Raw genomic sequence first — 57,671 nt, 5'->3', positions numbered from 1 at the left:
GGTCGTCTCTCGACACGGGAACCAGAAAGCGGTTTCGGATATCAAAGGAACGATGCAAGTACTCAAGCCGCGCCGGCGCTACCATCGTGTCGAACGCTTCTTCTTCAGTCATCGCCGCGTTCCGGCGTTGTGACAATATTACGAGCGGATCGGAAAGATGAAGCTCTTCGGCGAAGTACGTCTCCACATAGGCTGGGGGAAAAGAGGTCTCGCTCGACTGGCCGTGCCCGAAGTGATAGCCGTCGATATCGAGGCCTGCGACGGCGATGTGCCTGAATCCCACCGATTTGTGCAGTTGGTCCACCACCACGTTGTTTCTCAGTATGCGTTGCGTCGGAACGGCGGAAAGGCTTCGATATGAATCAAAGGAAGGAATGGCGACGCAGCCCATTTGCAACCTCAAATATCTATATGTGTTCGGCGGAAACTTTTCGCGCCATTCGGTTGATCAAACGTTAACGCTCAAAGACGGGTGGAAGGGCTTTCTCAATCTGGCGAATTGAACATCATGATGCGCGGAGCATTTGGTCGGGAAACTGCAAAGGCTCAGGCCTTCCGGCGTTCGCAGTTGGGCATCCTAGGAATAGATTGCTTTGACGACGGGCCTTTAAGTCCGGCGGCTCTTTGCAATAAGCCGAAGGAGGCGTCACCGCGTCACAATTGAACCATGTGCTGAAGCTGCTTACAGATTGGAAGTCGATCAGTTGGGTGATCTCCGTCATCGACAGATCCGATGTGGTGAGCGCGTCTTTGCCCAAAAGCATCCGCCACCGGCTGATATAGTCGATCGGAGGCATTCCGGCGATCTGCGTGAAGCATGTTTTCATTGTAAAGTCTCAACCGCACTGACTGCTTGGTGATTCGTCGGACTGTCCGATGTGTTTGATCGAAATCGATGGCGTCGCTGCACACGGGAAAGTTGTCATCCCCAGATATTTCTAGACAATGGAAAATCAGCTTTAAGTAGAATTCATCGTCCCTTAGCTCGCATGAAGAGACGATTGTATGTCGGATCGGCCACACATCCGTGCTGCAGCTGTGAAAAGACCAAAAATGGTCAACATATTGTTAGCCGTAAGGCTTGCGTGTCCCGATATTAACTGCTTCACACGAATAAATTGGAATCTACTTTGCAAGAAGACATGACTTCGTCTAGCCTAATAGTTGGATAAGCTTTAGATCGCATATTAGCAAAGTATTATTATAGGGGAAGGGTACAGTTTTGTCTTATAGAAAGCGATTGATTGTAGCGATCGGGATTTCGGCAGCCATTAGTTCTTTATTTAGTAGCGCTGCTTACGCCGTGACACTGCAGCAGGCAATTGACAAGACAATGAAGACCAACCCGCAGATCATGGAGGCTGCCCAAAATCGGGAGGCGACCGAGTTCGAGTTGCGCCAGGCGCGGGGGCTTTATTTGCCTTCCGTCGATCTGGAGTCGGGTTACGGTCGCCGTAGACTTTCGGACGTCACGTCTGGAGCCCTGTCACGTAGCACGGATTACCTGAACCCGGCCGACGTAAGCTTGACTATCACGCAGACGTTGTTTGACGGCGGTGACCGCAAGGCACAAAAGGACAAGCAGGCGGCTCGTGTCGACGGCGCATCCTTTCGCGTCCAGCAGCGCTCGGAAGCCTTGGCGCTCGAAGTGACCCAGAATTATCTCGAATATATGCTGCAGACGGAAATCGTCGCAGCGGCGGAAAGGAACGTCGCCTTCCACAAGCAGATGGTCGGCAACATCGAGGAAAGCATCAAAGGTGGTGCCCTTACCGATGCCGATCGCTTTCAGGGTCGCGAGCGCCTGCAAGCGGCAGATGCCCGCCTTCAGGAAGCCAAGCAGGAGCTGGATGCGACCAAGATCCGCTACCTTCAAGTCGTCGGCGAGCCGATCAGCAATGCGCAACGTCCTGCCTCTGTAGCGCATTACCTGCCGAAGACGCTGGATGACGCCGTCTTCATCGCCCAAAAAAATAATCCGCAGATTTCTTCGGCCAAAGCTGATGTCAACGCTGCTGACGCCGATGTCCGCGGTTCCAAGGCTGCCTTCCTGCCGAAGTTGGACCTCGTCGGCAGTGCACGCATTGGTGATGATGTTGACGGCAACAAGGGCAACACCAACGACGTCCAGGTCGGTGTCGTCGCCAAATGGAACCTCTATCACGGCGGAATCGATACTGCCCATCAGCAGGAACTGGTCCGTCGCGCCACCGAACAGCGTTTTGCATTGAGCCAGAGCTATCGCGAGGTCGATCAGTCGGTTCGCTCCGCTTGGAGCGAGCGCACCAATCAGGGCCAGCTGGCGCGTATTTTGGATGGGCAAGAGAAGACGAACGCCCAGCTCGTGTCGTCCTATCGTGACCAATTCAAGGTCGGTCAGCGCTCATTGCTCGATCTGTTGGATGCCCAGAATACCCGCTTCAACACCGAGGTTTTGGCCAAGACGGCGGATGTCGCTTCGCTCTTTGCCGAATACAAGATCCTCGCAGCATCGGGCAGTTTGTTGTCGACGATGAAGCTGAAGCCGGTCGAGCAGGCGACGCCTTATGCCCGCGATCAGTTCGGGGTGTCGTCGAACACGGCTGATCCCGGTTATGTCAGATACGACTCGCACCAGAAGCCCGGCCTGCCGATGGATCTGCTCGAGCCGATTCGTTAATCGTTAGGACTGAGATTGGTAGTACTCCATGTTGAACGTGGCACCTGACGTGTCTGCGAGCGTATCGCTGCGGTCATTCAAGTCGGCATTCAAATCGATCGCCGCGTTTTACGGCCGCCCGAGCTCGGATACAGTGCTGTTTTCAGGCGTTCCGGACGAGGTTCTGGAAGCCATGGAGCAGGACGATGTCGAGCGCCTGTCGGAACGCGTCGGCTTGCAGGTTCTGAAGCACAAAGAACGCGATTGCCGGCTGGGTAATTTCGACTGCCCCGCCATCGTCGCCTTTGCCGGCGGCGGCGTGCTCCCGTTGCTCGAAATGGCCGAAAATGGCTCCTACGTCATCGACATCGCGCCAACGGCCGGAGCGTCGCTCCACCTGACGCGGGACGAGCTTGCCGCTCTCAATCCGCAGGCCGCCTTTGCCTTCACGCTCTTCTATCAGAATGCTTCGGAAGAAGCGCGCGTCGGTCATGCGGTGGAGATAGAAAAGCGTCACTGGCTGGCGACGACGCTGGTGCCCTACTGGCGCACCTATGCCCGCGTCATGCTGGCGGCGCTATTTATCAACATTATCGCGCTGGCGTCACCGCTTTTCACCATGAATGTCTACGACCGCGTGCTGCCGAACAAGGCGTTCCCGACGCTCTGGGTGCTGACCGCCGGCATTTCCCTGGCATATCTTTTCGATTTCCTCCTTAAGACGGCCCGCGCGTCGCTGATAGACTATGCCGGCCGCAAGGCGGACATGCGTCTGTCGCAACTGATCTTCGACAAGATCCTGAACTCGACGCTGGCGTCCCGCCCGATGTCGACAGGCGAATATGCCAACCGCGTGACGCAATATGAATTCGTGCGCGAATTCTTCACCTCGAACACCATCGGCGTGCTGATCGACAGCCTCTTCGTCGTCATCTTCCTGATCGTCATCTACATGATCGCCGACTGGCTGGTGGTTATTCCGGCCGTCGCCTTCGTTCTGTCTGTGGTGATTGGGCTCGTGGCTCAGGCGCAGATCGGCAAGCGCATGGCGACTGCGACGAATGAAGCATCGCGTCGCCAGTCGATGCTCGTGGAGACAATTTCGACGATCGAGACATTGAAGAGTCTTCGAGCCGAGGCGACCATGTTGCGCCGCTGGCAGGAGCTGACGAAATATTCAAGCCGCACCAGCGAGGACATTAAGCACATCTCGTCGAACGCCATCAACTTGACGATGTTGTTGCAACAGATGGTTAGCGTCCTCATCGTCGTGGCGGGCACCTATGAATTCGCCGATGGAAAAATTGCCATGGGCGCGATCGTTGCCACCGTCATGCTGGCGAGCCGCGCCGGCGCGCCTTTCGGACAGATCGCCATGACATTGGCGCGCTTCCGCCAGGCCACCATGTCGCTGCGCATTCTCGATAAGATCATGGAACAGCCTGATGACCGACCGTCGACTGTCGGCTTTGTCAACCGGCAGATCCGCAGCGGCGCATTCAGCTTCCAGAACGTCTCTTTCCAATATCCGGGTTCCGACCAGTCAGTCATCAATCAACTATCCTTCACGGTTACGCCCGGCGAGAAGATCGGGATTATCGGCCGCATTGGTTCAGGCAAGACGACGATCGGCCGGTTGCTCGACGGGCTCTTCCAACCCGCCAGCGGCCGCGTGTTGATCGATGGGGTCGATATCCGTCAATATCACATGGCAGAGGTGCGCGCCGCCGTGGCTGTCGCCGGTCAGTCGTCGGACCTGTTTTCCGGCACAGTGAAGGAAAATCTGCTGCTCGGGCGGGCTGATGCGAGCGACGAAGAGCTGCTGGCCGTCTCGCAGATGACCGGTGTCGAGGAATTCGTCGCCGTCCATCCGCGCGGTTTCGACATGCCGGTCGGCGAGCGCGGCGCGAACCTTTCGAATGGCCAGAAGCAGGCACTAACCATCGCGCGCCTGCTCTTGACCCGGCCGAAGATCGTCTTCCTCGATGAGCCCTCGGGCGCGATGGATCTGGCGAGCGAACGGCATCTGATCAACAAGCTAACGAATGCGTTTGGTCCGGAAACAACGCTGATGGTGGCGACCCATCGCCACAGCATGTTGGAGCTGGTCGACCGGCTCATCGTCATCGACAAGGGCCGCATCATTGCCGATGGACCGAAGCACGCCGTCATCGAGGCGATGCAGCGCAAGGCGGTGCCCTGATGCGGACTCATCGTCGCAATATCCACGACAATCCTCCACTTTTCGCCCGGCTGATCCTCGGTATCTGCGCCTTGATGATTGCCGCTTTCATCGCTTGGGCGGCGTTGGCCGATATCGACGAGATCGCACGGGGCGAGGGGAAGGTGATACCGGTATCGAAGACGCAGATCGTACAGTCGTCCGAGCCCGGCATCGTCCAGCAAATCAATGTCAATCTCGGCCAAGTCGTCCGTAAGGGCGATCTTCTGGTCCAGCTCGACAATACCACGACGCAATCGACGCTTGGTGAGTCGGTGGCCAAGGCCCGTGCTCTCGGTGCCAAGGTTGCGCGCCTCGCCTTGGAGGAGGCGGGCACCTACGACGCGCAATTTATTTGTCCCGCCGATATTCTGGCCACCGCCAAGAACGTCTGCGACAACGAGGAAAAGCTTTTCGAGGCGGATCGTGCCGCCTATCAGAACAAGCTCGATGTTCTCGACCAGCGTTTGAAGCAGCATCAGAACGAGCTGGACGAGGCCCATGCCAACATAGACCGCCTGACGCAGAATATCGCCGGCGCCCAAAAGCAGTATGATCTGCTGAAGCCGCTCGGCGAGAAGAAGCTGGTCGCCGAAACTGAAATCCTGAAGGTCCAGCGAGACTTGGTCGACCTACAGGGTCAGCTTAAAGTCTACGTCGAAAGTCTGGATCGCCTGCAGGCGGCCGTCAAGGAGGCTAACCTACAGGTCAACGACCTCGGGTTGCAGCTGCGCCAACAGGCATTGACCGACAAGGGGCAGGCACTGTCGGAGCTGTCGGTCGTCGACGAGACGATCCGCGGGGCATCCGACCGGGTCAAGCATACGGATATCCGTTCCCCTGTCGACGGCATCGTCAATACGCTGGAGGTCAATACCATCGGCGCCTATGTCGACGCCGGTAAGGTTATCGCCGGCGTCGTGCCGACAGCCGACAATCTGTTGATCGAGGCGAAGATTTCACCGCGCGACGTTGCCTTCGTCCGCGTCGGCCAGCCTGCGGTCATCAAGATTTCGGCCTACGATTTCTCGATCTTCGGCGCGCTGGACGGTACGGTCGTCAACGTCTCCGCCGACAGCCTTGTCGATAAGGACAAGAACGAAACCTATTACCTCGTGCGCATCAAGACCGACAAGTCGGAGCTGGAGCGCGACGGCAAGCGCTATCCGATCATCCCGGGCATGGTGGCTTCCGCCGAGATCATGACCGGCCGCAAAGCGATCCTCGCCTATCTGATGAAACCGATCAACAAGGCGCGCTCCGAAGCGCTGACGGAACGGTGAGGGCGGCTATGCGCAAAGGAGCGGGAAAGGACGAAGTCACGACGATGGCCCGCAGCGACGCCTTGCCGTCTGTCGAAGGCGATGAACTGGAGCCGCGGTTCCGTGCCGTGACTGGCGGCGGCGAGCGTCGTGGCATTCGCCTGGAGCGGATCTATTGGGACAGCCTCGGACGCATGTCCGAAGCCGGCGGCATCAGCATCGGCGACCTCGTTCACCACACGGCGGCCAACATGCCGGAAACCGGCAATCTTGCCTCTTTGTTGCGCGTGCTAAGCTTCAAATGGGCGCTGAGCCGTCTGGACGCCATCGAGGATGTCGCGTCGCTGACCAATCTCAAGGCAGTCCTTCAAGCGTCGCCGACGCCGGCGGTGGTGTTGACGCAGGAGCGCGGGGTCAAGCTTTTCAACGATGCCTTCCTGAAGATGCTGCGCCATCGCCTGCCGCTGATCGATGACGTCCAACAGACGGCGCGCACCCTGCACTTTTCTATCGACACGCAGGTCGAGGAAGTGCTCTCCGTCCTGTCGGCCAATCGCGGCAAGACGCTGAACACCGGCTTCAAGATCAGCCTCGGTTCGCAATCGCTGACGGGCCAGATCAATCTGGCGCTGGCGCCGACACACGAGGCGCCGATGCTGATCGGATATATTTCCGTTTACTGAGAATGTCGCCGCTTTCGTTATCCGCGACGTTCACCCCGGACGTGTCGAAAAGGCAAGTCCGATCAGTGGATCTCGCCTTCGCCAGGGGCCACCTTGGCGAGCGGCACTGCGGCGACAACCGCTTTAGCATGAGGATCGCGGGATCCGTGCAGATAACCGCGGCCGGCGACGATCGAATAGAGCGGCAGGTATTCTGCAATGCGCTTGTCAGGCAAAACCTCATCGCGCATGTTGTCGAGGATGAGATAGTTGCCGTTGACCGAGACCGACAGGACGGCGTGGTAGAAATGCCGCTGCTGGTCAAAGAGGATGACCAGCGCCATTTGGTCGAGATCGATGCCCGCCTTGTAGAGGGCCGCCATCTTTAATATGGCATAGTCCTCGCAATCGCCCTGCTGATGCAACAGCGCCTCGCTCGGCTTCGCCCAGTAGTCCGTCACATGATAGGTATCCATGTCGCTGGCGTAGCGGATGGCATGATTGACGGCAAAATTGATTGCGTTGATTTGGTCGCGGATAGAGGCGCCAGCAGTCTTTGTCTCGGCGGCCGCGACGGCGGCTGAGGCTGCGTCGCATCCGCCGGCGCCGCAATCGAGCGCTTTGCCGGACCGGATCTCGGCGAGCGGGCCTGCGAATTTGTCGAGCGCGGCAAGATGTTTGAAGGGAATGGCGACGGTTCCGAACACCGAGTCGCCCATTGGGGGGATGGTCGGCTGTGCAGGGTGTGCCGGCTCGAGTACGACCTCATCATTATGCGGAAGGCCCGCGGGCTCGACGGCGAGGCTCTGGCTGAGCGCAGCAAGGTCGACGCTCCCAATCACCTTTACCGCGTTTGCGGCGGCTGGCGCAACGAGATCGATGACTGTGTCGAATAGCGGATCCGCAAACAGGTTGACGACCGGGCGGGCAGTCTCGCTGGCGGCAGCTGCGCAAACTGTCGTTGACGACAGACCAAAGGCTAGGGAAGCTGCAGCAATCGCTGCAAGTATAACTTTGTTGTTCTTGCGTTCCATTGGCGCTTAATTCTCCCTGGTTGAGAGAATAATGCGCGATATCTCTGAATACGGCGTTCGGAAGCGTAGATAATCTAAGTATAAAATCAGCGATCAAATAAGTATAAAATTCAATCGGGTTTGGTGGGAAACCATTAAGGATGATATCGCTCGGCGCACCAAGACGATCCGGCATGGCGCGAAATCGATGGCTGAGCGCAACAGCAGCGGCGACAACGCTCTAAAGCGCACCACGCTCGATGCGATCGGTTTGCTTCAGAACGACTGCGCGAGCTGGGAGGCGACCTTCAGCTTGCCGCCGTCGATCGTATTGATCACCATTTTGCGCTCTACCATGCCCGCGGCATTGAAGCGGAAGAGCCCTGTCGTGCCGCGGAAGCCGACCTTGCTCATTAGGTTGGCGGTGGTGATGGCTTGCGGTCCCTGGGAACGGATGAGGCCGGAGGCGATCGCCATGGCGTCATAGCCATAGGCACCGTAGGTTGTCAGCGGGTGATTGAAGTGGCGCTGGTAACGCTCGGCAATCAATCCGCTGCTTTGCCTATCGTCTGTCGCGACAAATGCGCCCGTCGCAGCCGACACTGCATAGGCTGATTGCGGCCATCTGTTGGTACCTACCAGCGCCTGAGCGGGAATGGCAGCACTGCGCACCGCACTCGCCACCGCGCCGATTTCCGGCGTATCGCCGAGAATGACCACGATCTCGGCCGACTGGATGAGCGGCCGGTTCTTGGTAAGGATATCAGCGGCCTGGTCGCTTGCGTTGTAACGGCCCAGGCCCATGAAAGTGTTGCCACTGTTCCAGATGGCGTTGCCCAACCTGGTGCTGTCGGATTGAGAAAGATCCGCAGGCACCAGCGCCGACACCTTCTTGTGACCTCCAGGACCGGCCGCCTTGACGCCCTCGGTCGCGCTGTCGATTTCGTCCGAGGCGAGATTGAAGACATCGCCGCTCGTCGCGGCCATGGCACTCGCAAGGTTAAGCAATGGCGGACGCTGGGCAGGCGATATGGCGGCGATCGCAGCTGTTTCGGCCGGCGGCAGATAGCTGACGATTAGCGCGGCATTACGGCCCTTGGCCGCTGCGACCTGCGTCGCGATTCCTGCAAGACCGGGGCCGACATCTTTTACACGCAGCCGAATCTGATTGTTGCCGAGCTCGCCGACGCCAAGCACTGCCCCGTCACGTACGTCGCGAGCCGGACCTTCGTAGAGACCTGCCGCACCCTTGCGCAGCAGCAGCGTGATTTCCGTGCCGCTGTCGCCGCCGTAGCTTTCTTCGATGGCGGTGGACGGCATTTTTATATCGTCGTTCCTGCTGTTGCTGCTTAGGCCGACACCGTCCATCTGGCATCCGGCGAGGCCCGCGCAGAGGATAAGAACGGCACCGTGCGCCGACCGCCGATACCGTCTCAGCGGCAGCCAATCAGTCAAAAGGCTCAACGAAAGGCTGATCGCAAACGGCACAACTCACTCCACCCAATTCTCGAACGCAGGCTGCGACAGCCTGTGGTGGCGCATTTGCACACAGCGGCTGGCGCAAAGTCAAGCGGTATACTTAAGGAGTTGTTGGATTGTTGAGTTAACCATGGGTAAATATATCTGCGGTCGTGCATAACCCGCTATATCTGTGAGGTTAACGAAGTATTGCAATCACCCCGCTCTCGTAATTGATTGCCGTCAAATTACGAGACACCGGGAGTTAGACTTATGGAAGATTCGCGCATTTCGACGGTAGACCACGAAACGGTTTCGAACGATTTCGTATCGGGCGGCCGGGACTCGGGCCATGCAACCGATATCGGCGTGGACCAGCAGCTTCCGTTGTCACAGAATGCTGATGTCGCAGCGTTCGAGATGGCGCAGGCCGGTGAGCAGCAGGCGAGCGGCAAGACTGGGCGCGTTGCCGCCAACGAGCCGCAAAACACCGACACTCGTCAGCCGATCCAAATCGTGCCGGACAATGGCAACGTCGTCCATCTGCCGGCCAACACCTCGATCGACGACATCCACGTCGAGGGGCGCAACCTTGTTCTGATCCAGGCCGACGGCACGCGCATCGTCATCATTAACGGTGCGCTCCACGTCCCGACCTTCCTGATCGGCGAAGTCACGCTGCCGCAGCAGGCCGTGGTCGCTGCACTGCAGCAGCAGGGCATCAACGTCGCTGAAGGTCCCGACGGTTCTGTTCACGCCGGCAATAGCACGGATTCCGGCCACCAGTTCACGGACAGCCAGGCTGGAAATGCGCGGACGCCACTAAATCTGATTGGTCTCCTCGGTCCCGGCGGCGCAAACGGCGACGGCAACGGCGGCAATCTGTCCGGCACCCAGACTCGGGTTCCCTTTATCCTTGAGCAGGCGACCGAAACAGCCTCGCTGATCGAACGCGGCAGCAGCACTGGCGCCTTCCTCACGACAAGCAGCACCGGCCGCTTCGGCTTCGGCGGCAATCATGCCGCGATCACCACCGTCACGCTTGTTGGCGAGGCAGAAACTACCGGTAACGGCGCTCAGCAGCTGTCGGGACTGACGTCCGGCGGCGTTCCCGTTGTCGTCACCCAGAACGGCCACACGGTCACCGGCGTTGCTAATGGCGTCACGGTCTTCACGCTGGTATTCAACGCCTCGACCGGCGACTACACCTTCACCCAGCTCGCTGCTCTCGACCATCCCCGCGGCGCCAATTCGGCCAGCGATGTGCTTGAACTGCAATTCCGCTATACAGTCTCCGACACGAGCGGCCATACGGTTTCGGCTGTGGCGACCGTCGATATTGCGGACAGTGTGCCGGTTGCAGCGGTAGGTACAGCGGGTTCGGTCACCGAGGCGGTGCTGGCTGCCGGCAACGCAGCCCTGACCCATGCCACCGGCGCCGCAACGGCCACCGGCTCGCTCAACATATCCTGGGGCGCTGACAGCGCCAACACCGACAAGGGCGGCCTCGGCGATCGCTCGGTCGCCTTCACCAATGCTGCAGTTTCGGCGACGGGTGAGGACAACGGCGCGCTGACCTCGCACGGTCTTGCGGTTCATACGGTGCTGCTCGCCGACGGCACGCTGGTTGGCTATACCGGCGAGGCCGCTCCGACCGCAACCTCCGCATCCAACGTGGTCTTCTATGCGACGGTCTCGGACACCGACAACGGCCATTATAACTTCACCCTGGTCCAGTCGCTCGATGACGCCAAGGGTTCGGATGCCATCGCGCTGACCTTCGGCTACACGGCAACCGATTCCGACGGCGATGCCGCCACGAACAGCTTCACCATCACCGTCGCCGACGACAAGCCTGTCGCTGCCATCGGCGATGCAGGCACGGTCACCGAAGGCGCGCTGGCGAGCGGCAACGAAAACCCGCATGTTGAGACCGATGCCATCGCCACCGGCTCGCTCAACATCTCCTGGGGTGCTGATAACGCCAACACCGACAAGGGCGGTGCCGGCGACCGGTCTGTCGCCTTCACCGATGCCACGGTCACGACGCAGGGCCAGGATGGCGAGGCACTGAGTTCGCATGGTCTTGCCGTTCATACGGCGATTTTGGCCGACGGCACGCTGGTTGGATATACGGGCGAAGCCGCTCCGACGGCAACCTCTGCATCCAACGTGGTCTTCTATGCGACGGTCTCCGACACCGACAACGGCCACTATAACTTCACCCTAGTGCAGTCGCTTGATGACGCCAAAGGTTCGGACGCCATCACGCTGACCTTTGGCTACACGGCAACCGATTCCGATGGCGATACCGCCGCGAACAGCTTCACGATCACCGTCGCCGACGACAAGCCTGTCGCTGCGACTGGCGATGCAGGCTCTGTCACCGAAGGCGCGCTGGCGGGCGGCAACGAGAACCCGCATGTCGGGACCGATGCCAACGCCACCGGCTCGCTCAACATCTCCTGGGGCGCCGACAACGCCAACACCGACAAGGGCGGCGCCGGTGACCGCTCGGTCGCCTTCACCAATGCCATGGTCACGACAGAGGGCCAGGATGGCGAGGCACTGAGCTCGCATGGTCTTGCGGTTCACACGGCGCTGCTGGCCGATGGCACGCTGGTTGGTTACACCGGCGAGGCCGCTCCGACGGCGGTCATGGATGGCAAAGGCGCGGTTGGCTCGAACATCGTCTTCTATGCGACGGTCTCGGACACCGACAACGGGCACTATAACTTCACCCTGGTCCAGTCGCTCGACGACGCCAAGGGTTCGGATGCCATCACGTTGACCTTCGGTTATACGGCAACCGATTCCGACGGCGATACCGCCACCAACACCTTCACCGTCACCGTCGCCGACGACAAGCCTGTCGCCAGCGACGTCACGGTCGGCGCCGGCAACCTTTACGACACGATGCCGGCAGAGCAGATGCCGCTCCATCCACTCGTCGAGCTCAGCGAAGGGCCGAAGCCGTCGGAAGGCGCCGCCGACTCCGTCAGCAGCGGATCGGGCAGCCTGTTTACTGCCGGCGCCGACGGCTTCCAGCAGGTCACCTTCACGGATCCGGCCGGCCTCAAGGGCATCTACATCGATGCCAATGGTGTCGCTCACAAGGAAGGTCTGTCCTTTAGCACCACGACTGACAATCTCGGCAATACCATTTACACTGCAAGCGGCAAGGAGTCGGGTCAGGTTCTCTTCACACTGACCGTCGGTGCCGACGGCAGCTATACCTACGTGCAATCCGGCGCGTTCGCCGATGCCAAGGGTTCCGACAACGAGAATTTCAAGATCTCCTTTGAAGTCACCGATGGTGACGGTGACAAGGCGACAGGCTCGCTGACACTCAACGTCGCCGACAGCTTTCCGGTCGCCAATAATGTGACGGTCGACGCGGGCAACCTCCACGACACCACGTCGACCTCCTCGGGGCCGAATCCGTCTCCCGTTCAGTTGCTTCTCGAGCAGCCGAGCGAGGGCTCGACGCCGTCGGATGGCGCCAAGACTGACACCGACAGCGTCGGCGGCGCATCAGGCACCCTGTTCACGACAGGCGCCGACGGCTTCGCGCGGCTGACTTTCACCAATCCGACCGATCTCAAGGCCATCAATATTGACGAAAACGGCGTCGCGCATGCCGAAGCGCTGCGTTACAGCACCTCGAGGGACGATTCCGGCAATACGATCTACACGGCGACCGGCAAGGATTCCGGACACGTTATCTTCACGCTCACCGTCCATGCCGACGGCAGCTACACCTATGTGCAGTCCGGCGCCTTCGCCGACGCCAAGGGTTCCGACAACGAGAATTTCAAGATCGGCTTCGAAGTCACCGACGGTGATGGCGACAAGGCAACGGGCTCCCTGACGCTCAACGTCGCCGACAGCCTCCCGGTCGCCAACAATGTCGCGGCCGATCGCGTCCTCAACGACGATATGTCCCCGGGCGGCAATCACGACACGACCGATGAAAACAACAGCGTCAAGGGTAGCATCGGCGGCCTGTTCAACATGGGCGCAGATGGGTTCAAGAGCGTTGCGATCGCTCATTCGGATCTGCCGAAGCTGACCACGATCTACACTGATGCGAATGGCGTTGCGCATCAGGAAGCCGTGACCTGGAGCAAGGCGCAGGTTGCCGACGGCAGCACAACCTGGGTGGCCAGCAGCGCGCATCATGAGACCGTTGCCACGCTGACCGTTAATGCCGATGGCTCCTACACGTTCTCGACCGGCGCGCCGCTTGCGCATCCGACCGCGCAAGCCGCTGAAGAGACCCTGTCCCTGACGTTCAATTTCACCGTCACTGATGGCGACGGCGACAAGGCAACGGGCTCGCTGACGGTTGGCGTCAAGGACGACGTGCCGGTCGCTCACGCGGTTGACAACACGGCCTCGCCGCTCAACGACGATGCACAGACCGGCGGAAATCTGGACGCTAACGACGCCAATACGCATAGCGTCTCGGGCGCTGCCGGCGCCCTGTTCAGCGCTGGCGCCGACGGCTTTACAAGCGTCTCGATCGATCAGTCCAGCCTTCCGGCTCTGAAGACGATCTATGTCGATGCCAATGGGTTCGCGCAGCAGGAAGACGTTACCTGGGGCAAGCCGACGATTTCTGGCGGTGCGACGACCTGGGTTGCTTCCAGCGCCAATCACGAGACCGTCGCCACGCTGACCATCAATGCCGATGGCTCCTACACGTTCAGCACCAGTGCGCCGCTCGTCCACCCGACCTCCGGCACGACGGAAGAAGGCTTGCCGCTGACCTTCACCTTCACGGTGACCGATGGCGACAACGATACATCGACTGGTTCGCTGACCCTGCACGTTACCGACGATGTGCCGCTGGCAAACACCGTCACGGTGACCAGCGTGACGTTGAATGACGATGCCCTGAAGGGCGGAAATCCAGATACGGTCGGCGTCGCGGACACCGACACTGTCAGCGGCGCGAGCGGCGCGCTCTTTACGGGCGGTGCGGATGGCGTTCATCAGGTGACGCTCGGAGCGACGACGGATTTCAGCGCCATCTATATCGGCAAGGACGGCTTTGCCCATGTCGAGTCGGTCGTTTGGGGCAGCCCGACGACGGCGGCGGGCGGCGAGACGATCTGGATCGCGACGGGCAAGGACAGCGGCCAGACGGTCGCGACTCTGACAATCGGCGCTGACGGTTCCTACAGCTTCACGCTCAGCGCGCCGGTCGCTCACACGGCAAGCCCGACCGCGGAAAATACGCAGGATCTGACCTTCAATTTCACGGTTACCGATGGCGATAGCGATACGGCCAATGGCGCGCTCACGGTCACCGTCAAGGACGACGCACCGATCGCCCATAAGGTTGATGCCACCTCGACGCCACTCAACGACGACGCGCAGGCACATGGTAACCTCGACGGCGCCGCCGACGCGAAGACGATCAACGGCGACGCAGGGGCGCTGTTCTCCGCCGGTGCCGACGGCGTCAAGGGTGTATCGATGGACAGCCTGCCGACGCTGAAGGCGATCTACCTCGACAGCCACGGCATCGGCCATCAGGAAGCGGTGTCCTGGACGTCGTCTGCCGCGAACGGTGTGACCACCTGGACAGCAACCGGCGCCTCCAGCCATGCCACCGTCGCGGTTCTGACGATTGGCGCTGACGGGTCCTACAGCTTCACCGCGGATGCGCCGCTCGTTCATTCGACCTCGTCGACCACCGAAGACAGCCTGACGCTGAATTTCGGCTTCACGGTCACAGATGGCGACGGCGATACAGCGAAGGGCTCGCTTGCGATTGCCATCACGGACGACGTCCCGGTTGCATCCGGCACGACCGTTGCCGTCAGGGCTGACGAGGGCGACATTTACAATCTCCTGTCGCATGGCAACAGCGCGCTCGATGGCACGCATGACGGTTCGTCCTCGCAGCCTGCACTGTTCGGTTTCGGCTTTGCGGCCACGGTATCCGGTTCCGTTGCGTCCACCGTTTCCTTCGGTGCCGATGGCGCAGCGGCCGGCGGCGGCTTCAGCTTCACCGCCACAGCGGCGTCGACGCTTACCGCTCTGCATCTGACTTCGGGTGGCGAAGCGCTCTCTTATGCCGTCGTCAACAACGTGATCATCGGCTATGTCGATAATGACCACCACAGCGGCTACAATCCACTTCTCGACCGCCCGGTCCTGTCATTGTCGTTGTCCGCCGACGGCAGCTTCACCTTCCAGCAGTACGACCAGCTCGACAATGTCGCCGGCCCCGGCAACGACCTGCGCTCCGGCAATGGTTCGATCTCGGCCATCGATTTCGGCTCCGTCATCCAGGCGACCGACGGTGATGGCGACAGCGTGACGCTGACGGGCGCCTTGAAGGTCACCATCGTCGACGACGTTCCGAAGGTCAGTCTGGCCCTGACGGGCTCGATCACGATCGACGAGAGCGGCAGAGGCGATGACGACGTCAGCGCCAGCAATTCGATCAGAGGCCTGTTTGCCGGCATCACCGGCGGCAACGATCCTCACATGTCGACGGTCTACGCGCAGCATGGCGTCGTTTCTCCGTCGGTCTCGATGGGCGCCGACGATGCGACGGGTGCGACAAGCAGCCTGACACTCCATATCGACAATGCGGACTCCGGCCTGACGACGACGGCAGGTCAGACGATCACGCTCTCCCAGCTCGCCGACGGCACGGTTGTCGGCAAGATCGCGGACGGCGAGATCGCCTTTGCGATCCGCATCGATGACAGCGGCAAGGTCAGCATCGCCCAGTACATGGCGCTCGCCAACCCGAATACGTCGAAGTCGGACGGCGATACGGTCGATCTCACCGGCAAGCTTTCGGCAGTGCTGAGCGCGACCGATAGCGACGGCGACACTGTCAGCACGTCCGTTTCCATCGGCAGCAGCATTCGCTTCGATGATGACGGCCCGTCGATCGGCAACGCCGTGTCGACGAAGACGCTTGCCGAGCACAGCCTCTTGACGAATTCGGGCGCGATCTCGCCTTCCGGCGTCAGCACCGGCGCGGTTGCGCTCAATTTCGCCTTCGGCGCCGATGGTCCGGCTGCTCATGCCGTTACCTTTGTCGCCCGTTCGAACGGCAGCTATTTCACCGCGAGCTACGGCAACAATCAGAGCCTCGATGCGACCAAGCTCAGCTCCGGCGGCCATGCGCTGTCCTACTCGGTCAGCAGCGACGGCATGACCCTGATCGCCTACACCGGCAGCAATGCCGCCGACCAGTCGAGCTGGGTCTTCAAGGTCGACCTGTCTCAGGACAGTGCTCACGCCAGCGGCGCCTACAACTTTACGCTCTACAAGGCGCTCGACGACGTCAACGGCCAAACCAACCTTTCGGATATCAAGCTGACCTTCCAGGTTGCCGGCCATGACGGTGACGGGGATACCACGACCGGCACGCAGAGCTTCTCGGTCGATGTCACCGACGACAGCCCGTCCATCTCGTCCTTCGTGGTCGACAAGAGCCAGGCGATCACCGTGGACGAACACGGCCTGACGCCGTCCTCCCCGGTCAGCGCCACGACCGGAACGCATTCGATCGTCACGGCGGTCGTCAATGCCGGCGCCGACGGCCTTGCCTCGCAGGTCTATTCTCTGCAGGTCGGCAACAATGGGAATTCCGGCCTCTCGACCATCGACAATCATGCGATCACGCTGCAGCAACAGTCGGCAGGGACGGTCAACGGCGTCTACACCGACTCCGACGGCAAGACGCACATTGCCTTTACGATCTCCATCGACTCCGGCAGCGGCGCACTCAACGTCACGGAAAACGTGGCGTTGAAGGACATCGTCAACAACAACCCGGTCGACCACCTGAACCTTGCCACCGGCTCCCTGAGCGCAGTGGTGACGGTGACCGATGGCGACGGCGATACGGCAAGCAAGTCTGCCGACCTGTCCGGTGTCATCACCTTCAAGGACGACGTTCCGACCATCGCAAGCGTGGCTATCGGCGGCGTCGGTGAAAACGACCTGGCGACGACGCATCCGACTGCTACGGGTTCGCTGGCGATCAGCTTCGGCGCCGACGGCGCCAAGAGCGTCGTCTTCAGCAACGCATCCGCCGCAAGCAACGTGACGGGTCCGAGCGGTCTGTCGTCGAACGGAAAGCCGCTGGCCTATGCCTTCATCGGCAGCCTGCTGGTGGCCTATACGGGAGCGATGCCGACGGAGGCGGATGCGGCCAACGTGGTCTTCACCGTGGCGCTCGCACTCTCCGGCTCCTATACGTTCACGCTCCTCCAGCCGCTCGATCATTCCGACGCCATCGCTTCCAATGGCAGCCATGCGATCGATCTGACCTTCGGCTACACGGCCACGGACGGCGACAATGATAAGGCAAGCGGCAGCTTCACGGTCGAAGTGAACGCAGCCGGCACGGTAACCGCTCAGACGATCGACTACTCCGCCATCTCGACCGGCGTTACCGTCAACCTCTCCGACGTCAGCGAGACCGTCGGCTCGCAGACGATTGCCGCCAATACGGCAACCGATGCCGGCGCGCTCCATGTTGTCGGCAGAGACAACGTAGCCGATATGACGCATGTCATCGGCACCAGCGGCGACGACACGCTGGTTGGCGGTGCCGGCGATACGCTAACGGGCGGCGCAGGTAACGACACCTTCGTGGCTGCCAGCGGAACGGTCACCGTCACCGATCTTCACGACCAAGATATCGTCAAGGTTCTGAACGGCGCGACCGCTGCCATCACCGCCACCGGTGACTGGACCGCAACGAGCGACACGGTCAACAGCGGGACGGCAACGATCAATGCCAATGGCCATGACATTGACCTGTCGGCTGCCGGCGGCAATGGCTGGACACTGACCAATGCCGGCAATGCAACCGGCGTGACCCTGGTCGGTTCGAACCACGGCGACACCATCATCGGCGGTTCCGGTGACGATATCATCAAGGCCGGCACCGGCTCTGATAACATCGATGCCGGCGCCGGTAACGACAAGATCTATCTGTCTGCCGATATTGCCGATGCCGGAGGCTATGCACCGCGCAGCTTCGACCTCGGCGCCGGCGTCAATATCGAGGTCTCGCTTGCCGGCAAGTCCGGCACCGGTGACAACGTCAATGGCGGCGCCGGCGACGATACGCTCTATCTGCAGGGTTCCGGTTCTAACGGCTACGTCCTCGACTACCGCTCGAACGCGGGCCTGCAGCTCCAGGGCGTCGAACACATCGTTGGCACCGACAGCAACGACCTGATCGCAGTCTCCAAGACCTACATGAGCGATGCAGCGGGTGGTGGCGTTACCATCGACGGCGGTGCCGGCGACGACGTCATCTTCGGCGGTGCCGGCAACGACACGCTGATCGGCGGCTCCGGCAACGACACCATCGTCGCCGGTACGGGCAACGACACGATCCTCGGCGGCACAGGCAGCGACAAGATCTACTACATCGTCGGTTCCGGCAACGACCGTATCGACGGCGGTGCGACCTTGGTTGGCGGTAAGGAAACCGACACCGACGAACTGCATATCGTCGGCGATGGCAACAGTCACACCTACACGATTGGCGAGATTGCCCTCGGCGATGCCGGCAACATCGCATCGGCCGACGACCATGCCGATCTGACCATCGGCATCAGCGGCGGCGGCAGCGTCCGTGCCGACGGCATCGAGGACCTTTACCTCGATCTCGGCGGCAGCGCCGGCAACACGATCGTCTTCGGCAATGTCAGCGATACGGCGCTGGCGCCCGACACGATCGTCGTCAACAGCGGTAGCGGCAACGATACCTTCGACATGACCGGCCTCACCGGCAATGTCCACATCGTCATCAACGACAACGATCCCGTTGCAACCGCAGGCAGCGACACCGACACGCTGAAGCTTGCCGGCAAATGGGCCGACTGGACGGTGACCCACACCGGCACCGACGACGGCACCGGCAGCTATACGCTGACGAACGGCACCGAGACGATCACCGTCACCAATGTCGAGCAGTTCACCTTCATGGGCGAAAACGGTGGTGCCGGCGGCACGCTGTCGCTCAGCCAGTTGATGAACGTTGCGCCTGTGGCAAACAACTTCACCGCCTTGAGCCCGGTGACCGAAGACAGCTCCGCCGAAAGCGTCGAAGGCTTCATTTTCAACGGCAACCATGCAACGGATGCGAACACCAACAAGTTCGATACGTTGACGGTCGTCGGTATCAATGCGGGAACGACGCCGTCTGCGGTTGCCAATGTGGCGAGCTCCGGCCCGACAGTTATTGACGGCACCTATGGCAAGCTGACCATCTACGCCAACGGCGATTACAGCTATACGCTCGACGACACGAAGGATGCGACCAACTCCCTCAGCCAGGGCGAAAAGGTCAAGGAGGTCTTCGACTATACCGTTCAGGACGCTCACGGTGTCCAAAGCTCCGCGACGATCACGATCAACGTCATAGGCACGAACGATGCGCCGATCGCCGCTGCCGAGGTAGCCTCTGCGACTGAGGACACGGCAGTCACGGCGACCGGCAGCCTTCTTGCGGGGGCCAGCGACGTCGACCACCTGGATGTTCTGTCAGTCGCCAAGGTCGGTGACGTCGCCGACGGCCATGCAGGGGTCGCGGGCACCTACGGCACGCTGACGTGGGACAGCACCACCGGTGCATACACCTATGTCCTGAACAATGCCGATCCGGCCGTGCAGCATCTCATCCCGAACGAGACGCTGACCGACAAGTTCACCTTCACGATCACCGACAATCACGGCGGCACCAGCACGCAGACGCTGACGGTGACGATCAACGGTTCCGACGACTTCCCGGTCATCATCGGCGCGCAGGATACTGCTGGCCATGCTGTTGCCGCGAACCTTCTGGTCGACGGCGATTTCGCCCATGCAACGGCATCCGCCTGGACGAATGGCAGCGGCTTCATCTGGGCGACCGAAGGCACCGGCTGGACAATTTCCGGCACCGAGCCAGGCCAGACCGGCGTGCGCCTTGAAGAGATTGCCAGCAACTATAACGGCGTTACGTCGTCCAACGGCGCGCCGATGATCGATCTCGGCGCTTCTCCGGGCAATATCGCGATTTCGCAGACCGTTCACGGTCTGACTGATGGTGCAAGCTACGTTCTAAGCTTCGAGTATGGCACGCCCGCCAACGGCACCGCCGCGGTGCAGGTCTGGTGGAATGGAGAGCTGGTCGATACGCTGACGCCGACGCCTGGCGCCGGGCCTATGTCGACCATCACCCTGCCGCTGACGGCACACGGCAGCGACAACACGATCTCCTTCGTCGAAGTCGGCACTGCTAGCGACAACACCGGCACCTATCTCGCCAATGTCTCGCTGACCGCCGCATCGGCAACGTCGCTGCCGGTCATCGCCGATGCAATGAACGAGAACGATACCCACAGTTTCACCTTCGGCTCGGCCCAGTTCAACTACGGCGCCGACGGTCAGGGCACCACGGGTGCGCTTACCTTCGACACCGCGCATGCGGTGGTCTCCGGTCCACAGGGCATCACCCTCGGCATGCCACAATTGAGCTTCGACGGCTCGACCATTACGGTAACCCCAGGCACGGCCTTCGACGCGCTTGGCGCTGGCGAGATCGCCAAGATCAGCATTCCCTTCGAAGTGACGGATCGCAACGGCAGCGTCACCTCCGGGGTCTACGAGCTGACGGTTACCGGCACCAACGATGCGCCTGTTATCCTGGCATCGAGCCAGATGACCGGTTCGGTCGTCGAGCAAGGCTTGGATACGACCGGCCATGCAGTTGGGACATCGTCCGTTTCTGGCGTCATGGCAAGCAGCGATGTCGACCACGGCGACACCGCGACCTGGTCGATCGTCTCGGGCCAGACGACTGTGTCGTCGATGCCGGGCACCTACGGCACGCTCCAGATGGACGCGAGCACCGGCAAGTGGACCTACACGATCAACGAAACGGCGGCCAACTCGCTGCAGCTTGGCGATCAGAAGGTCGACAGCTTCACGGTCGAAGTCGCGGACGGCCATGGCGGCATTGCTACGCAGCAGGTCAACATCACCGTCAACGGCACGAACGACGCGCCAACGATCTCGATCGCCAGCGGCGACAGTGCCAGCGGTGCAGTGAGGGAGGCCGGTGTTAACGTTGCTGACGACAGCGCGCATAATTCGGTTTCCGGCCATCTGACGGGGGCTGATGTCGACAACACGTCTTTGACGTGGTCGGTGGTTGCGGACAGCGGCCAGACAGGAAATCAAAATGGGTCGGTTACGGGCGCTTACGGCACGCTGAGTGTCGGTGCTAACGGCACCTGGAGCTATGTATTGGATCAATCGAAGGCCGATTCGCTGAATGCTTCGGATCATCCGCAGGAAAGCTTCACGGTTCAGCTGAGCGATGGCCAAGGTGGCGTCACGACGCAGACGGTCATCGTGACGGTTAACGGCACGAACGATGCCCCGGTGCTGAGCAGCACTGCTTCGACTGCGTCCTATACCGCGGGAGACGCCGCGATGGTGCTGTCGAGCACGACGACCGTGGCCGACGTCGACAATACGACACTGGCGTCAGCCAAGGTTTCCATTTCGAGCGGCTTTGCGAGCGGCGACGTATTGTCAGTAGCGCTGACGGGGACGTCGATTACGGCAAGCTACAACGCCACAACCGGCGTATTGACGCTGACAGGCAACGACACGCTGGCGCATTACCAGGCGGTCCTGGACAGCGTCACGTTCTCGTCGACGAGCTCCAGCACAGCCACCCGGACGATCAGTTGGTCCGTCAATGATGGGGCGGTCGACAGTAGCGTGAGCACAACGACGCTTACTGTCGCCGCGCACCAAGATGTGGCGCCGGTACTGGATCTGAATACTTCGACCGCTGGAAGCGATTCATCAATCAGCTACAAAGCGAAGACCGGCGCCGTTAATCTGGCACCGCACGCTCTGGTCACAGACGCTGACTCCACCAATTTCAGCGGTGGAACACTTGTCGTCCAATCGACGGGTTCCTCGGTCAAATTGAGCGTTTCAGGTGCGACCTCCGGCAATCTTTCTTATAACGGGAAGAACATTGGTACCCTCACATCCAGCGATGGTGGTGCAACGCTGACGATTAGCTTCAACACGAATGCTACGCCGGCTGCGGTAACCGCGTTGCTGAAGGACATTCAATTCAGCTCGACCTCGAATTCGGGAGGCGACCGGACTGTTACTTTTACTGTCAGCGACGGCGATGGTGGATCATCCTCTGCGGTTGTGCATGTGGACTATACATATTCCAATATGCCCGCCGGCACTTCTGGCGAGGCGATGAACCTTGCACTCTCTGCTCCGTCGGATCATGTCGGCGCGGTGCTGGTCACCGTTGCCGGCCTGCACACCGGTTGGACGTTGAGCGGCGGTACGCAGAATGCCGACGGTACCTGGTCGGTTTCCACTAGCGATCCGTCGTCGCTGACGGTCACGTCGCCCCAAGGCGTTACCGGCGCACTGGTCCTACAGGTCACCGAGACCTGGACCAATGCGGACGGCTCGACTGGCATGGCCACTGTGGCCGACAACGTTGAAGCCTATGCCAAAGGAGCGCCGATTTTCGCCTGGTCGGGCGACGATACGCTCACTGCATCGAGCGCAAACGACACGCTGGTCTTCGCGAACACCATCGGTGCCGACGTCGTGCACAACTTCGACACGGCGCATGATAAGATCGATCTGGTCGGCTTCGCGGGCTTCTCAAGCTTCGCGGACGTTCAGGCCCATCTGTCGACCGACGCATCGGGCAATGCCGTTATCACGCTCGGCGATGGCGAGACCATTACCTTGGCGGGCGTCAGCGCCGCGGCGCTTACGGCGGACGACTTCCTCTTCAACGAGACGGTGGTAACGCACAATACCGGCGATATGGTGCTGAGCGACGGCGCGCTGATGCCGATTAGCGGCACGCTCGACAATACCGGCAGCATCCACCTCGCTTCGACCGGCAGCGAGACGGCCTTCGAAATCGTGCAACACGGCCTCACGCTGACCGGCGGCGGCACGGTGACGCTGTCCGATGATGCGTCCAACGTCATCTTCGGCAGCGGTGACAATGTCACGCTGACCAATGTTGACAACACCATCTCCGGCGCCGGCCAACTCGGCGACGGTCACCTGACGCTGGTCAACGAGGGCACGATCATTGCCGACGGCAGCCACGCGCTCGTCATCGACACCGGTGTCAACGCGGTGAGCAATACCGGCACGATGGAGGCGACCGGGACCGGCGGACTCGACATACACAGCGGCGTCGTCAATGACGGCACATTGTGGGCGAATGGCGGCAATATCAATCTCGAGGGCAATGTCAGCGGCAGCGGCACGGTGCTGGTGTCGGGTCATGCTGGCCTCGAAATCGGCGGTTCATTCAGCGAGGCGATCACGTTGAACACGGACGCCCGGGCCACCATCACCATCGACCACGCGGCAGCCTTCACCGGTACGATCGCCGGCCTCGACGGCAATGACACGCTGCGGTTTGGCGACATCTCTGCCGCGACTGCCAGCTTCTCCTATGCCGAAAACGCGGCGAAGACCGGCGGCGTGCTCACCGTCACCGACGGTACCCACACCGCCGCGATCGGTCTCATAGGCGATTACTCGGCCAGCGACTTCTCGCTCAGCCACGACGGCGCCTATGCCGAGATCGACTTCGGCCACCTCTATGGTACCGACGGCAACGACACGCTGACGAGTGGCGGCGGCTTCACCATGACCGGTGGCCCTGGTGCGGATATCTTCGTGCTCGATGCCCAGGCTCTGCACAACCTCAACATGGCCGACGTCATCACCGACTTCAGCCCGAAGGGAGAGGGGGACAAGCTGGATGTGTCGAACCTGCTGAACGCACTGGTCGGCGAACATCCGGGCATGACCGAGGCGAGCGCTGTCGCGTCGATGACGGCGGCGGTCGATACCGCAACCAATTCGACGAAGATCAGCATCAACTCGGGTTCGGAAACCCATGTCGTCGCTACGTTGCAGAACTACGCCCCGACCGGCCACGATGCTGTCCACGTGCTGTTCAACAACCACGATGAGCAGCTTGCGACCCATACGCAAACTGCTGGCGCTTGACGCCTTTCCAGCGGCACCAAGATCTCGAAGCGGCGCGTCTCGGACGCGCCGTTTTTCATTGAAATCGATGCTGCCGACATGGCACAGCATGTGTCGATCGGGAGGCATCGCCTTAACGGTCGGACCCTCCGGCCACGCAGCATATCAAGCAACTCCGGTCCGGTTCGCGCAACGATGGCCATTACTGCTTGAAGAGCGGGTCGCAGACACAGCGGCAGGATCGAACTTGCCGGTGTCGGGAGGTCCGCCATTTCTATTGCGAGAACATAATCGAGATCCGGAATGATCGCGCCGAACACTCTGAAGGTTTGATAGGTGAGGTGCGCTTCGAGACGCCGCCTGGTGAGCAGGCGCAGGGCGCGTCCCTGGAGGACGTCATGGAGGAGTGGGTTGTTTGCCGTGTATCTGAATGCGGAATTACTTGCGCCCCCCACGCATTGCGAAAGCTTGCCTTCAGCGCTAAGCGTGCTGCATGGGATTCGGGGTTTTTATCCATCGCTCAGATTCGATCTACGACGACAGCCCGGCGGAACAATACCAGTTCCCGAGCCAGTATCTTGGCCGCGTTCAAGCCTGTGTCGGAGACTGGATCATCTACTGTGAGCCGCGCAAAGTTGCTGCGACGCGCGGCTATTTCGCCGTAGCAAAGGTTGCCCAGGTCATCCCGGATCCGAAGGCGCCTGGCATGTATCTGGCGCTGATAGAACCAGGGAGTTACCTAGATTTCATCAATGCCGTTCCGTTCAGTGGAACAGATGGCGTTATCGAACGCGGTGTCCTGAACGATGATGGTCGGATTTCTGGAAGAGCGCAGGCAGCGGTACGACCCATTTCCGGGGCGGATTTCAATCGTATCCTGTCGGCTGGTCTTGATGAACAAGAACCAGAATTGCCCCGCCTGGGCGACCAGATACCTTCACATTCTGTCGACGGCTTCGAAGACGGAGCTCAGGCACCGTTCATGTTCGAGCAAGAGCGGGAGCGCGTTGCACAATTGTCGTCGCGGATCGTTCGTAGCCGAATATTTCGCCGGCTCGTTTTGCACGCCTATGACAAACGATGCGCAATCACTGGATTGAAGCTCATCAACGGCGGCGGACGCGCGGAAGTCGATGCTGGACATATCCGGCCACTAGAGGCGAACGGACCCGATATTCTTGGCAACGGCATTGCGCTATCTGGCACGGCGCACTGGATGTTCGACCGCGGACTGATCAGTCTTACCGATGAACTTGACATCTTGATTTCTCGGCAAGCCAACGATCCCGATAGCATCCGAGGTGTGATCAACAAAACAGGAAGGGCGATTGCGCCTCTACGACCAATCGAGCGGCCACATCCTCGATTTCTGCGGTGGCACCGTGAGAATTGTTTCAAACACTGATTTATTGGCGATGACAGTGCTGGCCGTTCGATTCTCGCCAAGAGCAGCCGTTGGCCGGTGCATCTGAATGCGGAATTACTTGCGCGCCCGCGCATTGCGTGGAGCGAAAGCTAGCCTTCAGCACGCCCCGACGACTTTGGGCGTCAATTGGCGAACTCGGCGGTCGGATCCCGGATACCAGATTGAAACCAGGCACCTGCGGCGACATTCGACTCCGTGCTTTTTGTGTAGACGCCGGCAATACCCCAGAAAGTTCCCCGTTATTCATTGGCTAAGTTGTTCCCACGCGGTTTGTTTTGCGCCACTCTTCGTATTCTCCGCGGGCATCGTCATGCAGCGGATAGTAACGCTGCAGCGACCCGCCCTCCATGAGCTTCAATCGCGAGAACTCCTCCCACTCGTGATGCTTTTGCGATTCTTCGATTACCTTCGAGGCCATTGCGACTGGAAGCACCACCACCCCATCATCGTCGGCGACGATGATGTCTCCGGGGATTACTGTGACGCCGCCGCAGGCGATTGGAACGTTAACGGCGTTGGGATAGATGCCGGTCTGCACATGATAGTTGGGCGTCCAGCCGCGCAGCCATAAAGGTAGATCCAGCTTCTCGACATTGGGCCGATCGCGCATGCAGCCATCGATCACGATGCCAGCGCCGCCTCTGCCTTTGAAATACGTCGACATCATATCGCCGAAGACGCCCGAGCTCATGTCGCCGCGCGCGTCGACCACAACCACATCGTCCTCCTGCACGTGATAAAGCACGTGGCGGTGCAACTGCGTCTCGGGATTTGCATATTCTCCCTCGGTGAAGAGGTCCGGCCGCTGCGGCATGAATTGAAGCGTCAGGGCCGGCCCGACGATCGACTTGCCGCGATTTTGCGGCACGGGACCGACCATGTGCGGATTGCGAAAGCCCATGTGGCCAAGCGTGCCGGAAATTGTTGCGGCGCCGATTTCCTTCAGCGCGTCGATCAGCTCTTTGGGCGGTCGCGGAATGTCAGGCGTATGCGTCATTTTAGGCTCCAGTGGATGAAACTACCAGTTTGTGACAGAACCGTCGCGGCGCTTCAGGTGAGGCGCTTCCCAGAAACGAAAGCTCTCCGCCTTGACCGCCTCTTCGTTGACCTCGACGCCGAGCCCGGGCAGATCGCTGACGGGATAGTCGGGGCCGTCGAGCCGAGGTTGCACGGGGAAGAAGTCGGAATTATCGAAGCCCAACTTTGCTTCGGGCGCTCTGGTCTCAAGCCAAGCGAAATTTGGTACCGCGGCGGCGAGATGAATGGTCGCGGCCGTGCAGACTGGGCCGAGGGGATTGTGCGGCATCAGGTCCACATAGTGCGCCTCGCTCCAGCCAGTGACCTTCATCGCTTCGGTGAGCCCGCCAACATTGCAAACATCGAGCCGGTTGAACTGATGGATGCCACGCTCGATGTAGGGCAGGAATTGCCACTTGCTGGCAAATTCCTCGCCGATGGCGAAGGGGATGTCAGTCATCGTGCGCAGGGATTCGTAGGCCTGGGGTGTCTCGTCTCGTATCGGCTCCTCGAGGAAATCAAGCACACCACGGCCGAGCTTGTTACAGAAGCTCGCCGCCTCCGCCACCGACAGCCGATGATGATAGTCGATGCCGAGGACGACGTCGTCGCCGAGCGCCTCGCGCGCTTTGTTTAGCATAGTCGCGGTAGCGCCGATCGACTCCCGCGGCTCAAAGATGTCCTTGCTGTGTTGCCCGGCTGGGAAGAAGCGGATCGCCTGCCACCCTTGTGTGCGTAGTTCGCGGGCCCGTTCGATGGCAACATCGCCCTCGGCCTCGTCACCGGTCGAGGCGAAGGTCGGAATGCGGTCGCGCTGCTTGCCGCCCAGCAGTTCGTAGGCCGGCACCCCTAGCGCCTTGCCCTTGATGTCGTGAAGGGCAATGTCGATGGCGGAAATCGCCGCCTGCAGAACGCGGCCGCCTTCGAAGTATTGGCTGCGATAAGCTTCTTGCCAGATCCGACCAATCTGCATCGGGTCGCGGCCGATGAGAAACTCGCGATAGTGCTTGATCGCGCCGGCTACGGCCTTCTCGCGACCGCTCAAGCCGCTCTCGCCCCAGCCGAAGATGCCGTTGTCGGTCTCGACCTTGACCAGCATCTGGTTGCGCGTACCTACCCATACCGGATAGGGCTTGATCGCCGTGATTTTAAGCCTCGCAGTCATCCACGCCCTCGCTTCACACCCATCCGTTTTGCTCTCAGTCGGCCTTGAGAGCCATTTCTGTTTCGCCGTCGAACAGATGCATCCGCTCCTGATCGAACTCGAGCCAAATCTGTTCGTCGGGCGCGACGGCAATGGTCGGCGGCACGCTGACATTGACGATGGCGCCGGACAGCAACGCCTGTACGAAGGTGACGTCTCCGGTCGGCTCCACCGTGTAGGCCTTGGCAGGCACGCTTCCAGGCATCGCACTCTTATGCAGCTTGATCGTCGAGTGACGTGCGCCGAGCACGACTTTCTTGGTTTTTGCCCTCGCGACCTTCCGAACGTTGTTTGGCGAGAGCTCGAGGCGCCAGCCCTCCGCGCTGGTCAACACAGTGTTGCCGCTTGCCGTTGACGCCTCCAGCGGAACAAGGCTCATCGCCGGGCTGCCGACGAAGCTGGCGACGAACATGTTCACCGGATGGGCAAAGACCTGCGCCGGTGAATCGTATTGCTGCAGGTAGCCGCCGTTCATCACCGCCATCCTGTCGGCCATGGTTACCGCTTCGAGCTGGTCGTGCGTCACGTAGATGATCGTCGCCTTGAGGTCCTGGTGGAAACGCTTGATCTCCGACCGCATCTGGACGCGCAGCTTTGCGTCGAGGTTGGAGAGTGGTTCATCCATCAGGAATACCGCCGGATCGCGAACGAGGGCACGGCCCAGCGCCACGCGCTGCTGTTGGCCGCCCGAAAGTTCGCGTGGCTTGCGCTCGAGCAGCTGCGTCATGTCGAGCACGCGCGCCGCTTCCCTGACCTTCTTGTCGATCTCGTCCCTTGGCAGTTTGCGCATCTGTAGCGGGAACGCCAGATTATTGTAGACCGATTTCTGCGGATAGAGCGCGTAGTTCTGGAACACCATTGCGATGTCTCGGTCCTTGGGATCGAGGTCGTTGACCACCCGGTCGCCGATCACGATGTCGCCAGAGGTGATAGGGATGAGCCCCGCCACAAGATTGAGTGTGGTTGTCTTGCCGCAGCCTGAAGGGCCGACGAGCGCAACGAATTCGCCGTCGTTGACCGTCAGCGAAACATTGTTGACAGCTTTGAAGCTGCCATAGGTCTTGACTAGATCTTTGAGGACCACGTGGGTCACCGGCAACTCCCCTAGTGCTTGACTGCGCCTTCCGTGAGGGCGCGTACGAAGTATCGTTGCAGGACGAGGAACAGGACCACGACGGGCACGCTCATCATGAAGCTGGCCGCCATCAGGCCCGGAAAGTCCGTTGTATTTTCCGAGAAGAAGCGCTGGATGCCGACCGGCAGTGTCAACTGCTCGTTCTTGGAGAGGAAGGTGTAGGCGTAGATGTACTCGTTCCACGCGCCAATGAAGGAATAGATCGCCGTGGCGATGATGCCTGGCGCCGAGAGCGGCATCACGATCTGGACGAAGGCCTGGAACCGCGTTGCCCCGTCGATGCGCGCCGCCTGCTCGAGTTGCACCGGGATGTTGTCGAAAAAGCCCTTGAGCAGCCAGATCGCCAGCGGCAGGCCGAATGTGAGGTAGGTGAGGATGAGCGACCCATGCGTGTTCACCAGCCCGACCGCGCGCATCAGGATGAAGAGCGGCACGAGAAAGATCACCGCCGGGAACATGTTCCGAAGCAAGACGGCGAAGAACAGAAAGTTCCGGCCCGGGAAGGTGAAGCGTGAAAACGCGTAGGCCGCAGGAACTGCCACGATCACCGAAAGGATGGTCGTGGCGGTGGAGACGAAAAGACTATTCCAGAAGAAGCGCAGGAAGTCCTGGCCTACGCTGTTTTGCGGATCGAGCAGCTTCTGATAGCTGGCGAGGGTGGGTTGGTCTGGCCACCATTGCGGCGGGAATTGCATGGCCGCGAAGCCGGACTTGATCGAGGTGATCAGCATCCAGACCATCGGTAATGCGGTGTAAAGCAGCATGAACACAAGGAAGATGCGTCCGCCCCACCGCCATCCATCGATGCGCATACGGCGACGCGCTCGGTCCCGCTGAGCAGTCTCGGCAATCGCGCTCATTTGCTACCGTCCTTCTGTTCATTGCCGCTCAGGGCACGGACGTAGAAGTAGCCGAGCGACATCAGGATCAGGAACAGCAGCACCGAATAGGCGGCCGCCACCCCCCAGCGCTGGCGGCCGAAGGCGAGCTCATAAATATGGGTGATCCAGATATGCGATGCGTTCGACGGTCCGCCGCCGGTCATGATCCAGGGGATGATGAAAGAATTGAAGTTGGCCACTGCCAGCAGAAGGATCGTCACCGTCGAGACGTTTCTCAAATGCGGAAAGGTGACGTGCCAGAACCGCTGCCATGCATTGGCTCCATCGACTTTTGCGGCACGCAGCAACTGGTCGGGAACCGTCTGCAGGCCAGCCGTCATCATGATCATGGCAAACGGAAACTCTCGCCAGATATTGACGACGATCAGCGAGGGCAGCACTGTGCTGACGTTGTCGATGAAATTCGGCGGCCGCTCGGCCCATCCGAGGCTGACCACGACCGCGCCAATGATCCCGAAGTCCGAGTGGTAGATCCATTTCCAGATATAGGACGCGGCGACCGCGCTGATGACCCAGGGAATGATCAGGACGGCGCGCAGGATGCCACGGCCGAGAAAGTCACGATGGAGCGCCAGGGCGCAGGCAAACCCGAGGACAAATGAGACGAAAGTGGATCCCAGCGTCCAGATAAGGGTGTTCGAGGTGACCTTCCAGAACACCGGACTGGTGAGGATGGCGATGTAGTTGTCGAAGCCGACGAAAATCTTGTCCCGGAGTTGCAGTCCGGGCGGTGTATTAAAGAAAGACAGCTCGATCGTGTAGTAGATAGGGTAGGCTATGACGATGAGCATCACGGCGATCGCAGGAAGAACGTAGGCGTAGTCAGCGCGATGCTGCCAAATCTTTCGCAGCCCGCCGAACCCATCGGGTTGCAGTCTTCGGCGAGCCTCGGCCTTCCCAGTCAAGATCGTCACGATACTCTGTCCTTATTCTTCGGAAGAAACCGGCTGCAATCGAGGCGCAGCCGGTCAGATCGTCAGGCTTGGACTAGAGTCCGCCATTCATCAGGTCTTTGACCTTCTTGGCTGCGTCGTCCGCTGCTTGGTCGACGGTCATGGCTCCGGTCAGGGCATTTTGCAGCATGTCCGGGACGATGATGTTCATGATCTCGGGGGACTGTGGCAGTGCCGGGAAGGGAACGCCGTATGGAAGCATTGAGGTCGTGACATCAAGGAACTTGATATGGTCCAGACGTTCCTTCATCCACTTGGTCTTGAAGCCGTTAAGGTTTCCCGGGTTCGAGCCCGCGTAGGCCATCTTCAGCGACCATTCGGGGCTTGTCCACATGCAGGTGATAGCCCTTGCCGCCGGCTCGTCTACCTTGCCGCCCTCGACATATTCGGGCTTCACGATGTGAATGTTGGAGCCGCCAAACACGACAGCACGCTTGCCGTCGGGGCCAGTCGGAATGAGACCGTAGCGCATGTTGTCGATGACGGTCTGGGCTTTGACTTTGTCAGTACCTGTCGCCTTTTTCTGCAGGTCGAGCATGACGTCGTAGTCGGACGGGTGCGAGATCATCATGCCGAGCTGACCGGCGAGGAAGAGCGGCTGGTTGTCGGCTTGCTGGTTGGTCAGCGCTGAAACCGGAACCGACTTGTCGCGAACATACATATCGTAGGAGGCTTGCAATGCCGCCTTGCTCTGCGGGCTGTTGAGCTCGACTTCCTTATAGGCCGGGTTGGCGGTAGCTTCGTCGAAGACGCCGCCGCCATAGGCCCACAGCTGTGGCATGAATCGGTACGGCGTATTGCCGGCATTCTTGCGAGCCACGAGGCCGTAACCGGCAATGCCGAGCTTGTCGTGGATCTGCTTGGAATATTTGACGACGTCATCCCAGGTTGCCGGAGCCTTGTCAGGATCGAGGCCTGCGCGCTTGAAAATGTCAGCGTTCCAGATGAACGCCATCGTCTCGTTGTTGGTTGGAATGCCGTAGGTCACCCCGTCCCAGGTTACGGCCTTCATTGCGCCGGGCCAGAAATCCTCGGTCGAATACCCTACATCCTCGGGTTTGAGCGGCTGCAAATAGCCCTTTGAGGCGAATTCGGTGCCGCCAAGAATCTGCAGGCGGATCGCCATGGGCGCTGCATTGCCAAGGAGCGCGGTCCGGAACTTGTCCAGCAGGTCGTTATAGGTGAGGGCTTGTTCCTCAAGCTGGATGTTTGGATAGGTTTTGCGGAAGGTCGCGAAGAAGTCCTTGTAATACTGGCGCAGGAGGTCGGGATCGCCCTCGAACACACCCTGATACCAGAATGTCAGTCGCCCCTTGTAGTCGAGCGGGGTGACCTTGGCGCAATCGGCCGCCGTGTCAAAATCCTGCGTGCCGGCAATGGCGCGCACATATTGCGGCGACCACTTGCTCAAGTCGACCGACGCACCCAGCGCAGACGCCGACATCAACGATACCATCAAAGCAGTGGATACAGTACCGCGCACAACAGCACTGCCGAGTGAAATACTCGTCATAAGTATCCTCCCAGGTTTTCTCCCGTGCCGCTCTGCATCGAGGCGAGCGGTCTTTGCTCCCCGGCCGTAGGGCTTCCCACCCAATGTATCCTTTCGACCTTGTCATACGTTTTCAGATTGAAGATTGTCTGTCAATCAAAGAAATCATACATTGTTTGGCGAAGTTTCGCATGATATCCAAGAAATATGTGTATTGATTGGGGACAATCTTGGCCGAAACAAGTGATTTTAAAGCACAGCCACCCGAGGGGTTCGACGCTATCGGGGCCTCCAGCGAGGGCGCGTCGCTTTATCAACTGATCAGGGAAGACATCATCGAAGGGCGGCTCGCTGCCAATGAGCGACTTGTCATCACCGATCTCGCCCGGCGCCACGGCACCTCGACCAACCCCGTGCGCGAGGCTTTGCAACTGTTGCGCGGGGAGGGCTTTGTCACTTTCATTCCCAACCGCGGAGCGCGCGTCCGGCCCATAGATCAGGATTTTGTTCGGGATATCTACGAGATAGGAGTCTTGATCGAGCCGGCACTGACGCGATGGTTCGTCAATATGGCCACCGTCGAGGACATTGCTGAACTCGAACGCATCCAGGGACTGATTGAAGAAAACAACTTCGCCGACACGTTCAAGCACAGCGAGCTGGACACCGCCTTTCACACCGTAATGTACCAAAAGCACTACAACCGCCATGCCGCCGAGCTTTGGTGGAAGCATCGAGAAGTGCTTCGAGCCGTGAGCCGGCGTTTCAACTTCACGCTCGCCCGACGTGCCGCGATCCTTAGCGAGCATCGCGAGCTCATCGCGCTTGTAAAAGCGGGAAATGCGAACGAGGCAGCCGAACTCATTGCGCGCCATGTCGAGGGCTCCGGCCGGCATATCCTCGAACACATGCGTGCGCGTCACGCCGCTCGGGCAGGATAGATTTCACCTGGAATATCGTTACCCCGACAACTTCAGACAAAGGCAGTTGAGATGAAAATCACCAGCGTTCGGCCGTGGCTAATCAGATCCGATGCTTCTTATTGGGGAGAGTATCTGTTCGTCGAAGTGACGACCGACGAGGGGGTGAGTGGCTGGGGAGAGATCACCACCACGACAAGGCTCGCCAATCGCGCGCTCTGCACGATCCTGCGGCAGATCGGTGCCGCTGTGACAGGCGAAGACCCGGCGCGCATCGAGTATCTGTGGCACAAGATATTCCGCAGCTTCACCTACATGGGCAGTCGCGGCGCCGCCGTCGAATGCGTGAGCGCCATCGACATAGCCCTCTGGGACATCCGCGGCAAAGTTCTTGGTAAGCCGATTTACGAGCTGTTGGGCGGACCGGTACGCGATGAAATCGCGCTTTACACGCATCCCAACCAGGCCAAGTTTACCAGCAAAGAGGCTGTAGTCCGTGAAATACGAGATATCGTCGAGTCCGGCCACACTGCACTCAAGTTCGATCCTTTTCCCCAGCAAGGCCGCACCGTCGATGGACTGCCTCGCGAACGGCGGGATGGCTACCTCGATGGCAGCATGACCCGCAAGGACGAGCGCGAAGCCGCCGAACTCACGGCTCTGATCCGCGAGACGGCGGGTTCTGATGTCGACATCCTCATCGATGCGCATGGCCGCTTCGACGTTCCCACCGCCATTCGCCTTTGTCGGAGCCTCGAGGAAGCTGGTCAGATCGACTGGTTTGAGGAGCCTTGTCCACCGGAGAGCCTCAACGCTCTCAGACAGGTCCGTGAGAAGGTCAGCGCCGCTATCTCGTGGGGCGAACGCGGCCACACGAAGTGGGATTTCGTGCCGGTGCTCGAAAACAAGCTCGCCGACTACATCATGCCGGACGTCACCTGGACCGGCGGCATTACCGAACTCAAGAAGATTTCTGCCCTATGCGAAGCCTATTACATACCGGTCTCGCCGCATGACGCCGCAGGGCCGATCAACGTGGTAGCGGGAGCGCAGGTGATGATGACCGTTCCTAATTTCTACAAACTCGAAACCTCGGCGTGGAACCTGGGCAAATACGATGACCTTATCGACAGACCGCTCGATGTTTCGAACGGCAGCCTCAAGCTTACGTCCAAGCCTGGTCTCGGCGTTGAAATGAACCGCGACTACCTTCAAAACCACGAGATAGAGCTGGACTAGCTAGCAACGCTCTCCGCCACTCCAGCGTGCGCGGCGACGAGCCCCCCGACCAGAACGAGGATGAATCATGCCAGAGGCAGATGGAGCCGACGAGGCGCTCAATCGGGTGAACACGCATTCCAAGCCGTCCGACCTTCGCATCACCGACATGCGGGTGGCCGAAATTGTCGGCGCGCCGTTCAACTCGGTGCTGCTTAAGATTTACACCAACCAGGGCATCGTCGGGCTTGGCGAGGTGCGCGACGGTGCCAGCGCCACCTACGCGCTGATGCTGAAGAGCCGGTTGCTAGGCGAGAACCCTTGCAACATCGACCGCCTGTTTCGCCGAATCAAGCAGTTCGGCGGGCACGGCCGGCAAGGCGGCGGCGTATCGGCGGTTGAAATCGCGTTGTGGGATCTTGCCGGCAAGGCCTATGGCGTCCCCATCTACCAGATGCTCGGCGGCCGTTTTCGCGAGAAAGTGCGCGTCTACTGCGATACCGACGCCACCGTGCCGAGCGGTACGGAGACCGGCAAGCGTCTCAAGCAGCGCATGGAGCTCGGATTCACTTTCCTCAAGATGGATCTGGGGCTGATGCAGATCGCTGATGTGCCCGGTGCGGTCGTATTTCCCGCCGGCTCACTGGAGGGATACCGCACCGATCCCAGTCGCGGGCCGTTGAAGACCATTGAGGAGCGGCGTGTCCGCAACGCTGCCTACGATTTGCATAACGTCCAGCACCCGTTTACCGGCCTGCACTTTTCCGACAAGGGCCTCGACCTGCTTGAGCAGTACATCGCCGAGGTGCGTGAGGTCATCGGCATGGATGTGCCGCTTGCGATCGACCATATCGGCCACATCTCGATGCAGAACGGCATTCGCCTTGCCAGGCGAATTGAAAAATACGTGCCAGCCTGGCTCGAGGATGTGATCCCGTGGCAGTATACCGAGCAATACCGACAGCTGCAGGACGCCACCACGGTGCCGATCTGCACTGGCGAGGATATATACCTCAAGGAGGGATTCGAACCTCTGCTCAACAGCGGCGGCGTCTCCGTCATCCACCCGGACCTGCTCACCAGTGGGGGAATCCTCGAGACCAAGAAGATCGGTGACATGGCGCAAGACCGGGGTGTCGCCATGGCCATCCACATGGCAGAAAGTCCAATCGCCGCAATGGCCGCGGCACATGTCGCGACCGCGACCGAAAATTTCATGGCGCTCGAATACCATTCCGTCGATGTCGACTGGTGGGACGATATCGTAACGGGCCTTCCCAAGCCCCTGGTGAAGAACGGCTTCATCACTGTTCCCGACAAGCCGGGCCTGGGGATTGACGACGTCGTCGACGAGGTGATCTCGCGACATCTGCAGCCGGGTGTCACCGGCATTTGGCGGCCTACGGATCATTGGGACGATGAGTATTCCTGGGACCGCACCTGGAGCTGAGGCAAAAAGGAACGAAGATGAAGATCACGGATCTCCGCTGCGCCGTTATCGGCAAACACCCAATCGTCCGCATCGTTACAGACGAGGGCCTCTATGGCTTGGGCGAAGTCGAGTTCACCAAGTCCTACCTCAAGCCCTTTGTGCTGCATTTCCGCGAGGCGCTGATCGGCGAGGACCCGACCGACGTCGAGAGAGTAATGCTGAAGATCCGCCAACGCGGCTCTTTCAAGCCGTACGGCGCGGCGGTGAGCGCTATTGAGCATGCGCTGTGGGATATTGCTGGCAAGGCCGCGGGCGTGCCCGCCTATAAACTGCTCGGCGGCAAGGTGCGGGACAAGGTGCGCGTCTACAACGGCTCGGTTCGCCGGAAGCGCACGGGCGACCGGCCGGAGGATTACGCCGCTGACGTCAAATGGATGATGGAACAGCCGCAGAACTTCTTCATGGTCAAGCAAGGAATCTCGTTCCACTCCAACATGAAGGACACCATCGAGGGCTTCCACTATGGCGTGACGCAGAAGAAGGCCGGCTATCACGGTGCCATGGATCAGGGCGTGATCAGCGAACGCGGTTTCAATCACATGCTCGACTGCGTGATCGCGATGAAGGAAGTGCTGGGCGACAAAGTCAGCCTGGCGCTCGACTGCGGCCCGGGCTGGATGCTGCCCGATGCCATTAAATTCGCTCGCGCGGTCGAGAAGTACAATTTGATGTGGCTCGAGGACATGCTGACTGGCGACTATGTGCCGTGGGTCAATCCGCAGGCCTATCGGGAACTGACAACCTCCACCTCGACGCCAATCCACACTGGTGAGCAGATCTACCTGCGGCACAATTTCAAGGAACTAATCGAGACGCAAGCGGTACGTGTCATCGGCCCTGATCCAGCCGACATTGGCGGCATTGCCGAGCTAAAATGGGTCGCCGAGCACGCCTACATGCACTCGATCCTGATGGCACCGCACGGCACCGCTAACGGCCTGCTGGGCCTCGGCGCGTTGATCAATGTCTGCGCCACGCTGCCGGCAAATTACATCGCCTTCGAATATCCCACCGCCTCCGACCCCTGGTGGGAGGATCTGGTGATCGGCTTGCCACCGCAGATCGTGAAGGACAGCATGGTGGACCTACTGGAAGCGCCGGGGCTGGGCCTCGATATCGACGCTGAAGGGGCCAGGAGATATCTCAGGGAAGAGGATGAGGGCTTTTTCGACTGATGCTCCCTCGCATGCGGCTGGATGATATCGAACTGGCTGGCGTCAGGACTGGCAAGTGGCGCGACGTATGCTTTGGAGCAGGTCTGACACTGGACGCCGATCTCGAGAAGACGATCAAGACGACGATCCGCACCGGCGCCTCATTGCGTCACATGCCTACCAAGGTGATCCAGATCGCGGATACTCCGCGCACCAAGATCGCCGAACTCGCTGTCCGCGAGGGTGTATGGCAGGCCAGTGAAAAATAAGGAAGAGCCGGCAATCCGGACGCGCTTGAGATTTATGCGAGGCTCGAAGCGCTGAAGGCTTAGGAGTCGGCCTGATCGATGGCTGGCCGCACAATACAGTTCGATGACTCACGAAAAATGCGTTCCATAAATTGTGCTAGGTCGCAAAATATCGATTTTTTCAGGTGCTTAGATGATTTAGTTGAGGGTTCGTCGGTTCAGATCCCTTGAAGAGCGAAAAAAGCATTTTTCCGCATCTTTTTCGAGATTCTCGCCATGCGGAGATGAAGCCGGCTGCTCGAAACGTCCGGCTTCAAGCCAGACACTGGGACTAAATTCCCGATAGTCTGTTAAAGACCCCCCAACCGGCCGGATCCCGCCCCTAAGCCTCATACAGGACATATGCAGCTCTCACTGCTGCCGATGCCCGATTCTCCACACCGAGTTTCACGTAGATCTGCTCCAGATGTTTGTTCACGGTCCGCGCGGAAAGTCCCAGGATCTCGCCGATATCGCGGTTCGATTTCCCCTTGGCAATCCAGAGCAAGACTTCGGATTCGCGCTGCGTCAGCGCAAAATGCTGGCGCAGCACGTCGTCGTCTGCGCGCTGGTTGGTCGCGGTGAGGCGGAAAAGATATTCGTCCGGGCCAATCGCACCGAGGAAAGCGAGCTGCAGAGCCGCTTGGCCGCCATTGCTGATGGACAGCAGGTTGTCGCGTGCCGGTCCCGGCCGTTCGCGCTCGCGCATGAAGGTAGCGATGTGTTTGGCCACAAAATCGAGGCCGTCGTCGCTGCCGGTCGCGGCATTGACGAGGCGCGTCGCTTGCGGAGTCGACCAATGAATAGCGCCATCGCCTTTGGCCGCCAGCAGATGTCGCCCAGCGGCGTCGAGCGCAACGCGGGCGCTCTGGGCGGAGCGGGCATTGCGCAAATGGACGCGGATGCGGGCGCGCAGTTCATCGACGTTGATCGGCTTGGTGAGGTAGTCGACGCCACCTGATTCCAGCGCATGCACCACGTGCTCGGTTTCGGTCAGGCCGGTCATGAACACCACGGGAATCTGGGCTATGCCGGCGTTCGCCTTCAGCCGCCGACAGGTCTCGAAGCCGTCCATGGATGGCATCAAGGCATCGAGCAGGATCAGGTCCGGCGTGATGCGTTCGACGATGTTCAGCGCCGCTAACCCCGATGTTGCGATGAGCACGGAGAAGCCCGACTGCTCCAGGGCGTCGGTCAGGAAACCGAGTGCCTCCGGCGAATCGTCCACAAGCAAGACTATATCGCGGGGAAGGGCGGGCTCAGCCAATCGGTTCTACCTCTTCATTGTCGATTCTGTGCAGGAAGTTCAGAAACCCGTCGATATCGAAGGCTTGAACATAGGTGCGCAAAGCATCGGTGAACGGTTGGTTCTGATCGAGCTTGGCAAGATCCGCTAGCTTCGCTTCGATGCCTCTGACATAGCCGATTTCGCCAAGCCGTATCAACTCGCGTACATGCTCTATCCCCGGGCCCTTCATCGGGTGCATGGGTTTTTGCAAGACAGGTGCGGAACCATCGGCATAGATCCACCTTAGGCCGAGATGCAGCGCTAGCTTGTCGCGAAGCTGGCGGATATCGATCGGTTTGGCGATGGCGTCATTATGGCTGTCGTCGCTGTCCTTGGCGGCAGCGCCATCGCCGATATTGGCGGACAACATGAGGATCGGCGCCATCTGGCCGTTTTCCCTGAGCCGCGAGACCAGTTGCCAACCGTTCATGCCCGGCATGGAGATATCGACCAGGAAAAGATCCGGTTTGATGCCCTCGATCAGCGTCAGACAGTCTGGCCCGCCGGCGGCCGTCAGCACGATGAAATCGAGGGGCGACAGCACTTCGCGCATCAGCTCGCGATGATCTTCGTTATCGTCGACGATGACGATGGTGCGGCGCGCGCCTTCATAGCTGACTATCTTCTGCTCCTGCGCCGGCGGCTTCATCGGCCGGATCACCGCCGATAGCATCAGGCGCACTTTGAAAGTCGAGCCCTTGTCCTTTTCGCTGGCGACGGAGATCTCGCCGCCGAGCGTATTGGTAAGCAGTCGGGTGATGGTCAGTCCAAGGCCGAGGCCTGGCATGGGGCGGACGCTGTCGGCATCGCCACGCTGGAAGGGCTCATAGATGCGGGTGAGATCCTTCTCGGCAATGCCGCGCCCGGTGTCGGCGATGGTGAAGCTCGCGACCTGGCTGCGATAGCCGACTTCAAAACGCACGCTGCCCGTGTCGGTGAACTTGATGGCGTTGGAGAGCAGGTTGACGAGGATCTGCCGGAGCCGCTTTTCGTCGGTGCGGACATAATCGGGCAGGGCAGCGGATCGTTCATGGATGAAAGTAAGACCCTTGGCCTGCGCCTGCGGGCGGAACATGTCGACGATCTGGTCGAGAAAATCCTGAATGTTGATCTCGTTGGAATAGACCTGCAGCCGGCCGGCCTCGATCTTGGAAATATCCAGCAGCCCGTCGATCAGGCCGGAAAGATGTTCGGCGCTGCGGCGGATGACCTTCAGCGATGATTGCCGTGGCGCAGGAATGGTTTCGTCGCGCTCGAGAATCTGGGCATAGCCGAGCACCGCATTGAGCGGCGTGCGCAATTCGTGGCTTAAGCCGACGACGTAGCGGCTCTTGGCGCGGTTGGCAGCTTCCGCCGCCTCCTTGGCGCTCTGCAAAGCCGCGTCCGTCTTCTTGTGCGCGGCGATTTCCTTAAGCAAAAGAGTGTTCTGCCGGGAGGATTCTTCTTCGGCAACAACGCGGCTGTCGTGAGCGAGCACGTAGAACCAGCACACGACGCCGGCGATGACGGCGAAAACGAAGAAGACGATCAAGATGGTGCGGTCGACCACTTGCGCCGTCTCGGGCGAAGCGGAGCCGACCTGATGCGCGATCATCGCCAGGATGGCGCCCACGGCTGTCAGCGCCACCGCAACGGCGATGCCGTAGCGGCCAAGACGGGTGGCAAGCTTGGCGACGACGGTCTCCGGCAGCAGGGTCTTGGCGACCGTGCCGACCTGCGTATTGAGCCGTGCTTTCGGTTTGCACATGTCGTGGCAGCGGCTGTCAAGCGAGCAGCAGAGCGAACAGATCGGCGCGGCATAGGCCGGGCACCAGGCCATGTCCTCCGGCTCGAAAGGATGCTCGCAGACCGAGCAGGTGATGGTGGCGAGGTTCTTCCAGCTCTGGCGCGGCTTGCGGGCGAGATAGAATTTTCCCTTGGTCGCCCAGGCGAGCGTGGGGGAGGCGATGAGGGCAATGACCAAGGTGATGTAGGGGGCAAGCGAGGCGGCGACTGCGCCAAGGGCGCCGAAATGGGCGATAAGGGCAATCGTTGCCGAGAGTGCCATGGTCCCCAAGCCCACAGGGTTGATGTCGTAGAGATGGGCGCGCTTGAATTCGATGCCGGGGGGAGCAAGGCCGAGCGGCTTGTTGATGAAGAGGTCGGCGGAAATCGTGCAGAGCCACGCCATGGCGATGATCGAGAAGATGCCGAGCGTCTCTTCCAACAGCCTGTAGATGCCGAGTTCCATCAGCAGCAGGGCGATGGCGACGTTGAAAACCAGCCAGATGACGCGGCCGGGATGGCTGTGGGTCAGACGCGAGAAGAAATTCGACCAGGCGAGCGAGCCAGCATAGGCATTCATCACATTGATCTTGAGCTGCGAAACCACGACGAAAGCGGCCATCAGCAATAGGGCGGCGCTGTGCCAGGGGATCATATAGCCGAAAGCAGTCAGATACATCTGTGCCGGATCAGCGGCGCGGTCCGCCGGAACATCGGAACTTAGCGTCAGCACGACGAGGAAGGAGCCAGCCAGCAGCTTCAGCGCGCCGATGAGCACCCAGCCGGGACCAGCGAGGAAGATCACCAGGCGGTGCCGCCACTTGCGGCGGCCTTCCGGCGGCAGGAAGCGCAGAAAGTCGGCCTGTTCGCCGATCTGCGACATCAGCGCCAGGATCACGGCGGAAGCGGCGCCGAATTCAACGAGATCGAAGGGAGCGGCGGTTCCGGATGTGCTGGACGCATGATGTATGCCGGCGAAAGCGCGCCAGAGGTCGAACTTTCCCCAATCGGAAAAGGCGATGAAGATGAAGGGCAGGATATTGAGAACGATCCAGAACGGCTGCGTCAGGAGTTGAAACCGGCTGATCAGACGGACGCCATGCGTCACCAGTGGAATGACCATGACAGCGCTGATGATATAGCCGATCCACAAAGGTATGCCCAGCGTCAGTTCCAGCGCCCCCGACATGATCGAGGCTTCGATGGCAAACAGCATGAAGGTGAAGCTGGCATAGATCAGCGAGGTGATGGTCGAGCCGATATAACCGAAGCTCGCGCCGCGCGTCAGAAGATCGATATCGACGCCATGCCGGATGGCATAGCGGCTGATCGGGAGGCCGATCGCCAGCATAGCGATGCTGGCAACGATAATGGCGTAGAAGGCATTGGTCGTGCCGTAAGAGAGCGTGATGGCGCCGCCGATCGCCTCCAGCGCCAGGAAAGAGATGGCGCCGATCGCCGTCTGCGAAATACGCTGCGAGGAAAATTGCCGGGCACTTTTGGCGGTGAAGCGCAGGGCATAGTCTTCCAATGTCTGGTTTGCGACCCAGCGGTTATATTCGCGTCTCACCGGAATGATGCGTTGCCGCGCTGCCATGCCCACCCTTCAGCAGTCTTGCCCCAAATAGTTTGGCAACTGTAATTCATGACGTAACACGGATCGCCGCAGTCCTTAAGTGTGTGGACTGCTAATATGCTGCACATTTCGCCCCGCTTCCTACGTCATATTACGTATGTGGAATCCCCTGGTGCTGCCGGATAGTCGCGGAAGGCAACGGTTAATCTTCGTTTACGAGCCGTTGCGGCAGACAAAAAGAGGGGAACTACGCATGAAACTGAGGACTCTTGTCTCCGGCGCGCTTCTGGGCGCCATCATGTCGACGACCGCGTTGCATGGAGCTTTTGCCGCCGACGACACCATCAAGGTCGGCGTTCTCCATTCGCTTTCCGGCACCATGGCGATTTCGGAAACGACGCTGAAGGATGCCATGCTGATGCTCATCGACGAGCAGAACAAGAAGGGCGGCGTTCTCGGCAAGAAACTGGAGCCCGTCGTCGTCGACCCGGCGTCCGACTGGCCGCTGTTTGCCGAAAAAGCTCGTGAGCTGATCCAGAAGGACAAGGTTTCGGCCGTGTTCGGTTGCTGGACCTCGGTGTCGCGCAAGTCTGTCCTGCCGGTGTTCAAGGAACTGGACTCGATCCTGTTCTACCCCGTGCAGTTCGAGGGTGAAGAGTCGGAGCGCAACGTGTTCTATACCGGTGCCGCGCCGAACCAGCAGGCGATCCCCGCTGTCGATTACCTGATGCAGAACGAGGGCGTGCAGCGCTGGGTTCTTGAAGGCACCGACTACGTCTATCCGCGCACGACCAACAAGATCCTTGAAGCCTACCTGAAGTCCAAGGGCGTCAAGGACGAAGACATCATCATCAACTACACGCCGTTCGGCTTTTCTGACTGGCAGACGGAAGTCTCCAAGATCAAGGCCTTCGGCTCGGCCGGCAAGAAGACCGCGGTCGTCTCCACCATCAATGGCGACGCCAATGTTCCTTTCTACAAGGAACTCGGCAACCAGGGCGTCAAGGCGGAAGACATTCCGGTCGTCGCTTTCTCCGTCGGCGAAGAAGAGCTCGCCGGCGTCGACACCAAGCCGCTGGTCGGCCATCTTGCCGCCTGGAACTATTTCCAGTCCGTCGATACGCCTGCCAATGCCGAATTCATCAAGGAATGGCACGCCTATACCAAGAACGACAAGCGGGTAACCAACGATCCGATGGAAGCTGCCTACATCGGCTTCAACATGTGGGTGAAGGCCGTCGAGAAGGCCGGTACGACCGATCCGGACAAGGTGATCGACGCGCTCGTCGGCGTTTCCGTTCCAAACCTTACCGGCGGCTACGCCACCATGATGCCTAACCATTACATCACCAAGCCCGTGCTGATCGGCGAAGTGCAGGAAAACGGCCAGTTCGATGTCGTTTCGCAGACCCCTGCGGTGGTCGGCAAGGAATGGTCGGATTACCTGCCTGACAGCAAGGATCTGATCTCGGATTGGCGCATGCCGATGAACTGCGGCAACTTCAACGTTACCACCGGCAAGTGCGGCGGCAAGGGTTCCTGAGTTCCGTCCGATATCGAGGCGGCGCTGGGCCGCCTCGAATAATTCCTTGATGTCGCATGATCTTATCCGAAAACCGCTTCGCACTTTTCGGGATCATGCGCGCAGATCGTCGCGGGCAGGCTCCTCTGCCCGCGACAGCATGAGGGGACGTGCGATGTTCGACAAATTCATTCACCGCAAGGCTCTGGCGTTTGCCGCCGGCTTTTGCCTGATGCTGGTGCTGGCGGCGACCGCGCTGCGCGCCGAGGAGGATGCGTATAGCCTCATCAATGCGCTGGGTCCGGCAAACTTCCAGCAGGCCGACGAGATTGTGAAGAACCTGGCCAAGACCGGCGATCCCAAGGTAGTTCCGGCGCTGCAGGCCTTTTCGGACGGTGATCTCTATGTCCGCAAATCCGACAATCAAGTCTTCATCGCCAAATCTTCCGGTGATGGCATGGCCTTGGTCGATCCGTTGACCGGGCAGGCGGCCGGCCAGGAAGCCAAGGGCAATCTCAGCAAGATCAAGATCAACAACAATCTTCGTCGCTCGGTCCGTGCGGCGCTCGGCGGCCTGACGCTGATGAGCCCGGATCGCGGCGTTCGACTGGAGGCCGCGCAATCCGTTTTGAAAGCGCCGAGCTCGGATTCGCTGGAGGCGCTGGAAGCGGCGTTGCAGAGCGAAAAGGACGGCGAAATCCGCGGCGTACTCGAGAGGGCGCGCGCCGTTGCCGTGCTCAGCTCTGATCGTTCGCCGGAGCAGAAGAAGGCGGCGATCGAGACGATCAAGAACGAAGGCGGGCGCGATGCGATCGGTGTTCTGTCCTCGGTTTCCGTCGATGACAGCCTGAAGCCCGATGTCGCGGCGGCGATTGCCAGCATCCAGAGCCAATTGGCGATCTGGGATGCGGTGCAGAATGTCTGGTATGGTCTCTCGCTTGGCTCGGTGCTGCTGCTTGCCGCAATCGGGCTTGCCATCACCTTCGGCGTCATGGGCATCATCAACATGGCGCATGGCGAGATGGTCATGCTCGGCGCCTATTCCACATTCATGGTTCAGAGCGTCATCCGCAGTTCCTATCCGGAACTCTTCGACTGGTCGCTGGCAATCGCCCTGCCGGTGGCATTTCTGGTCACCGGCGCCGTCGGCCTGGTCATCGAGCGCGGTGTCATCCGTTTCCTCTACGGCCGGCCGTTGGAAACGCTGCTCGCCACCTGGGGCATCTCACTGATCCTGCAGCAGGCCGTGCGCTCGATCTTCGGGCCTACCAATCAGGAAGTCGGCAATCCCTCCTGGATGTCGGGTTCCTTCGATCTTGGTTATCTCTCGATCACCTGGAACCGTCTCTGGATCATCGTTTTCGCGCTCGGCGTCTTCGTCGCCCTGCTGTTGCTGCTGAAGCGCTCGGCCTTTGGGCTGCAGATGCGGGCGGTGACGCAGAATCGGCGCATGGCGTCCTCCATGGGCATTCGCACGCCCTGGCTCGACGCTTTCACCTTTGCCCTGGGGTCGGGCATTGCGGGGATGGCAGGCGTTGCGCTCTCGCAGATCGACAACGTCTCGCCAAACCTTGGGCAGGGCTACATCATCGACAGTTTCATGGTTGTCGTCTTCGGCGGCGTCGGCAATCTCTGGGGAACGCTGGTCGGCGCCTTCTCGCTCGGCATCCTCAACAAGTTCCTCGAACCCTATGCGGGGGCTGTACTCGGCAAGATCCTGGTTCTCGTCCTCATCATCCTCTTTATCCAGAAACGTCCGCGCGGGCTCTTCGCCCTCAAGGGAAGGGCGGTGGAAGCATGATCACAGCCTTTCTCCTCCGTTCGCTCGATCGCCGTATCAGCATCGCCATTGCGACATTGATCGCCATCGCTCTCCTCGTACCGCTGTCGAACCTGGCTCTGCCGGAAACCAGCCCGCTGCACACACCGACCTATCTTATGTCCCTATTCGGCAAATATCTGACCTACGCGCTGCTGGCCTTGGCACTCGATCTGGTCTGGGGCTATTGCGGCATTCTCTCGCTCGGCCATGGCGCCTTCTTCGCGCTCGGCGGCTATGCGATGGGCATGTATCTGATGCGGCAGATTGGCTCGCGCGGCACTTACGGCAATCCTATCCTGCCGGACTTCATGGTGTTCCTGAACTGGAAGGAGCTGCCCTGGTTCTGGTACGGCTTCGATCATTTCTGGTTTGCGATGATCATGGTGCTGGCAGCACCTGGCCTGCTCGCCTTCGTCTTCGGTTGGTTCGCTTTCCGCTCTCGCGTCAATGGCGTCTATCTGTCGATCATCACGCAGGCGATGACCTATGCGCTGCTGCTCGCCTTCTTCCGCAACGACATGGGCTTCGGCGGCAACAACGGCCTGACCGATTTCAAGGATATTCTCGGCTTCAACATTCAAGCCGATGGCACGCGCGCCGTACTCTTTGCCGTCACCGCGCTGTTTCTGGCGCTGGCGCTGATCCTGTCGTCCGCGATCGTGCGGTCGAAGTTCGGCAAAGTGCTAGTCGGCGTTCGTGACGCCGAAAGCCGGACGCGCTTCTTGGGTTACCGCGTCGAGCACATGAAGCTCTTCGTCTTTGTGATATCGGCGATGATGGCCGGCATTGCCGGTGCCCTCTACGTGCCGCAGATCGGCATCATCAATCCCGGCGAATTCGCGCCCGCCAATTCGATCGAAGTGGTCATCTGGACGGCGGTCGGTGGCCGGGCGACGCTGATCGGCCCGATCATCGGCGCCATCCTCGTCAATGGCGGCAAAACGATTTTCACCGGCCTGTTCCCCAATTTCTGGCTCTTTGCCCTTGGCGGCCTCTTCGTCGCGGTGACACTGCTCCTGCCCAAGGGCATCGTTGGTACGGTGGCGCAATATATCGGTAGTGGTTGCAAGTCAGTCAGCACGAAGCCCAAAGCTGAGGAAGCGGAAGCCGGTAAAACGACGATCCAGGCGGCGGAGTGAGACCATGATCCCGGACATCAAGCCCAACAGCATGCTTTATCTCAACAACGTCTCCGTCTCCTTCGACGGCTTCAAGGCGCTGAATTCGCTGTCGATCGTCATCGAGCCGGGGGAGCTTCGCGCCATCATCGGCCCGAACGGCGCCGGCAAGACGACGATGATGGATATCGTCACCGGCAAGGCCCGGCCCGACGAGGGTGAGGTGTTCTTCAACGGCCAGATCGATCTCACCAAGAAGGACGAGGCCGATATCGCCCAACTCGGAATCGGCCGCAAGTTCCAGAAGCCGACCGTCTTCGAAAGCCATACCGTCTGGGACAATCTCGAGCTGGCGCTCAACCGCAAGCGCGGCGTTTTCTCGACGCTCTTTTATCGCCTGACGCCGGAAGATCGTGACCGCATCCGCGAAATCCTCGACACGGTGCGCCTTTCCCACCGGAGCGATGAGCTGGCAGCCAATCTTTCGCATGGGCAGAAGCAATGGCTGGAAATCGGCATGCTGCTCGCCCAGGAGCCGAAGCTGCTTCTGGTCGACGAGCCTGTGGCCGGCATGACAGATGCCGAGACGGCCGAGACGGCGGTGCTCCTGAAGGAGATCGCCAAGACGCGTTCCGTGGTGGTGGTCGAGCACGACATGGGCTTCATCCGCGACCTCGACGTCAAGGTGACGTGCCTGGCGGAAGGCTCGGTATTGGCCGAAGGCTCGATCGATTTCGTCAGCAACGATCCGAAGGTGATCGAGAATTATTTGGGGCGATGAAATGCTGACAGTCGAAAACGCAAATCTGCATTATGGCGCCGCCCAGGCGCTGCGTGGCATCTCGATCAAGGCGGAAATGGGTAAGATTACCTGCGTGCTCGGACGCAACGGTGTCGGCAAGAGTTCGCTGCTGCGCGCGGTCACCGGCCAGCATGCGCTGTCGGCGGGTTCGGTCACCTTCAACGGCGTGACGCTGAACGGCATGGCGCCTTTTGCCCGCGCCAAGCAGGGCATCGGCTATGTGCCGCAGGGGCGCGAAATCTTTCCGCTGCTGACTGTCAAGGAGAACCTGGAGACCGGCTTCGCATCGGTGCCGCGCCGCGAACGCACCATTCCCGAGGACATCTACAATCTGTTTCCGGTGCTGAAATCCATGCTGTCGCGCCGTGGCGGCGATCTTTCCGGCGGCCAGCAGCAGCAACTGGCGATCGGCCGTGCGATGGTGATGCGGCCAAAAATACTGGTGTTGGATGAGCCGACCGAAGGCATTCAACCGTCGATCATCAAGGATATCGGCCGGGCTATCCGTTATCTCAGGGGTTCTACCGGCATGGCGATCCTGCTGGTCGAGCAATACCTCGATTTTTGCCGCGAGCTTGCCGATTACGTCTATATCATGGACCGCGGGGAGATCGTCCACGAAGGCCTGGCGGAGACGCTGGATACCCAGGAGGCGAGACGGCACCTTACGGTTTGATCACTATCGCGGAATTCGTCGGCTTTCCAGGCCAAGCTCGGGCACGGGGGCGCCTTGATGCCGACGGTTCCGTTGTCGATGCCCCGATTCAAAGCCGCGGGAATAGGAAAGCAGTCCTTCTGCTCATGCGTCAGCTTCAGAAAGGTCAAGGCGCGGCACCGTAGAGCGTTCGGCAATCAAAATAATCCAGGAGCTCTATCGAGTCGGCCAGATGAGATTGGGTTTGGGCCTTGAGAACGTCTGCCGCCCGCCCTTCCAGCCCGCCAGTGGCAGGCCGATTTCGCGGATCGCGGAACAGGCATTTTCAGCGTCGAGAATAACAATGTCGGCCGGGCTTCCAGGCTTGAGCGTGTGGTCGCGCCGCATGAGACGTGCAGCGCTTGTTGCGACCATGTCGAAGGCGACGATCACGTCCTCGTCCCTGGAAAGTTGGGCGGCATTGGCAAAGAGATTGGCCATGCGGCTGAGAGATGCGTCACCATAGGGCGTAAAGGGATTGAGAACGTTGTTTGTTGCCGCGGTAACCGTAACGCCTCTGCCGGCCAGAAGCATTGCCGGCGCGATCCCGCGCGGAACGAGGTGATCTCGTTCGCGGCCGAGCAGAAACATATCCGTCGCCGGCAGGACAGTTACGGCAATGCCGGTCTCACCAAGTTGATCGGCAATCGCCTCGACCGCCGTTCTCGGCATTGCGGACAGTTTCGTCACGTGGCCGATCGAGACGCGGCCGGCGTAGTTGCGGCGCCGCGTTTCGGCTATCACCGAGGGAATTGCCGAATTTTTCGGATCGAGATCGAAGTCGAGATGAAAGTCGACATCGACGTCATGCCTTTCGGCGAGATCGAAGATCCAGCGAATGTGCCGATCAGGGTCGGGATCGGTATATGGGCAGCCACCGATCAGGTCCGCGCCTGACATGAGCGCTTGGCCGAGCATCTCGGCAGTCTCTGGTTCGTTGTTCAATCCTTCCTGGGCAAAGGCGCAGATCTGAATGTCGATCGCCCACGCGAATTCCTTTTTGATCTGGCGGATCGCGTCGAAGGACCGGAAGCCGGCGCGAGGATCGATCTCGACAAAGGCCCGCATCGCAATCGTGCCGTTGACGATGGCTTTTTCGACGACACGGGCGGCACGAGCATGGACATCCTCGACCGTGAAGCCAACCTTGGCTTTTGCCGTTTCGCGGACCGCTTCCTCAAGCGTGCCTTCGCAGATCATGCATCGGTCCAGAATACAGGCTTTGTCGAGATGGATGTGGCTATCGACGAAGCCGCCGAACGCGAAATGGCCGCACATGTCGTGACGCGGCGCATCGGCAGCGATGTGCGGCTCGATGGCCGCAATTCGGCTACCGCTGAGCCCGATGTCGACGGGATGCGGCTGGTCTGCGATGTGCACATTCCCGATAACAAGATCAAGCATGGTAGGTCTCAATGCCGTTGGACTGTGAAGCCTGATCAGCCGCGAAGAACTGCGCCGTCACGGGCGATCAACCTGCCGGCCTTATAAACCGACCGCTCTTTCGGCACGGAAACGACGGCGACCGGTATGTGCTCAGCTTTCAGCGTGACGAAATCCGCCTTGTCGCCGACTTCCAGTCCATAACCCTCCAGCCTCAGCGCCTTCGCGCCGGCGACAGTTACAACGTCGAAGGCGGCCCTAAGCTCGTCATCGGTGTAGAAACCCGAGCGATAGCCGATCATCATGGCACGGCTCAGCATGTCGCCATCGCCGTAGGGCCACCAAGAGTCGCGGATATTGTCACTACCGCTGAAAACGGTCACGCCTTCGGCCCGCAAGAGCGCGACAGGAGGAAAGGCATGGTTGCCAGGCGCGTTGGTCATGATGGAAACGCCACTTTCGAATAGCATGACAGCGGCACGCTTTGCTGCATCCGGCGTCAGGTCGCCGAGCGCATAGGCGTGGCTGATCGCGACATGGCCTCCCATGGAAAGCACGCGGGTACGCGCGCAAATCTGCTCGATGGTGAACAGGCCAAGCGTCCCGGCGTCATGCAGATGGATGTCGACGCCGGCGCCGTGCTTCTCGGCCACGCCAAATACCACGTCGAGATGCCTTTCGACGTCGCGATCGAAACTGGCAGGATCGAGGCCGCCGACAAGATCCGCACCGAGAGACATGGCCTCGTCGAGTAGATCAGGCGTTCCGGGGCTCTTAAGGATGCCGCTCTGGGGAAAGGCAACGAGCTGAATATCGATCAGGTCCCGATATTCCTCGCGCACCGCCAGGACCGTTTCCAGCGACTTCAGGCCCACGGAACCGTCGACCATGACGTGACTGCGCATCGATGTGCAGCCGTTGGCAATGCAGAGATCCAGCTGCTTGCGCGCCCTGACATCCATCGGTGCCGCCTTGGCGATGTTTTGCGCCTGGAAGGCCACGCGTTCGTGCACATCGAAACCGTTCGTGCATGGCCTGTGCGGCACCCAGGAATCGCCGTAGAAGCTGGTGTCCAGATGAATATGGCCTTCGACGAAGCCCGGAACGACGAGCGCGCCGCCGAGATCGACGATATCCAGTGCTGCTTGGCCCGAGCCTGCCGCCGAGATCGAAGCGATCCGCCCGCCGGAGACGCCGATGTCGCTGACGGAACCGTCGATCAGCCTCGCTCCCGTGAAAACAGTGTCGAATGCGGTCACGATATTCTCCCTAAATTTCATCCCGTAGGCGAACGCGCCTGGAACCAGGGCAGCCAAAACGCCGCCGCCGGACTTTCATGCAAGATGAGTGCCACTCGCCGGAAATCACCGCTCAAGAAGCCGCGCTTTCAGCGATCGAAGGCTTCCTTCAGGCCCATGCTCTTGCGTTCGCGCAGATCGAGATCAGCCTCGATATGCGAAATATGGTGGAGCATGAGATCACAAGCCCTCTCGATATCCTTTCGCTCGATGGCGGCGATGATGTCGCCGTGCTCCGCGTGGCCACAGCTCGAGGCGCTTGATCGGCCATAGAGCGCGATCACAAGCGACGATCGGGCAACAAGCTCCTCCATGAAGCGCTGCATGATCGAATTGCCGGAGATCGAGGCGAGCATGAGATGAAAATCGCCGGATGCCTTGATCTCGGCGCGGCGTGCGGCCTGGCCGCGCTCGCTCATTAGCCGGCCTTCTTCGAGCAGGAGCTGCTTCAGCTGTTGAAACTGTGGGGGCGTGATCCTCTTCGCCACTTCGCTGAGAATACCCGGCTCCACCAGACGGCGGGCGGCGAAGATCTGCCGGGCTTCGTCCGGCGAGGGATAGGCGACGAAAGCGCCGCGGTTTTTCTCGACGCTGACAAGCCCTTCATAGGATAGGGCCTGCAGAGCGGCGCGCGCCAACGTCCGGCTGACGTTGAACAGATTGCCGACATCGCTTTCCGTAAGTTTCGTGCCCGGTGAAAGCCTGCGCTCGACGATCGCTTCGCGAATGGCATCGCGGATCTGCTGTGCGCCGGTTTCAGTGGAATCGTTTGTCGTCAGGAGCGCGTCGGCTGGGGAGTTCATGAAATCGGATACCTGATAATCGGCGTGATGATATCCGTGTTTGTCGCAAAAGTTAAATGGATTTTGTCGCAGAATCGCGGGCACAATTGTATACGATTCGATGCACATATTGCAGACGAAAGCCTATTTCATGTGCAGAAACCTGCTTGCCTTTCGTATGGGCATTCGCGGAAGCAGCGGCAAAAGCCCATAACTCACAAAGGGTTGGTGCATCGCAACAGAACTGGCACGGCAGATGCATCGTCTTTCTCGAACAGAGGGAGACACGATGTCGAAAGCGGCAGAGATCGATATAGCATCCGTTTCGAAGATTTATGGTACGACGACCGCTGTCCACGCCATAAGTCTCAAGATCCCGGCTGGTTCCTATTGCTGCTTTCTGGGTCCGTCCGGCTGCGGCAAGACGTCGACCCTTCGCATGATCGCGGGCCATGAAAGCATCACGTCCGGCGATATCCGGCTTGGAAATGTCGTCGTCACCGACTTCCCGCCGGCCAAGCGCGGCACTGCCATGATGTTCCAGTCCTACGCGCTTTTTCCGCATCTCGACCTCATCGACAACGTCGCCTTCAGTCTGAAGATGAAGGGCGTGAACAAGGACGAGCGCCGGGCCAAGGCGCTTGACATGCTGAAGCTGATGCAGATGGAGGCCTATGCCACGCGGCGCCCGGCGCAGCTTTCCGGCGGGCAGCAGCAACGCGTGGCGCTTGCGCGCGCGCTGATTACCGATCCCGAGGCTCTGCTCCTCGACGAGCCACTCTCGGCGCTCGATCCGTTCCTGAAGATCCGCATGCGCGCCGAGCTGAAGAAGCTGCAGAAGACGCTTGGCATCACCTTCGTGCATGTGACGCACAGTCAGGAAGAAGCCATGGCGCTCGCCGATATCATCGTCATCATGAACGACGGCAGGATCGAGCAGGCGGCCGCGCCGCGTCAGGTCTTCGAGCGTCCGGCAACGGCCTTCGTTGCCCGCTTCATGGGCGATCATAACGTACTCTCCGGCCGGGTGGCATCCAGCGAAAACGGCGTGCTGACGATGGTTGTGCCCGAGGGGCAGGCATTTTCCGTGCGCGGAGTGGGAAGGGGAGTGAGCGAGGCCATCGATATTGGCATCCGCACCGACCGTGTGCGCCTGCAGGAGGCCTCGGAAAAGACCCTCGGCTTCAACGGCATCGTTTCCAACATCGAATATCGCGGCGCGTCGGTGAAGATCACCGTCATCGGCGCGGGCAGCGACGACTTCACGGTCATCGCGAGCGACGGCGATTACTTCGCCAAACCCGTATCGGTCGGCGATGCGGTGTCTCTGAGCTGGGCTCCGGAGGACGTCATCCTCCTTGGCCGAGTTTCCGCATGAATTTAAGCATCACAAAAGGGGAACTGATATGACGACTGAAACGAAGACCACCAAGGCGGCCAAAGAAATCTCTCGCCGCTCACTTCTAAAGACCGGCGCCGCCGCTGCCGGCGCAATTGCCGGCTCCGGCCTCATCACCGGCTTTCCGACCATCTGGGCGCAATCCAACATCACGCTTCGCCAATTCGGCACCGGCGTTTCGAACATCAATGCCATCGCCGAAAAGTGCAAGGCCGATCTCGGCATCACCCTGGAGATGACGGCGACCGATTCCGACGCTGCCGCCCAGCGCGCCGTCACCCAGCCGGACAGCTATGACATTGCCGACGTCGAATACTGGATCGCCAAGAAGGTCTTCCCGACCGGCGTTCTGCAGCCGATGGACGTCAAGAAGCTCAAATATTACGACAAGATCGTGCCGCTGTTCATCAACGGCAAGCTGAAGCCGGACAGTGTCATCGCCCAGGGCACGGCGCCGCACACGGTCGGCTTCGTCGAAGCGCAGGGTTCCAAGAAATTCGCCAAGGAGCCGACGCAGTGGATGACGATGGTGCCGACCATATACAACGCCGATACGCTCGGCATCCGCCCGGATCTGACCGGCCGGCCGATCACGAGCTGGGCCGATATTCTCGATCCTGCCTTCAAGGGCAAGACCGCGATCCTCAACATCCCGTCGATCGGCATCATGGATGCTGCGATGATCATGGAAGCCGCCGGCAAGATCAAATATGCCGACAAGGGCAACATGACGAAGGCGGAGATCGACAAGACGATCGACTTCCTGATCAAGACCAAGGGTGACGGGCAATTCCGCGCCTTCTGGAAGTCGTTCGACGAGTCGGTCAACCTGATGGCCTCGGGCGAAGTGGTCATCCAGTCCATGTGGTCGCCGGCCGTTGCCGCTGTCCGCTCCAAGGGGATCGCCTGCGTCTTCCAGCCGCTCAAGGAAGGTTATCGCGCCTGGGGCGGCGGCCTCGGCCTCGCCTCGCACCTCAAGGGCGCACAGCTCGACGCCGCTTATGAATACATCAACTGGTACACGTCCGGCTGGGTCGGCGGCTATCTCAACCGTCAGGGTTACTACTCCGCCTGCATGGAAACGGCCAAGCAGTACATGTCGGCCGACGAATGGGGCTACTGGATCGAGGGCAAGCCGGCGCAGGGCGATATCCTGTCTCCGGAAGGCAAGGTCATGGAGAAGGCCGGCGCCGTTCGCGACGGCGGTTCCTTCGAAGCCCGCATGGGCGCAGTCGCCTGCTGGAACTCGGTGATGGACGAGGACCGCTACATGGTCCGCCGCTGGAACGAGTTTATCGCTGCTTAAGCATCGCCGCCCAAATCAAATCCTCTCCTCGCAAGCGGGGGGAGGAAGCCGCTAACGGAGAGACCGGAACATGGCGACGATCGCCTCCTCAAAGACAGACCAGGCAGCAGGGAAATCAGGTGGTGGTTTCGGCGTGCCGCTTTGGCTCATCTCCTATCTCCAAGCAGCGCCGCTCCTTCTGATCCTGGGCTTCTTCTTCCTGCTACCGATCGCGATGATTGGTGTCGTCAGTTTCTGGGACTATGATTTCGCAGGTCTCTATCCCGCCTTCCTGACCACGAACTACACCGATACGCTGGGTTCGTGGGTCACCTGGAAGACCTATCTCAATACGCTGAAGTTCACGGCCATCGTTTGGGCGTTGACGCTGGTGATTGGCTTCTGGGTCGCCTATTTCCTCGCCTTCCATGTTCGCCGCACCTCGACGCAGATGGTCCTTTTCCTAGTCTGCACCGTGCCATTCATGACGTCGAACATCATCCGCATGATCTCCTGGATCCCGGTGCTCGGCCGCAACGGTCTTGTCAATTCGACGCTTATCCAGATGGGCCTTATTCCGAAGCCGATCGAATGGCTTCTCTATTCCGATTTCGCCGTCGTGCTTGCCATGGTGCATCTCTATACGCTGTTCATGGTGACGCCGATCTTCAACACGCTGATGCGCATCGACCGCTCGCTGTTCGAAGCGGCGCGCGACGCCGGCGCCAGCGGCTGGCAGATCCTTTGGAACGTGGTGATCCCGCTTGCCAAGCCCGGAATGGCGATCGGCACGATCTTCGTCGTCACGCTGGTGATGGCGGATTTTTCGACTGTGCAGGTCATGTCCGGCGGCCAGAGCGCCTCCATCGCTCTGATGATGAAAAACCAGATGTCGCTGCTGCAATATCCGGCGGCGGCTGCCAATGCCGTGGTGCTGCTGATCCTCGTCCTTCTGATGGTCGCCGCCATCCTGCGGGTCGTTGATATCCGCAAGGAGCTTTGAGATGAACCGCGAAAAACGCAGTCTCGAATTCTATGTCCTGGCGATCTTTTTCATCGTCTTCGTGATGTTTCTCTACGGGCCGCTTTCGGCGATCCTCATCCTCTCCTTCCAGGGACCGGATGGCGGCCTGACCTTCCCGTTGAACGGTGTCTCGCTGCACTGGTTTGCGAACCTGTTCGAGAAGCAGGCAGTCGGCGATTTCGGCGCCTCGTTCCGCCGATCCTTCATGCTCGGGCTGATGGTGATGGTCGTAACGGTCGTCGTGTCGCTGATGGCGGGCCTCGCCTTCCGGCGCCGCTTCCGCGGCGCCTCGCTACTGTTCTACGCGACGGTTGCCAGCCTGGTGGTTCCGTCCATCATCATCTCCCTCGGCATCGGCGTTGTCTTCCAGCAGGGCGGTCTTGCTCCGGCCTGGTATTCCTCAGGCTTCGGCGCGCATTTGACCTGGACGCTGCCCTTCGGCGTGCTGATCATGTTCGCCGTCTTCAATCGCTTTTCGCCGACTTACGAGGAGGCGGCGCGCGATCTCGGCGCGACCTCATGGCAGACCTTTCGCCATATCGTGTTGCCGATGATCGCCCCGAGCCTGATCGGCGTCGGCTTGTTCGGCTTCACGCTGTCTTATGACGAGTTCGCGCGTACGCTGATGACATCGGGCACCTACAACACGCTGCCGCTCGAAATCTACGGCATGACCACCAACGTCACGACCCCCGTGCTTTATGCACTGGGAACGGTGACGACACTCTTTTCCTTCACCATCATTCTCATGGCGCTCGGCATCATGGCCATGCTCGGCCGCCGCCAAGCCAAGAAAAATTGAGATCATGCGCCTCTTGCTCATCAATCCGAATACGACTGCTTCCATGACCGAGAAGGCGGCAATAGTCGCACGTGCCGTGGCGAGCGCCGACACCGAGATCATCGCAGCCACCTCGCAAATGGGGCCGGCGTCGATCGAGGGCTATTATGACGGCGCCATTGCCGTACCGGGCATGCTGCGTGAACTTAAGGAGAGACGGGTCGCTGGTTATGACGCCGCAATCATCTGCTGCTTCGACGATACCGGGTTGGAGGCAGCGCGTACGTTTTGTGACGTTCCGGTCGTCGGCCTCTGTGAATCCGCTGTTGTGACGGCCGGCTTCCTCGCGCAACGCTTCAGTGTTGTGACGACGCTCGAACGCTCGCGCATCCTGATCGACAATCTCATCCAACGCTACGGGATGGGCGGCCGGGTCAAGGTTCGCGCCTCGGATATTCCCGTTCTCGAGCTTGAGGACCCGTCTTCCGGCGCAATCGCAAAGCTGCGGGCGGAAATCGAACGGGCGCTTGCAGAAGATGGGGCTGAGGCCATCGTGCTCGGCTGCGCCGGCATGACCGATCTCGCAAGGGAGCTGCGATCGATCTATGAGGTGCCCGTCGTGGATGGTGTCGCAGCAGCGGTCAAGCAGGCTGAGGCTTTGGTGTCGTTGGGCCTGTCCACCAGCAAGCGCAGTTCGTATGCCTCGCCGTTGCCCAAGCCTCTTGCGGGCGTGATCTAGGATAATGTGCCAATGCCGCAGCGCACAACAGTCAGTGTGGGAGCTTGGGACCAAAATCCAGCTTAGACACGATGCCTTCCAAAGCTACATAGTGCTCGCTGACCATGTGATCGTGAGATTAGGATAGCTTTTTGAGGGTCTTCAATCCGATTTCGTTCAAGGCGACTAGCTGTCGCTTTTCAGTGGCGATTTGCTGTACCACGAGGTTGCCCTTTTGGACCCGCAGCAGTCGTGATGGACTTCGATAGGGAATGCTAGCGTTCTTTTTCTGTTGTCTCTCGAATGTCTGTTTGAGAAAAATCGCTGCCGTTGAACAGCCGGGGCTCACTGGTTAGCTTAGCCAGTGCGTAAGAAAAGCAATCGCCAAAGTTTAACAAAATCCGCCCGCGTGTCGAAGCCTGCTGCCGGAAACCGTGGCCCCTTTACAAGGGCACTACCCCATTGCGAGTTACAGGTCTGCCGTTCGTTCTCAAGGTGGGCCTTCTTCATGTCCAATTCAAAACAATTCATCCGTTTCTAGACGGAAATGGGCGAATTGGACGTTTGCTGGTGACGCTGTACCTTTGCATGAATGGGGTTTAACGCAAGCCTTTGCTCTATCCGAGCCGATACCTAAAAACCCATCGCAGAATGCTATCGACTGCTTCACGTGGTTCGCGAGCAGGGCACTTGGGAGGCCTGGCTCGATTTCTTCCTTACTGGCGTCGCCGACACTGCGCTGAGGCTGATGCAGGAGAATTCCGCCGCCACTCTCGGCGTTACGGATGCGGCGGGTAAGTTGGTCGGTCTCGTCACAAGCGACACGATCGCCGAGATGATGACGCTGGCGATGCTCCAGAAGGACCGCGCGGGCGGTGCGCCGTTTGTGCCGCGGAAAGGCTCG

At 60.0% G+C, this 57,671-nt stretch carries 36 protein-coding genes and 2 pseudogenes (1 of these 38 running past the window's edge); 22 read left to right on the top strand and 16 right to left on the bottom strand.

Annotation, left to right across the window (positions count from 1 at the left end):
• Together PY649_RS24505 and PY649_RS24500 are read right to left on the bottom strand one after the other, a co-directional pair.
• Positions 1 to 391, bottom strand: partial view of a helix-turn-helix transcriptional regulator gene (locus tag PY649_RS24505; protein ID WP_285871409.1) — the 5' portion only. 329 nt of this gene lie to the left of the window's left edge; 391 of the gene's 720 nt are visible here — the first part of the coding sequence; its start codon is at positions 389 to 391; its stop codon lies beyond the left edge, outside the window.
• Positions 392 to 506: 115 nt separating this feature from the next.
• Positions 507 to 827, bottom strand: coding sequence for a helix-turn-helix domain-containing protein (locus PY649_RS24500; RefSeq protein WP_285871408.1), 321 nt, complete (start codon positions 825 to 827; stop codon positions 507 to 509).
• 431 nt (positions 828 to 1,258) lie between these two features.
• On the opposite strand from PY649_RS24500, the gene PY649_RS24495 reads away from it, so the two are divergent.
• From PY649_RS24495 to PY649_RS24480, 4 genes are read left to right on the top strand one after another with little or no spacing between them, the layout of a single operon-like run.
• Positions 1,259 to 2,659 (top strand): TolC family outer membrane protein, encoded by a 1,401-nt coding sequence (locus tag PY649_RS24495; protein ID WP_432761398.1) that lies wholly within the window; start codon positions 1,259 to 1,261, stop codon positions 2,657 to 2,659.
• Positions 2,660 to 2,687: 28 nt separating this feature from the next.
• The gene (locus PY649_RS24490) at positions 2,688 to 4,841 is read left to right on the top strand and encodes a type I secretion system permease/ATPase (RefSeq protein ID WP_285871406.1); all 2,154 of its coding nucleotides are present in this window, start codon (positions 2,688 to 2,690) and stop codon (positions 4,839 to 4,841) included.
• A complete protein-coding gene (locus tag PY649_RS24485; protein WP_285871405.1) occupies positions 4,841 to 6,142 on the top strand; it encodes an HlyD family type I secretion periplasmic adaptor subunit in 1,302 nt (433 codons plus the stop codon). Before PY649_RS24490 ends, PY649_RS24485 begins: the two co-directional genes overlap by 1 nt.
• Before the next feature lie 8 nt (positions 6,143 to 6,150).
• Entirely contained in the window at positions 6,151 to 6,804 is a 654-nt protein-coding gene (locus PY649_RS24480) for a ribbon-helix-helix domain-containing protein (RefSeq protein ID WP_285871404.1), read from the top strand.
• Between the two features lie 62 nt (positions 6,805 to 6,866).
• On the opposite strand, the gene PY649_RS24475 is transcribed toward PY649_RS24480, so the two are convergent.
• Positions 6,867 to 7,817, bottom strand: coding sequence for a transglutaminase-like cysteine peptidase (locus PY649_RS24475; RefSeq protein ID WP_285871403.1), 951 nt, complete (start codon positions 7,815 to 7,817; stop codon positions 6,867 to 6,869).
• A gap of 255 nt (positions 7,818 to 8,072) precedes the next feature.
• A complete protein-coding gene (locus PY649_RS24470; protein ID WP_285871402.1) occupies positions 8,073 to 9,116 on the bottom strand; it encodes a type 1 periplasmic-binding domain-containing protein in 1,044 nt (347 codons plus the stop codon).
• Between the two features lie 411 nt (positions 9,117 to 9,527).
• Here PY649_RS24470 and PY649_RS24465 point away from each other — a divergent pair, with 411 nt between their 5' ends.
• Together PY649_RS24465 and PY649_RS24460 are read left to right on the top strand one after the other, a co-directional pair.
• Complete coding sequence (locus PY649_RS24465; protein WP_285871401.1) at positions 9,528 to 24,332, top strand: T1SS-143 repeat domain-containing protein; 14,805 nt, start codon at positions 9,528 to 9,530, stop codon at positions 24,330 to 24,332.
• 472 nt (positions 24,333 to 24,804) lie between these two features.
• Positions 24,805 to 25,716, top strand: coding sequence for an HNH endonuclease (locus PY649_RS24460; protein ID WP_285871400.1), 912 nt, complete (start codon positions 24,805 to 24,807; stop codon positions 25,714 to 25,716).
• Positions 25,717 to 25,987: 271 nt separating this feature from the next.
• Here PY649_RS24460 and PY649_RS24455 read toward each other — a convergent pair whose 3' ends face one another.
• The 6 genes from PY649_RS24455 to PY649_RS24430 form a co-directional block, all read right to left on the bottom strand.
• Positions 25,988 to 26,734 carry a ribonuclease activity regulator RraA gene (locus tag PY649_RS24455; protein WP_285871398.1) on the bottom strand — a complete coding sequence of 249 codons (747 nt, stop codon included), beginning with the start codon at positions 26,732 to 26,734 and terminating at the stop codon, positions 25,988 to 25,990.
• A gap of 21 nt (positions 26,735 to 26,755) precedes the next feature.
• Complete coding sequence (locus tag PY649_RS24450; protein ID WP_285871397.1) at positions 26,756 to 27,919, bottom strand: mandelate racemase/muconate lactonizing enzyme family protein; 1,164 nt, start codon at positions 27,917 to 27,919, stop codon at positions 26,756 to 26,758.
• Positions 27,920 to 27,953: 34 nt separating this feature from the next.
• Positions 27,954 to 29,051: an ABC transporter ATP-binding protein gene (locus tag PY649_RS24445; RefSeq protein WP_285871396.1), complete on the bottom strand. Its 1,098-nt coding sequence runs from the start codon at positions 29,049 to 29,051 to the stop codon at positions 27,954 to 27,956.
• An 11-nt stretch (positions 29,052 to 29,062) separates the two neighbouring features.
• Positions 29,063 to 29,953, bottom strand: a complete 891-nt coding sequence (locus PY649_RS24440) for a carbohydrate ABC transporter permease (protein ID WP_285871395.1) — start codon at positions 29,951 to 29,953, stop codon at positions 29,063 to 29,065.
• Positions 29,950 to 30,909: a carbohydrate ABC transporter permease gene (locus PY649_RS24435; RefSeq protein ID WP_285871394.1), complete on the bottom strand. Its 960-nt coding sequence runs from the start codon at positions 30,907 to 30,909 to the stop codon at positions 29,950 to 29,952. The genes PY649_RS24440 and PY649_RS24435 overlap by 4 nt, the downstream gene beginning before the upstream one ends.
• Before the next feature lie 73 nt (positions 30,910 to 30,982).
• On the bottom strand, positions 30,983 to 32,461 hold the full coding sequence (locus tag PY649_RS24430) for an ABC transporter substrate-binding protein (protein WP_285871393.1): 1,479 nt from the start codon (positions 32,459 to 32,461) through the stop codon (positions 30,983 to 30,985).
• A gap of 209 nt (positions 32,462 to 32,670) precedes the next feature.
• Between PY649_RS24430 and PY649_RS24425 the strand changes: the two genes are divergently transcribed.
• The 5 genes from PY649_RS24425 (at position 32,671) to PY649_RS24405 (ending at position 37,493) form a co-directional block, all read left to right on the top strand.
• Positions 32,671 to 33,381 carry a GntR family transcriptional regulator gene (locus PY649_RS24425; RefSeq protein ID WP_285871391.1) on the top strand — a complete coding sequence of 237 codons (711 nt, stop codon included), beginning with the start codon at positions 32,671 to 32,673 and terminating at the stop codon, positions 33,379 to 33,381.
• Positions 33,382 to 33,432: 51 nt separating this feature from the next.
• On the top strand, positions 33,433 to 34,599 hold the full coding sequence (locus tag PY649_RS24420; protein ID WP_285871390.1) for a mandelate racemase/muconate lactonizing enzyme family protein: 1,167 nt from the start codon (positions 33,433 to 33,435) through the stop codon (positions 34,597 to 34,599).
• 67 nt (positions 34,600 to 34,666) lie between these two features.
• A complete protein-coding gene (locus PY649_RS24415; protein ID WP_285871388.1) occupies positions 34,667 to 36,028 on the top strand; it encodes a mandelate racemase/muconate lactonizing enzyme family protein in 1,362 nt (453 codons plus the stop codon).
• A gap of 17 nt (positions 36,029 to 36,045) precedes the next feature.
• Positions 36,046 to 37,245, top strand: a complete 1,200-nt coding sequence (locus PY649_RS24410) for a mandelate racemase/muconate lactonizing enzyme family protein (protein WP_285871387.1) — start codon at positions 36,046 to 36,048, stop codon at positions 37,243 to 37,245.
• An 11-nt stretch (positions 37,246 to 37,256) separates the two neighbouring features.
• Positions 37,257 to 37,493 carry a hypothetical protein gene (locus PY649_RS24405; protein WP_285871386.1) on the top strand — a complete coding sequence of 79 codons (237 nt, stop codon included), beginning with the start codon at positions 37,257 to 37,259 and terminating at the stop codon, positions 37,491 to 37,493.
• A 361-nt stretch (positions 37,494 to 37,854) separates the two neighbouring features.
• Here PY649_RS24405 and PY649_RS24400 read toward each other — a convergent pair whose 3' ends face one another.
• Both PY649_RS24400 and PY649_RS24395 read right to left on the bottom strand, forming a co-directional pair.
• Positions 37,855 to 38,778: a response regulator transcription factor gene (locus PY649_RS24400; RefSeq protein ID WP_285871385.1), complete on the bottom strand. Its 924-nt coding sequence runs from the start codon at positions 38,776 to 38,778 to the stop codon at positions 37,855 to 37,857.
• Positions 38,771 to 42,160, bottom strand: coding sequence for a hybrid sensor histidine kinase/response regulator (locus PY649_RS24395; protein ID WP_285871384.1), 3,390 nt, complete (start codon positions 42,158 to 42,160; stop codon positions 38,771 to 38,773). The genes PY649_RS24400 and PY649_RS24395 overlap by 8 nt, the downstream gene beginning before the upstream one ends.
• Positions 42,161 to 42,392: 232 nt before the next feature.
• Here PY649_RS24395 and urtA point away from each other — a divergent pair, with 232 nt between their 5' ends.
• The 5 genes from urtA to urtE all read left to right on the top strand — a co-directional run bounded on the left by urtA (position 42,393) and on the right by urtE (position 48,079).
• A complete protein-coding gene (gene urtA, locus PY649_RS24390; RefSeq protein WP_285871383.1) occupies positions 42,393 to 43,682 on the top strand; it encodes an urea ABC transporter substrate-binding protein in 1,290 nt (429 codons plus the stop codon).
• Between the two features lie 154 nt (positions 43,683 to 43,836).
• On the top strand, positions 43,837 to 45,462 hold the full coding sequence (gene urtB / locus PY649_RS24385) for an urea ABC transporter permease subunit UrtB (RefSeq protein WP_285871382.1): 1,626 nt from the start codon (positions 43,837 to 43,839) through the stop codon (positions 45,460 to 45,462).
• Positions 45,459 to 46,622, top strand: a complete 1,164-nt coding sequence (gene urtC, locus PY649_RS24380) for an urea ABC transporter permease subunit UrtC (protein ID WP_285871381.1) — start codon at positions 45,459 to 45,461, stop codon at positions 46,620 to 46,622. Before urtB ends, urtC begins: the two co-directional genes overlap by 4 nt.
• A gap of 4 nt (positions 46,623 to 46,626) precedes the next feature.
• A complete protein-coding gene (gene urtD, locus PY649_RS24375) occupies positions 46,627 to 47,382 on the top strand; it encodes an urea ABC transporter ATP-binding protein UrtD (protein WP_285871380.1) in 756 nt (251 codons plus the stop codon).
• 1 nt (position 47,383) lies between these two features.
• Positions 47,384 to 48,079, top strand: coding sequence for an urea ABC transporter ATP-binding subunit UrtE (gene urtE / locus PY649_RS24370; RefSeq protein WP_285871379.1), 696 nt, complete (start codon positions 47,384 to 47,386; stop codon positions 48,077 to 48,079).
• A 195-nt stretch (positions 48,080 to 48,274) separates the two neighbouring features.
• On the opposite strand, the gene PY649_RS24365 is transcribed toward urtE, so the two are convergent.
• The 3 genes from PY649_RS24365 to PY649_RS24355 all read right to left on the bottom strand — a co-directional run bounded on the left by PY649_RS24365 (position 48,275) and on the right by PY649_RS24355 (position 51,581).
• Positions 48,275 to 49,501 carry an amidohydrolase family protein gene (locus tag PY649_RS24365; RefSeq protein WP_285871377.1) on the bottom strand — a complete coding sequence of 409 codons (1,227 nt, stop codon included), beginning with the start codon at positions 49,499 to 49,501 and terminating at the stop codon, positions 48,275 to 48,277.
• A 35-nt stretch (positions 49,502 to 49,536) separates the two neighbouring features.
• Entirely contained in the window at positions 49,537 to 50,739 is a 1,203-nt protein-coding gene (locus PY649_RS24360) for an amidohydrolase family protein (protein WP_285871376.1), read from the bottom strand.
• Between the two features lie 128 nt (positions 50,740 to 50,867).
• A complete protein-coding gene (locus PY649_RS24355) occupies positions 50,868 to 51,581 on the bottom strand; it encodes a GntR family transcriptional regulator (RefSeq protein WP_285871375.1) in 714 nt (237 codons plus the stop codon).
• A 268-nt stretch (positions 51,582 to 51,849) separates the two neighbouring features.
• On the opposite strand from PY649_RS24355, the gene PY649_RS24350 reads away from it, so the two are divergent.
• From PY649_RS24350 to PY649_RS24330, 5 genes are all read left to right on the top strand, one after another.
• Positions 51,850 to 52,938 carry an ABC transporter ATP-binding protein gene (locus PY649_RS24350; protein WP_285871374.1) on the top strand — a complete coding sequence of 363 codons (1,089 nt, stop codon included), beginning with the start codon at positions 51,850 to 51,852 and terminating at the stop codon, positions 52,936 to 52,938.
• A 28-nt stretch (positions 52,939 to 52,966) separates the two neighbouring features.
• Complete coding sequence (locus PY649_RS24345; RefSeq protein WP_285871373.1) at positions 52,967 to 54,265, top strand: ABC transporter substrate-binding protein; 1,299 nt, start codon at positions 52,967 to 52,969, stop codon at positions 54,263 to 54,265.
• A 70-nt stretch (positions 54,266 to 54,335) separates the two neighbouring features.
• Positions 54,336 to 55,247, top strand: coding sequence for an ABC transporter permease (locus tag PY649_RS24340; RefSeq protein ID WP_285871372.1), 912 nt, complete (start codon positions 54,336 to 54,338; stop codon positions 55,245 to 55,247).
• Between the two features lies 1 nt (position 55,248).
• Positions 55,249 to 56,070 carry an ABC transporter permease gene (locus PY649_RS24335; RefSeq protein WP_285871370.1) on the top strand — a complete coding sequence of 274 codons (822 nt, stop codon included), beginning with the start codon at positions 55,249 to 55,251 and terminating at the stop codon, positions 56,068 to 56,070.
• A 4-nt stretch (positions 56,071 to 56,074) separates the two neighbouring features.
• The gene (locus tag PY649_RS24330; protein WP_285871368.1) at positions 56,075 to 56,788 is read left to right on the top strand and encodes an aspartate/glutamate racemase family protein; all 714 of its coding nucleotides are present in this window, start codon (positions 56,075 to 56,077) and stop codon (positions 56,786 to 56,788) included.
• A 254-nt stretch (positions 56,789 to 57,042) separates the two neighbouring features.
• Here PY649_RS24330 and PY649_RS24325 read toward each other — a convergent pair.
• Positions 57,043 to 57,162, bottom strand: a pseudogene (locus PY649_RS24325) (PIN domain nuclease); the annotation flags it as partial.
• Positions 57,163 to 57,256: 94 nt separating this feature from the next.
• Between PY649_RS24325 and PY649_RS35180 the strand changes: the two are divergent.
• Positions 57,257 to 57,671 (top strand): annotated as a pseudogene (locus tag PY649_RS35180) (Fic family protein); the annotation flags it as partial.

Source organism: Rhizobium mayense (assembly GCF_030272705.1).
Classification (GTDB): Bacteria; Pseudomonadota; Alphaproteobacteria; order Rhizobiales; family Rhizobiaceae; genus Rhizobium; species Rhizobium mayense.
This window is presented reverse-complemented; position numbering and strand designations above follow the sequence as displayed.

Coding starts and splice junctions, on each gene's coding strand:
- urtA (WP_285871383.1), top strand. CDS start 42,393: ATGAAACTGAGGACTCTTGTCTCCGGCGCGCTTCTGGGCGCCATCATG.
- PY649_RS24365 (WP_285871377.1), bottom strand. CDS start 49,501: ATGCTTGATCTTGTTATCGGGAATGTGCACATCGCAGACCAGCCGCAT.
- PY649_RS24475 (WP_285871403.1), bottom strand. CDS start 7,817: ATGGAACGCAAGAACAACAAAGTTATACTTGCAGCGATTGCTGCAGCT.
- PY649_RS24485 (WP_285871405.1), top strand. CDS start 4,841: ATGCGGACTCATCGTCGCAATATCCACGACAATCCTCCACTTTTCGCC.
- PY649_RS24470 (WP_285871402.1), bottom strand. CDS start 9,116: ATGCCGTCCACCGCCATCGAAGAAAGCTACGGCGGCGACAGCGGCACG.
- PY649_RS24405 (WP_285871386.1), top strand. CDS start 37,257: ATGCGGCTGGATGATATCGAACTGGCTGGCGTCAGGACTGGCAAGTGG.
- PY649_RS24430 (WP_285871393.1), bottom strand. CDS start 32,461: ATGACGAGTATTTCACTCGGCAGTGCTGTTGTGCGCGGTACTGTATCC.
- PY649_RS24395 (WP_285871384.1), bottom strand. CDS start 42,160: ATGGCAGCGCGGCAACGCATCATTCCGGTGAGACGCGAATATAACCGC.
- PY649_RS24480 (WP_285871404.1), top strand. CDS start 6,151: ATGCGCAAAGGAGCGGGAAAGGACGAAGTCACGACGATGGCCCGCAGC.
- PY649_RS24450 (WP_285871397.1), bottom strand. CDS start 27,919: ATGACTGCGAGGCTTAAAATCACGGCGATCAAGCCCTATCCGGTATGG.
- PY649_RS24335 (WP_285871370.1), top strand. CDS start 55,249: ATGAACCGCGAAAAACGCAGTCTCGAATTCTATGTCCTGGCGATCTTT.
- PY649_RS24345 (WP_285871373.1), top strand. CDS start 52,967: ATGACGACTGAAACGAAGACCACCAAGGCGGCCAAAGAAATCTCTCGC.
- PY649_RS24455 (WP_285871398.1), bottom strand. CDS start 26,734: ATGACGCATACGCCTGACATTCCGCGACCGCCCAAAGAGCTGATCGAC.
- PY649_RS24410 (WP_285871387.1), top strand. CDS start 36,046: ATGAAGATCACGGATCTCCGCTGCGCCGTTATCGGCAAACACCCAATC.
- PY649_RS24500 (WP_285871408.1), bottom strand. CDS start 827: ATGAAAACATGCTTCACGCAGATCGCCGGAATGCCTCCGATCGACTAT.
- PY649_RS24440 (WP_285871395.1), bottom strand. CDS start 29,953: ATGAGCGCGATTGCCGAGACTGCTCAGCGGGACCGAGCGCGTCGCCGT.
- PY649_RS24415 (WP_285871388.1), top strand. CDS start 34,667: ATGCCAGAGGCAGATGGAGCCGACGAGGCGCTCAATCGGGTGAACACG.
- PY649_RS24355 (WP_285871375.1), bottom strand. CDS start 51,581: ATGAACTCCCCAGCCGACGCGCTCCTGACGACAAACGATTCCACTGAA.
- urtB (WP_285871382.1), top strand. CDS start 43,837: ATGTTCGACAAATTCATTCACCGCAAGGCTCTGGCGTTTGCCGCCGGC.
- PY649_RS24330 (WP_285871368.1), top strand. CDS start 56,075: ATGCGCCTCTTGCTCATCAATCCGAATACGACTGCTTCCATGACCGAG.
- PY649_RS24340 (WP_285871372.1), top strand. CDS start 54,336: ATGGCGACGATCGCCTCCTCAAAGACAGACCAGGCAGCAGGGAAATCA.
- PY649_RS24460 (WP_285871400.1), top strand. CDS start 24,805: ATGGGATTCGGGGTTTTTATCCATCGCTCAGATTCGATCTACGACGAC.
- urtE (WP_285871379.1), top strand. CDS start 47,384: ATGCTGACAGTCGAAAACGCAAATCTGCATTATGGCGCCGCCCAGGCG.
- PY649_RS24420 (WP_285871390.1), top strand. CDS start 33,433: ATGAAAATCACCAGCGTTCGGCCGTGGCTAATCAGATCCGATGCTTCT.
- PY649_RS24490 (WP_285871406.1), top strand. CDS start 2,688: ATGTTGAACGTGGCACCTGACGTGTCTGCGAGCGTATCGCTGCGGTCA.
- urtC (WP_285871381.1), top strand. CDS start 45,459: ATGATCACAGCCTTTCTCCTCCGTTCGCTCGATCGCCGTATCAGCATC.
- PY649_RS24350 (WP_285871374.1), top strand. CDS start 51,850: ATGTCGAAAGCGGCAGAGATCGATATAGCATCCGTTTCGAAGATTTAT.
- urtD (WP_285871380.1), top strand. CDS start 46,627: ATGATCCCGGACATCAAGCCCAACAGCATGCTTTATCTCAACAACGTC.
- PY649_RS24465 (WP_285871401.1), top strand. CDS start 9,528: ATGGAAGATTCGCGCATTTCGACGGTAGACCACGAAACGGTTTCGAAC.